50 protein-coding genes, 3 tRNA genes and 1 pseudogene are annotated in these 57,671 nt (G+C 37.8%); 32 read left to right on the top strand and 22 right to left on the bottom strand.

The window, feature by feature from the left end:
* Positions 1–374: 374 nt before the first annotated feature.
* The 3 genes from fis (at position 375) to purD (ending at position 3,741) form a co-directional block, all read left to right on the top strand.
* The gene (gene fis / locus L3V46_RS07945; RefSeq protein WP_001086304.1) at positions 375–644 is read left to right on the top strand and encodes a DNA-binding transcriptional regulator Fis; all 270 of its coding nucleotides are present in this window, start codon (positions 375–377) and stop codon (positions 642–644) included.
* A gap of 94 nt (positions 645–738) precedes the next feature.
* Entirely contained in the window at positions 739–2,313 is a 1,575-nt protein-coding gene (purH, locus tag L3V46_RS07940) for a bifunctional phosphoribosylaminoimidazolecarboxamide formyltransferase/IMP cyclohydrolase (RefSeq protein WP_151957901.1), read from the top strand.
* A gap of 144 nt (positions 2,314–2,457) precedes the next feature.
* On the top strand, positions 2,458–3,741 hold the full coding sequence (gene purD, locus L3V46_RS07935) for a phosphoribosylamine--glycine ligase (protein WP_239045386.1): 1,284 nt from the start codon (positions 2,458–2,460) through the stop codon (positions 3,739–3,741).
* Positions 3,742–3,836: 95 nt separating this feature from the next.
* Here purD and L3V46_RS07930 read toward each other — a convergent pair.
* A pseudogene (locus tag L3V46_RS07930) lies at positions 3,837–4,355 on the bottom strand (alpha/beta hydrolase); the annotation flags it as partial.
* A gap of 706 nt (positions 4,356–5,061) precedes the next feature.
* On the opposite strand from L3V46_RS07930, the gene L3V46_RS07925 reads away from it, so the two are divergent.
* The 7 genes from L3V46_RS07925 (at position 5,062) to L3V46_RS07895 (ending at position 10,811) form a co-directional block, all read left to right on the top strand.
* The gene (locus L3V46_RS07925) at positions 5,062–5,934 is read left to right on the top strand and encodes a MetQ/NlpA family ABC transporter substrate-binding protein (RefSeq protein ID WP_004719302.1); all 873 of its coding nucleotides are present in this window, start codon (positions 5,062–5,064) and stop codon (positions 5,932–5,934) included.
* 113 nt (positions 5,935–6,047) lie between these two features.
* Positions 6,048–7,073: an ATP-binding cassette domain-containing protein gene (locus tag L3V46_RS07920; protein ID WP_004719301.1), complete on the top strand. Its 1,026-nt coding sequence runs from the start codon at positions 6,048–6,050 to the stop codon at positions 7,071–7,073.
* Positions 7,070–7,765 carry a methionine ABC transporter permease gene (locus L3V46_RS07915; protein ID WP_034613374.1) on the top strand — a complete coding sequence of 232 codons (696 nt, stop codon included), beginning with the start codon at positions 7,070–7,072 and terminating at the stop codon, positions 7,763–7,765. The genes L3V46_RS07920 and L3V46_RS07915 overlap by 4 nt, the downstream gene beginning before the upstream one ends.
* 201 nt (positions 7,766–7,966) lie before the next feature.
* On the top strand, positions 7,967–8,587 hold the full coding sequence (locus L3V46_RS07910; RefSeq protein ID WP_239045384.1) for a hypothetical protein: 621 nt from the start codon (positions 7,967–7,969) through the stop codon (positions 8,585–8,587).
* Between the two features lie 204 nt (positions 8,588–8,791).
* The gene (gene gloB / locus L3V46_RS07905) at positions 8,792–9,523 is read left to right on the top strand and encodes a hydroxyacylglutathione hydrolase (protein ID WP_239045383.1); all 732 of its coding nucleotides are present in this window, start codon (positions 8,792–8,794) and stop codon (positions 9,521–9,523) included.
* A 198-nt stretch (positions 9,524–9,721) separates the two neighbouring features.
* Positions 9,722–10,180: an acyl-CoA thioester hydrolase/BAAT C-terminal domain-containing protein gene (locus tag L3V46_RS07900; RefSeq protein WP_239045382.1), complete on the top strand. Its 459-nt coding sequence runs from the start codon at positions 9,722–9,724 to the stop codon at positions 10,178–10,180.
* 427 nt (positions 10,181–10,607) lie between these two features.
* Positions 10,608–10,811: a hypothetical protein gene (locus tag L3V46_RS07895; RefSeq protein ID WP_004719296.1), complete on the top strand. Its 204-nt coding sequence runs from the start codon at positions 10,608–10,610 to the stop codon at positions 10,809–10,811.
* Positions 10,812–10,983: 172 nt separating this feature from the next.
* Here the strand turns inward: L3V46_RS07895 and L3V46_RS07890 are convergent.
* The 5 genes from L3V46_RS07890 to L3V46_RS07870 all read right to left on the bottom strand — a co-directional run bounded on the left by L3V46_RS07890 (position 10,984) and on the right by L3V46_RS07870 (position 13,731).
* Positions 10,984–11,068: transfer RNA gene (locus L3V46_RS07890), tRNA-Leu, on the bottom strand.
* A 35-nt stretch (positions 11,069–11,103) separates the two neighbouring features.
* Positions 11,104–11,177 (bottom strand) — tRNA-Trp (locus L3V46_RS07885).
* A gap of 40 nt (positions 11,178–11,217) precedes the next feature.
* A tRNA-Leu gene (locus L3V46_RS07880) sits at positions 11,218–11,302 on the bottom strand.
* A 108-nt stretch (positions 11,303–11,410) separates the two neighbouring features.
* Positions 11,411–12,223, bottom strand: a complete 813-nt coding sequence (locus tag L3V46_RS07875) for a protein kinase (RefSeq protein ID WP_239045381.1) — start codon at positions 12,221–12,223, stop codon at positions 11,411–11,413.
* Positions 12,220–13,731, bottom strand: a complete 1,512-nt coding sequence (locus L3V46_RS07870; RefSeq protein ID WP_239045380.1) for a DUF3336 domain-containing protein — start codon at positions 13,729–13,731, stop codon at positions 12,220–12,222. The genes L3V46_RS07875 and L3V46_RS07870 overlap by 4 nt, the downstream gene beginning before the upstream one ends.
* A 201-nt stretch (positions 13,732–13,932) precedes the next feature.
* Between L3V46_RS07870 and L3V46_RS07865 the strand changes: the two genes are divergently transcribed.
* The 6 genes from L3V46_RS07865 to L3V46_RS07840 all read left to right on the top strand — a co-directional run bounded on the left by L3V46_RS07865 (position 13,933) and on the right by L3V46_RS07840 (position 23,938).
* The gene (locus L3V46_RS07865) at positions 13,933–14,805 is read left to right on the top strand and encodes an ATP-binding protein (protein WP_004822502.1); all 873 of its coding nucleotides are present in this window, start codon (positions 13,933–13,935) and stop codon (positions 14,803–14,805) included.
* Positions 14,806–15,207: 402 nt separating this feature from the next.
* Positions 15,208–18,780 (top strand): DNA polymerase III subunit alpha, encoded by a 3,573-nt coding sequence (dnaE, locus tag L3V46_RS07860; RefSeq protein WP_239045379.1) that lies wholly within the window; start codon positions 15,208–15,210, stop codon positions 18,778–18,780.
* Positions 18,781–18,821: 41 nt separating this feature from the next.
* Positions 18,822–19,655, top strand: a complete 834-nt coding sequence (locus tag L3V46_RS07855) for an RNA methyltransferase (RefSeq protein WP_239045378.1) — start codon at positions 18,822–18,824, stop codon at positions 19,653–19,655.
* Entirely contained in the window at positions 19,655–20,479 is an 825-nt protein-coding gene (gene cysE / locus L3V46_RS07850) for a serine O-acetyltransferase (RefSeq protein ID WP_239045377.1), read from the top strand. Before L3V46_RS07855 ends, cysE begins: the two co-directional genes overlap by 1 nt.
* A 417-nt stretch (positions 20,480–20,896) precedes the next feature.
* Complete coding sequence (locus tag L3V46_RS07845; RefSeq protein ID WP_096734442.1) at positions 20,897–21,823, top strand: hypothetical protein; 927 nt, start codon at positions 20,897–20,899, stop codon at positions 21,821–21,823.
* Between the two features lie 102 nt (positions 21,824–21,925).
* Complete coding sequence (locus L3V46_RS07840; protein WP_151801470.1) at positions 21,926–23,938, top strand: alpha/beta fold hydrolase; 2,013 nt, start codon at positions 21,926–21,928, stop codon at positions 23,936–23,938.
* Between the two features lie 108 nt (positions 23,939–24,046).
* On the opposite strand, the gene L3V46_RS07835 is transcribed toward L3V46_RS07840, so the two are convergent.
* On the bottom strand, positions 24,047–24,466 hold the full coding sequence (locus L3V46_RS07835; RefSeq protein ID WP_034618305.1) for a GFA family protein: 420 nt from the start codon (positions 24,464–24,466) through the stop codon (positions 24,047–24,049).
* A 166-nt stretch (positions 24,467–24,632) separates the two neighbouring features.
* Here L3V46_RS07835 and L3V46_RS07830 point away from each other — a divergent pair, with 166 nt between their 5' ends.
* On the top strand, positions 24,633–24,878 hold the full coding sequence (locus L3V46_RS07830; RefSeq protein ID WP_004719281.1) for a hypothetical protein: 246 nt from the start codon (positions 24,633–24,635) through the stop codon (positions 24,876–24,878).
* Positions 24,879–24,986: 108 nt separating this feature from the next.
* Positions 24,987–25,424 carry a PaaI family thioesterase gene (locus tag L3V46_RS07825; RefSeq protein WP_034618304.1) on the top strand — a complete coding sequence of 146 codons (438 nt, stop codon included), beginning with the start codon at positions 24,987–24,989 and terminating at the stop codon, positions 25,422–25,424.
* 36 nt (positions 25,425–25,460) lie between these two features.
* On the opposite strand, the gene L3V46_RS07820 is transcribed toward L3V46_RS07825, so the two are convergent.
* The gene (locus tag L3V46_RS07820; protein ID WP_239045376.1) at positions 25,461–25,841 is read right to left on the bottom strand and encodes a hypothetical protein; all 381 of its coding nucleotides are present in this window, start codon (positions 25,839–25,841) and stop codon (positions 25,461–25,463) included.
* Between the two features lie 446 nt (positions 25,842–26,287).
* Complete coding sequence (locus L3V46_RS07815; protein WP_239045375.1) at positions 26,288–26,920, bottom strand: metal-dependent hydrolase; 633 nt, start codon at positions 26,918–26,920, stop codon at positions 26,288–26,290.
* A gap of 56 nt (positions 26,921–26,976) precedes the next feature.
* Here L3V46_RS07815 and L3V46_RS07810 point away from each other — a divergent pair, with 56 nt between their 5' ends.
* Positions 26,977–27,549, top strand: coding sequence for a hypothetical protein (locus L3V46_RS07810; protein ID WP_239045374.1), 573 nt, complete (start codon positions 26,977–26,979; stop codon positions 27,547–27,549).
* Positions 27,550–27,590: 41 nt separating this feature from the next.
* Here L3V46_RS07810 and yaaA read toward each other — a convergent pair whose 3' ends face one another.
* Positions 27,591–28,370, bottom strand: a complete 780-nt coding sequence (gene yaaA, locus L3V46_RS07805) for a peroxide stress protein YaaA (RefSeq protein WP_004719270.1) — start codon at positions 28,368–28,370, stop codon at positions 27,591–27,593.
* Between the two features lie 124 nt (positions 28,371–28,494).
* Here yaaA and L3V46_RS07800 point away from each other — a divergent pair, with 124 nt between their 5' ends.
* On the top strand, positions 28,495–29,127 hold the full coding sequence (locus tag L3V46_RS07800) for an alpha/beta fold hydrolase (protein ID WP_004719268.1): 633 nt from the start codon (positions 28,495–28,497) through the stop codon (positions 29,125–29,127).
* A 52-nt stretch (positions 29,128–29,179) separates the two neighbouring features.
* On the opposite strand, the gene rtcR is transcribed toward L3V46_RS07800, so the two are convergent.
* Positions 29,180–30,781: an RNA repair transcriptional activator RtcR gene (gene rtcR, locus L3V46_RS07795; RefSeq protein WP_239045373.1), complete on the bottom strand. Its 1,602-nt coding sequence runs from the start codon at positions 30,779–30,781 to the stop codon at positions 29,180–29,182.
* Between the two features lie 272 nt (positions 30,782–31,053).
* Between rtcR and L3V46_RS07790 the strand changes: the two genes are divergently transcribed.
* From L3V46_RS07790 to L3V46_RS07745, 10 genes are all read left to right on the top strand, one after another.
* Complete coding sequence (locus L3V46_RS07790; RefSeq protein WP_239045372.1) at positions 31,054–32,031, top strand: ribonuclease Z; 978 nt, start codon at positions 31,054–31,056, stop codon at positions 32,029–32,031.
* 639 nt (positions 32,032–32,670) lie between these two features.
* Entirely contained in the window at positions 32,671–34,302 is a 1,632-nt protein-coding gene (locus L3V46_RS07785) for a TROVE domain-containing protein (RefSeq protein WP_239045371.1), read from the top strand.
* 1,170 nt (positions 34,303–35,472) lie between these two features.
* The gene (locus L3V46_RS07780) at positions 35,473–35,736 is read left to right on the top strand and encodes a hypothetical protein (protein WP_239045370.1); all 264 of its coding nucleotides are present in this window, start codon (positions 35,473–35,475) and stop codon (positions 35,734–35,736) included.
* Between the two features lie 97 nt (positions 35,737–35,833).
* Entirely contained in the window at positions 35,834–36,319 is a 486-nt protein-coding gene (locus tag L3V46_RS07775; protein WP_239045369.1) for a hypothetical protein, read from the top strand.
* A 209-nt stretch (positions 36,320–36,528) separates the two neighbouring features.
* Entirely contained in the window at positions 36,529–37,794 is a 1,266-nt protein-coding gene (locus L3V46_RS07770) for an RtcB family protein (protein WP_234624346.1), read from the top strand.
* A 94-nt stretch (positions 37,795–37,888) separates the two neighbouring features.
* Positions 37,889–38,071, top strand: coding sequence for a hypothetical protein (locus L3V46_RS07765; protein ID WP_239045368.1), 183 nt, complete (start codon positions 37,889–37,891; stop codon positions 38,069–38,071).
* 26 nt (positions 38,072–38,097) lie between these two features.
* On the top strand, positions 38,098–38,559 hold the full coding sequence (locus tag L3V46_RS07760) for a DIP1984 family protein (protein WP_004822548.1): 462 nt from the start codon (positions 38,098–38,100) through the stop codon (positions 38,557–38,559).
* Between the two features lie 487 nt (positions 38,560–39,046).
* Positions 39,047–39,325 (top strand): CPCC family cysteine-rich protein, encoded by a 279-nt coding sequence (locus L3V46_RS07755; protein ID WP_239045367.1) that lies wholly within the window; start codon positions 39,047–39,049, stop codon positions 39,323–39,325.
* A complete protein-coding gene (gene rtcA, locus L3V46_RS07750; RefSeq protein WP_239045366.1) occupies positions 39,303–40,334 on the top strand; it encodes an RNA 3'-terminal phosphate cyclase in 1,032 nt (343 codons plus the stop codon). The genes L3V46_RS07755 and rtcA overlap by 23 nt, the downstream gene beginning before the upstream one ends.
* 185 nt (positions 40,335–40,519) lie before the next feature.
* Positions 40,520–40,963, top strand: a complete 444-nt coding sequence (locus tag L3V46_RS07745; protein WP_004822556.1) for a DUF2147 domain-containing protein — start codon at positions 40,520–40,522, stop codon at positions 40,961–40,963.
* An 86-nt stretch (positions 40,964–41,049) separates the two neighbouring features.
* On the opposite strand, the gene L3V46_RS07740 is transcribed toward L3V46_RS07745, so the two are convergent.
* The 4 genes from L3V46_RS07740 to pheA form a co-directional block, all read right to left on the bottom strand.
* Positions 41,050–41,634, bottom strand: coding sequence for a GAD-like domain-containing protein (locus L3V46_RS07740; protein WP_239045365.1), 585 nt, complete (start codon positions 41,632–41,634; stop codon positions 41,050–41,052).
* 21 nt (positions 41,635–41,655) lie between these two features.
* Positions 41,656–42,036, bottom strand: a complete 381-nt coding sequence (locus L3V46_RS07735) for a hypothetical protein (protein ID WP_004822559.1) — start codon at positions 42,034–42,036, stop codon at positions 41,656–41,658.
* Positions 42,037–42,154: 118 nt separating this feature from the next.
* Complete coding sequence (locus tag L3V46_RS07730; RefSeq protein ID WP_239045364.1) at positions 42,155–44,401, bottom strand: bifunctional prephenate dehydrogenase/3-phosphoshikimate 1-carboxyvinyltransferase; 2,247 nt, start codon at positions 44,399–44,401, stop codon at positions 42,155–42,157.
* Positions 44,402–44,433: 32 nt separating this feature from the next.
* Positions 44,434–45,540: a prephenate dehydratase gene (gene pheA / locus L3V46_RS07725; protein ID WP_004719240.1), complete on the bottom strand. Its 1,107-nt coding sequence runs from the start codon at positions 45,538–45,540 to the stop codon at positions 44,434–44,436.
* Between the two features lie 251 nt (positions 45,541–45,791).
* Here pheA and L3V46_RS07720 point away from each other — a divergent pair, with 251 nt between their 5' ends.
* Positions 45,792–46,310, top strand: a complete 519-nt coding sequence (locus tag L3V46_RS07720) for a DJ-1/PfpI/YhbO family deglycase/protease (RefSeq protein WP_004719237.1) — start codon at positions 45,792–45,794, stop codon at positions 46,308–46,310.
* Positions 46,311–46,657: 347 nt separating this feature from the next.
* On the opposite strand, the gene L3V46_RS07715 is transcribed toward L3V46_RS07720, so the two are convergent.
* From L3V46_RS07715 to sohB, 3 genes are all read right to left on the bottom strand, one after another.
* The gene (locus tag L3V46_RS07715) at positions 46,658–46,957 is read right to left on the bottom strand and encodes a DUF1905 domain-containing protein (protein ID WP_004822562.1); all 300 of its coding nucleotides are present in this window, start codon (positions 46,955–46,957) and stop codon (positions 46,658–46,660) included.
* Positions 46,958–47,263: 306 nt separating this feature from the next.
* Positions 47,264–48,406: an acyl-CoA dehydrogenase family protein gene (locus L3V46_RS07710; protein WP_004822563.1), complete on the bottom strand. Its 1,143-nt coding sequence runs from the start codon at positions 48,404–48,406 to the stop codon at positions 47,264–47,266.
* A gap of 194 nt (positions 48,407–48,600) precedes the next feature.
* Positions 48,601–49,563, bottom strand: a complete 963-nt coding sequence (gene sohB / locus L3V46_RS07705) for a protease SohB (protein ID WP_004822565.1) — start codon at positions 49,561–49,563, stop codon at positions 48,601–48,603.
* Between the two features lie 626 nt (positions 49,564–50,189).
* Here sohB and L3V46_RS07700 point away from each other — a divergent pair.
* The gene (locus L3V46_RS07700; protein WP_004719230.1) at positions 50,190–51,536 is read left to right on the top strand and encodes a dicarboxylate/amino acid:cation symporter; all 1,347 of its coding nucleotides are present in this window, start codon (positions 50,190–50,192) and stop codon (positions 51,534–51,536) included.
* Between the two features lie 480 nt (positions 51,537–52,016).
* On the opposite strand, the gene pstB is transcribed toward L3V46_RS07700, so the two are convergent.
* The 4 genes from pstB to L3V46_RS07680 all read right to left on the bottom strand — a co-directional run bounded on the left by pstB (position 52,017) and on the right by L3V46_RS07680 (position 56,827).
* On the bottom strand, positions 52,017–52,928 hold the full coding sequence (gene pstB, locus L3V46_RS07695) for a phosphate ABC transporter ATP-binding protein PstB (protein WP_004719228.1): 912 nt from the start codon (positions 52,926–52,928) through the stop codon (positions 52,017–52,019).
* 17 nt (positions 52,929–52,945) lie between these two features.
* Entirely contained in the window at positions 52,946–54,340 is a 1,395-nt protein-coding gene (gene pstA / locus L3V46_RS07690; protein ID WP_004822568.1) for a phosphate ABC transporter permease PstA, read from the bottom strand.
* Positions 54,337–55,716, bottom strand: a complete 1,380-nt coding sequence (gene pstC / locus L3V46_RS07685; protein ID WP_004822570.1) for a phosphate ABC transporter permease subunit PstC — start codon at positions 55,714–55,716, stop codon at positions 54,337–54,339. Before pstC ends, pstA begins: the two co-directional genes overlap by 4 nt.
* A gap of 103 nt (positions 55,717–55,819) precedes the next feature.
* Positions 55,820–56,827 carry a substrate-binding domain-containing protein gene (locus tag L3V46_RS07680; protein WP_004822573.1) on the bottom strand — a complete coding sequence of 336 codons (1,008 nt, stop codon included), beginning with the start codon at positions 56,825–56,827 and terminating at the stop codon, positions 55,820–55,822.
* Between the last annotated feature and the right edge of the window lie 844 nt (positions 56,828–57,671).

Below are 57,671 nucleotides of genomic sequence, written 5' to 3'. Positions count from 1 at the left end.
ATTAAAAAAAATTATAAAAAAATGAAAAAAAATGTAGTTTTCTTGCTCATTTTTTCTTAGACAATGGTATCATATGCGCCACGAAAGCTTTGTCCTGCAAACTCCTCGCATTTTTTCAAAAAAAATACTGTTTTGTTATGTGCTTTATATCCAATATCGCGCATGTAGAACATTTTTTTGTTTAAAAGAGTGTTGTAACAAATATTAATCTATTGTTACGCTTATTTTTCACTCAACTCGACGATTTGTGGCAAGCTAATTGTTCTTGTTTTAGAGCCAACCGTTTTAGGATCTAAAACGGAGCTCAGATTTTTTTAGACCACATTTATATATTACTTTACCCAAGTAATATTTTGATTTTCGGATTAACTCGCATGAATAGCAAATCTCCTATTTTTACTGCACAATCTGACGTCGCTCTTCGTATTCACGTAGATCGCGCAGTTCGTCACTATTTTGCACAATTGCAAGGTGAGCAACCATCACAAGTGTACGACATGGTGCTAGCAGAAATGGAGAAACCTCTTTTATCTGTTGTCTTAGAATACACACGCGGGAATCAGACTCGCGCTGCTGAGATTCTCGGACTGAACCGTGGCACTTTACGCAAAAAGTTAAAAGCTCACGGTTTAATGAGTGAATAAATGATAAAATGCTCACGGCTTGCGTGGGCATTTTTTTTACCTATATTTTGCCTACCTGTTCAATCTCTAGACTTAAAAACTGTTGACGAAGATCATGACTATTAAACGCGCTTTAATCTCTGTTTCTGATAAAACCGGGATCGTTGAATTTGCCCAGAACCTTGTTGCTCTTGGGGTGGAAATTTTATCTACTGGCGGTACATATAAGTTGCTTAAAGACAACAATGTGGCTGTAGTTGAAGTTTCAGAGCACACAGGCTTCCCAGAAATGATGGATGGTCGTGTAAAAACACTGCATCCTAAAATTCATGGAGGCATTTTGGCTCGTCGTGGTCTAGACGAAGCTGTCATGGCTGAACACAACATCGATGCAATCGATCTTGTTGTCGTAAACCTTTATCCTTTTGCTGCTACTGTTGCTAAACCAGACTGCTCGCTTGCAGATGCAATTGAAAATATTGACATTGGTGGCCCAACAATGGTTCGTGCAGCTGCGAAAAACCATGCATCTGTGGGGATCATCGTAAATGCAACTGATTATGCAACTGTAATTGCAGAACTTAAAGCGGATGGTGCTTTATCTTATGCGACTCGTTTCGATTTAGCGGTTAAAGCATTTGAACATACTGCCCAGTATGACGGCATGATTGCTTCTTACCTCGGTGCACGTGTTGGTAAAGAAGAAGGTCAAGCTGACAAATTTGCTCGTACTTTCAATACCCAGTTAAATAAAGTACAAGATCTTCGTTATGGTGAAAATCCACATCAATCTGCTGCTTTCTATGTAGAATCGACTGCAACTGAAGCATCGGTTTCAACTGCTAAGCAGTTACAAGGTAAAGAACTTTCTTATAACAATATCGCGGATACAGATGCAGCACTTGAATGTGTCAAATCATTTGCAAAACCAGCGTGTGTCATTGTTAAACATGCAAATCCATGTGGTGTTGCAGTATCGTTAGATGGTCTTAAAGCTGCATACGATCTTGCATATGCAACTGACCCAGAATCAGCATTTGGTGGCATCATTGCATTTAACCGTGAGTTAGATGTTGCTACAGCTCAAGCAATTGTTGACCGTCAATTTGTTGAAGTGATTATTGCACCAAGTATTGCCGATGGTGTACTTGAAGTGACTGGCGCAAAGAAAAACGTCCGTGTTCTGGTATGTGGCGAACTTCCTAAAATTGATGAACGTGCTTCACAATACGATTATAAACGTGTCAATGGCGGTTTATTGGTTCAAGACCAAGACCTCGGCATGATCACTAAAGATGATCTTAAAGTAGTGACTAAGCGTGCCCCTACTGAAGCAGAAATTGATGATTTAATCTTTGCTTGGAAAGTTGCCAAATACGTTAAATCCAATGCTATTGTTTATGCTAAAGGCCGTCAAACCATTGGTGTTGGTGCTGGTCAAATGAGCCGTGTAAACTCTGCACGTATTGCCGCGATCAAAGCTGAACATGCAGGTTTAGTGGTTGAAGGTGCTGTTATGGCATCTGATGCATTCTTCCCATTCCGTGATGGTATTGATAACGCTGCAAAAGCTGGTATCAAATGTATTATTCAACCGGGTGGTTCAATGCGTGATGAAGAAACAATTGCAGCAGCAGATGAAGCTGGTATTGCAATGGTCTTCACGGGTATGCGTCATTTCCGTCACTAATTCACAATAAATCATTATTTAAAAATCCCCCTAAGTCCCTCTTTTCATAAGAGGGACTTGTCACGAACTACAGGACTCTTTAAATTCGTGATACCCCTTCCTGTATAAAGGGAGGTTGGGAGGGATTAAAAAAGGATACATAAGATGAACATATTAGTTTTGGGTAGTGGTGGTCGTGAACATGCATTGGCATGGAAAATTGCGCAAGACGATCAAGTCACTAAAGTTTTTGTTGCACCAGGAAACGCGGGTACAGCAACTGAACATAAATGTGAAAATGTTGCTTTAGATATTCTCAACAACCCTGCCATTATCGACTTTGCAAAAAATAATGCCGTTGACCTCATTATTGTTGGTCCTGAAGCACCGCTTGTAAATGGTGTGGTCGATGCAGGACGAGCAGCTGGCCTTAAAATTTGGGGACCAACCCAATTTGCAGCACAACTTGAAGGCTCTAAAGCTTTCGCCAAACACTTTTTAAAACGTCATAACATTCCTACAGCATTCTATGATGTATTCACTGAAGTGGATGCAGCCAAAGCATTTGTAGAAAAAAATGGCGCACCAATCGTAATTAAGGCAGATGGCCTTGCTGCGGGTAAAGGCGTCATTGTTGCGATGACCAATCAAGAAGCGTTTGATGCAATTGATGACATGCTTGCAGGCAATAAATTTGGTGATGCAGGTTCGCGTGTTGTTATTGAAGAATTCCTTGAGGGTGAGGAAGCATCGTTCATTTGTATGATTGATGGTGACAACATCCTTCCCATGGCAACGTCACAAGACCATAAACGTATCTTTGAAGCTGACCAAGGTCCAAATACGGGTGGTATGGGTGCGTATTCCCCTGCCCCAGTTGTGACTGCAGATGTTTTTGACAGAGTCATGAAAGAAGTCATGCGTCCAACTGTAGATGGTATGAAGGCTGATGGTCATACCTACACAGGTTTCTTGTATGCTGGTTTGATGATCGATGAGCAAGGGCAACCTCGTGTCATTGAGTTTAACTGCCGTTTTGGTGACCCTGAAACTCAACCGATCATGATGCGCTTAAAATCTTCTCTGGTTGATTTAGTAGAAGCCGGTATTGCTGGTAACTTACCCGCTGAAGCTGCGTGGGATGAGCGTAAAACTGTTGGTATTGTGCTTGCGTCTAAAGGCTATCCTGAAACTTCGAGCAAAGATGACGTGATTTCGGGTTTAGATACCCAAATGACAGATGCGAAAATTTTCCATGCAGGTACAGCAAACAATGCCAATGGTGATGTAGTGACTGCTGGCGGTCGTGTACTTTGCGTAACAGCGTTAGGCAACACAATTGGTGAAGCGCAAGCGAAAGCCTTGGAACTTTGCCAAAAAGTGACTTTTGATGGTGTTCAATATCGTAAAGATATTGGTTACCGTGCAATTGCTCGTGAAAATGCTTAAATCTGATTGAATTGTAAAACCCGCCTAGGCGGGTTTTTTTATTTGGTAAATTTTTAGTGAGTAATGCTCTTCCAGAATAATAAATATAAGATTAATTACCTTGATTGATTTTGCGCTGAATCATTTGAATCACCTACCTCATCAACACCACCAATGACCATTTGAAGCCAATCTAATAATTGAGGAAATTCCCGATATCCATCACTGGCTAGAAAATGTCCAGCATTGGGAATAATTTCATATGGAAACTCCAATTTTTCTGCCAACAAGATACTTAAATCAGTTGGAACATATTGATCATTACTCGATATAAACATTTTCCGATTCAATATTTTATTTTTAAAAGAAAAATCCTTATTCGTTTCAGTGATATATGAATCCAGTTGAGGTAGTACTGCCAATTTATTCGAAAATCCCGATACACAGACAACACCACCTATCTGTTGAAAATCAGATTCAGACAGGAAATCAAGCAGCGTAATACATCCTAAACTGTGCGCAACAAAAAATGTATGCTGATCAATTTGAGCAATATTATTTTTTAAGGTTTGCTTCCACTGTAAAAGCTTTGGATTGCTGGAGTTCGGCAATGCGATCTTTACAACTTTAGTATTTTTATCTTGTAAATTTTCCTCAAGATAATTAAACTAATGATCATCCACATTTGCACCATAACCATGAACGATATAGACATTATTTTGAGCATATGCAGTATTTAGCAATAAAAAACTGCTTAAAAGAAAGATGATTAATTTCATTTATCGATCTCTTTGAGTTAGATAAGATCTCCATGCTAAAGTATGACAGTGGTGTCAATGTCAATCACTGTTTGAATAAAATCCCCCCCATTTCGCCTAGCGCCCCCTAATAATGTTTATCACTGTACTGCTATAGGTACAGATCTAATTTTATTTTACTTATTCAAAAAAAAGATAATAAATCCTAAAAAATTTATATATTATGAATAAGTATAAAATTTAAACATTTATCGTTTAACATTCAACAAAAGCATTTGTTTTCTTTATTAAATTAATAAAAACATTGATATTCAAACAACGACATCACTACCTAATGTCAACACGCAGCCACTATGTATAATTTTCATTTATTGATATGATAAACAAATCTTTAGAGTCTGTTTTAAACAATTAAAATTCTTTTAAAACAGACTGCTAATCCTCAAATGTAAAGAATATAGATAGCGCAATCAGACAAGTACGTCACCGCATTATTTATTTTCAAAAATGTTAAAAATTCGATTTAAATGATCGAGAATGCAAAGGACAAAATTCTACTGCATTTGCTACTTAGGACTTATTCATGAAAAAGCTGTTTGGCGTTTTACTTAGCGCGTCTGTGCTCACTCTTTCTGCTTGTGGAAAACAAGAAGCTCCAAAAAATGATGCTGCCCAAGCAGATGCAGGTAAAGAACAAGTCGTTACCATGGCTTCTACAGGTTCAGATGCAGATATTTGGCGCTATATCGCAACATTACCAGAAACAAAACAAGCTGGAATTAAACTAGAAGTTAAAAACTTTACTGACTATGTTGCAATGAATACTGCTGTGGCAAACAAAGAAGTCGATATCAATGCATTCCAATCATATGCATATCTTGTTGCTTTCAATCAATCCAACAAAGAAAAAATTGCACCAATCTCTACAACATATTTAGAGCCAATGGGTATTTACTCTAGTAAAATTAAAAAAGTTGAAGAGTTTGCCAATGGTGCAACCATTGCTATTCCAAATGATGGCGCAAATGAATCACGCGCATTGCTACTTTTACAATCTGCTGGTCTCATCAAATTGAAAGATGGCTTTGATTTAGTTAAAGGCACGCCTGCTGATATTACTGAAAATGCAAAGAAAATTGTCATCAAACCTATTCAAATGGCGACTGCGGTACGTGCTAAAGATGAAGTTGATGCAATTGTTTTAGGTAATACTTTGGCAATGGAAGGCGGTTTAAACGTGCTTAAAGATTCGGTTTATTATGAGCCAGTAGACCAAACAACCAAAATGAATGTCAACGTACTTGCTGTTGCAGATGCACGTAAAGACGATGCCCTTTTGAAAAAAGTGGGTGAGTTATATCATGTTCCTGCTGTAGGTAAATATGTTCAAGAACACTTCGGTGGAACTAAAGTTGATGTGAATAAACCTGTAAGCTATCTTACAGAATCAAAATAGTTTTATAATGGATCAGGTCTATTGACCATTCTTTTATGAAAGGTCTGTAGGCCCTCATAAAACAGGCAAAGTGAATTTGCCTGTTTTTTCTTTTTGCTATAGTTTTTGACGATATGATTGAATTTAAAAACATTTCAAAACACTATGAGTTGAAAGGTCAAACCATACGTGCACTGGATCAGATTAATCTTGAGATTCCAGCGGGCAGTATTTTTGGCATTATCGGCTATAGTGGTGCAGGTAAAAGTACCTTAATCCGTTTGATTAACTTGCTTGAGCGTCCCAACCAAGGACAAGTCATCATTAATCAAAAAGACTTTACGGCACTTGATGCACGTGCATTACGTCAAGAACGTGCAAATATAGGCATGATTTTTCAGCATTTCAATTTACTACAAACCAAAACTGTAGCTGACAATATTGAAATGCCGTTAAAGTTGCTAGGTGTCAGTAAAGACCAACGTGAAAAACGTTTAAATGAGTTACTTGAGTTTATTGATCTAAAGCACAAAAAAGATGCTTTTCCAGATGAACTCTCGGGAGGTCAAAAGCAACGTGTCGGTATTGCACGCGCCTTGGCCAACCACCCCAAAATTTTACTTTGTGATGAAGCAACCTCTGCACTTGATCCACAAACTACGAAATCTGTTCTCGCTTTGCTTAAAAAGATTAATCAAGAGCAAGGGATTACCATTGTCATGGTTACGCATGAAATGGATGTAATTGAATCTGTTTGTGATTTTGTTGCGGTTATGGAACAAGGCAAAGTGATTGAAACTGGTTCTACCTTAGAAATTTTTAGTCAACCGCAACACCCGACGACGAAAAACTTTATTCAAACCGTTTTACAGCAACAGCTCCCTGTTAATATCTTAAACAATCTCGAAAATCAAAATCATAAAAGTATTTATAGTCTGCAATTTTTGGGTACTTCAGCGCAAGAGACCGTGGTACAAGCAGCAATTAAGCAATTTGATGTCAGCTTAAATATTTTATTTGCCAATATGACTGAAATTAATGGTTCAGTGATTGGTCAAATGTTTATACAACTTTTGGGAGATGCTGAAAGCATTCGCCAAACCATAGATTTCTTTGAAAAAAATGGGGTCAAGGTGGAACAGTCAGGAGTTAGACTATGAGAGAACTCATTGTACAATGGCTCACTACACTCACAGCACCATTTTGGAAAAGCTCTTTAAGCATTGACCAATTTGTTACAGCGATGCAAGAAACCATTCAAATGGTCATTTTTGCAATGCTGTTTGGTACCATTTGGGGCTTTATTCAAGCAATTACCTTGCTGGTTACTCGCCCTAATGGCATTTTACCCAATCGCGCTGTTTATCAGATTTTAAATCCTATCGTCAATGCACTACGTTCCCTACCCTTCATTATCCTATTGATTGCAGTTTTCCCACTCACCAAAGCGATCGTGGGTACAACTATTGGTACTTGGGCAGCGATTGTACCGTTGACCATTTATGTTGGTCCTTATATTGGTCGTCTTGTAGAAACATCATTGCTTGAAGTGAATGAAGGGATTATTGAGTCTGCACAGGCAATGGGTGCATCGCCTTGGCAGATTATTTTTAAATTTATTATCCCTGAATCTCGTAGCTCACTCATTCTGAGCCTTACTACAGCAACCATTAGCTTGATTGGTGCAACAGCGATGGCGGGTGCTGTAGGCGCTGGCGGTATTGGTGATTTAGCTATTTCTTATGGTTATCAACGTTTCGATCAAAGTGTGGTTTATCTCACTGTGATTGTCTTATTGATCCTTGTACAAATTGTACAGAGTCTTGGAAATTGGTTATCTAAGCTTCGATAATCCTTGCTTGCCATTTCCAGTTGTTCTTTGTTCTAAAATCATACCCTCCTTGTTGAGGGTATTTTTTATTTCTTGAGTTAGCTACAGATATAAATACTTATAAAATTTATAGATCCTTTTTAATTCTACTCATTTGATCAACTGCTCTTGATCAATCCTTCAGAACTGATTAAGTTATAGAAAACTTAAGAAATATTTGAAATGAATAATTTTACCCAAACCATCGCCCCGTTACTCCTTATGCTACCTATTTGCAGTTTTGCTGCGCAACATTCAGAAGATTACACCACCACAGTGAAAGTTAATGGTGTTGAGCTCAACCAAGCAGTAAGTGCAACACAAATTGAAAAATTGGTCGGGAAAACCTCTCAAAAACCCATAAAAACATTTTCAGAATGTACAGGAAACTATGAATACTCAATCTCTACTGCATCAGGAAAAAATCTAACATTTGACATTTTTAGTGAAGAAAATCCACAGATTAAATCTGACGCTTTTTATAAAAGCAAAAATACTTTTCAACAACTCGGTACGACCAAAGGGCGAATTTGGCTTTCTTGGACAAATGCACAAAAGATGACAGATACCGTTTTGATTAACAACAAACCCATCACCAATCTGTATAGCATCAATCAATTTAAAAAAGACTTTCCAAACAGTGCCAAAACTGGCACCCATGTTTTAATGTTAACGGCATCGGAAGCCAAAGAATTTTTAAAAAATCCTGCTGAATTTGAAACAGGCTATCGCAGTTATGTCGACTTTAGTTTTAAAAATGGCCAACTCAGTAAATTAGAAATCAGCCAAGGCTTGACCTGTTAAATTTTAGTGAGAATAGCGTATTGGTCTATATGCTATTCTCTAAAAGAATAACCTACCGCAAAACTTGTTTGTTCAATCAAATAGAATGCCGTACAACCGAATTACATATGTTTTCACATAAATATGCCCACAATCAGCTTTCCAACTTGTCTATAGCCTAATTTTACTATTAAATTTGTATCAGCATATATATGGAATTCAACGATGCAATTTAAAATTCACGTCATAGATGTAAAAAATCAATTACAAAACTATATTTGGCTGATCGAAAACAGTCACAGCCACGATGTCGTTGCAATTGACCCCACAGAAGCATCGCTGGTTGAAGATTATTGCCTTGAGCATCATCTGAATTTAAAACAAATTTGGCTTACACACTGGCATAAAGACCATATTGGTGGTGTTCCAGAATTGATTGCAGATCATAATATTCCTGTTTATGGGCCTCGTGCTGAACTAAGTCACATTCCTTTTATTACCTACCCGCTGCAACACGATGATCAATTTGAATTTCATGGATTAAACATCGACATTATCGCTGTGCCAGGTCACACCCTAGGGCATGTCGTTTACTTTATTGATGCATTAGACAGCGTTTTCTGTGGTGATACCCTTTTTGCTATGGGGTGTGGACGTATGTTTGAAGGAACTGCTGAACAGTTTTATCACTCTCTCAATCGCCTTGCTGCTTTACCACCAAGAACCAAAGTTTACTGCACCCATGAATATACGCTTTCTAATGCACAATTTGCTTTGCATATCGAGCCAGAGAACCGAGCGATACAACAACGTGCCGAAGAAATCAAACAGCTTCGTGAACAAGGGAAAATCACCTTGCCCAGCACCATTGAACTTGAACTTGAAACCAATCCCTTTTTACGTGTTGAAAGTGCTGAAGAATTTGCACGTATTCGTGCATTGAAAGATCATTTTTAAGCAATCACGATTATTGTTTTTACAATGTTAAACTGCGCCAGCCTAAGCCTCTGTTTTTAAAAGCCTCGCAGCGGGCGGTACTGTTATTACATGCCTATACCAGTACCGTTCAAGATATGAAGGCCTTAGCAAAATTTCTGCATCAACATGGCTACACTTGCTATGTGCCTAGCTACGCTGGGCATGGTTTAACGTTTGATGAGTTTCTCAATTACACGACAGCGGATTGGTGGCAAGATTACATATAATGCTTATCAATTCTTAGAAAATCAGGGTTATAAGCATATTGCTGCCATTGGGGTTTCTTTAGGTGCAATTTTATCGTTAAAACTCACTGAGCACTTTCCAATTGATGCATGTATTAGCATGTCTGCGCCACAGGATCGAAGTGTAAATGATCTTTTTAAGCGACTAAAGCACTATGCTGAATATCTCCACCAATTTGAAAACACTCATACAGGTTTAGGCTTAAAAAGCTTAGAAAATAAAGCAGCAATACAACTACAGCCATTTCATCAATTTGTTGCCGTAACCATAAGTGATATTTCTTTAATTCGCGCACCTATCTTTTTATTGTATGGTGAATCAGATGATGCACATTATCAATCCAGTGCACAAACCATTTATAATCATGTGAATTCTACAAAAAAAAATTAAAAGTTATCCCAATACTGGGCATCTCATGACTTTAGGTAAAGATCGGACATAACTGTTTGGCGATATTTTAGATTTCTTAGATCAACATCATCCTGTACAGCTGTAATCCCCATGCTTCTGTTAAATTTACTTACATTTAACCACAGTGAAAATGAGAAAAAATCTGCTTTTTTAAACTGATATCTTTGCATCAAAATATTACAAACACAGTTTTTAAAATTAATTAATCCATTGTTTTATTTTAATATTTTTTATTAAATTCACATTTCATCCATATTGGCAGCAAAAAAATACGCATTGATACAAAAGCCTTATTTCTCAAATTGCTCAAATATTGATATAAAAAATAAGTTTCATCAAATTTCCCCTTTAAAAATTTAATGATCACCCCTATTAAATTTATAGGCAGGAATTAAGGAGATCTTCTGTGAAAAAGGTTGTAAAGGCAAAGAATTTAATCGCTTTTCGTATTTGGTTAGAAAAATTAGGCTATTCAGTAAAAAATTTAGCTGATGGAAAAGGATTTACTTTCAGCTTTAAAAAAGAATATGGTTTAGTCACTTGTGATTTATCTGGTAATAACTTAGCAATGCAGCTCGGTGAAGAATTTGAAGATCACTTAAAAGCTTAGTAAGTGTCTAAATGAAGTTTCTCTTTGAAAAGACCTAAACGATTTCGTTTAGGTCTTTTTATTGATCTGGCTAAAATTCTAATTCTAAAAACCTTTAATCAAGATACAGCATAGTTAGAATAAAAATTTAGGCATAAAAAAAAGCATGATTTTCATCATGCTTTTTTAAATTTGGTGGGGACGGAGAGACTCGAACTCTCACACCTTGCGGCGCTGGAACCTAAATCCAGTGCGTCTACCAATTTCGCCACGTCCCCGAATAAAAACTAACGCTGTAGTCTTTTAAATAACTTGGCAGAGGATCAAGGATTCGAACCTTGACGAACGGTTTTGGAGACCGTCATGCTACCATTACACCAATCCTCTATAACCCTTCATTTTGTTTTAGTACCACAAAATGAATGCTTGGTGGGGACGGAGAGACTCGAACTCTCACACCTTGCGGCGCTGGAACCTAAATCCAGTGCGTCTACCAATTTCGCCACGTCCCCAATGGCTGTGTATATTATAGAGATCGTTTTATTATGACAAGCCCTTTTTTCGAAAAAGACACTCGTTTGTTTAAATAAAAAACAAATGTTGCAAATACTGCTTTTTGTTTAAACAATTTGGCTTAATACTTGTTTTATTTGATAAATATTTGAGCAACGTTGCCCTGCTTTTTTCATTAACATCGCTGTTAAAACCATTTCAAAAATTTTAAATCGCTCTGGTAACACCACATTTAACTGCTGACAATGCAAAAATGCCCAATCTTGATAGCTTTTTGCCGATAAGCGCTGTTGTGTCAACCACTCTAACCAAACGATTCCCAACGCATAAATATCGGATTGAAATGATTTTGGTTGCGCATGAAACAATTCTGGTGCCATATACCGTGGTGTTGCTGTATGTGTTGCGATATTTGTTAAATTTGTGTCGTGAGCGGTGTTTACAGCCTGTTCAAAGTCAATCAAATAACTTTTCTCATCCTTAACGCGAAAGTGCTCAACTTTGATATCACCATGCAGATAACCATAGTCATACAAATGTTCAAGCACATCTAAGCTGAGTACTAATCGCTTACCAATTTCAACCAAGCTAAGTCGATCAGGTAGATCCTGAAAAAGCTTTGGGGCATCTTCCACCCATAAAGCTTGATCAATGACCTCTTCATCCATTTGAAATTGCTGAAATGGATCAAATATTGAAAAGTTTAACAATACAGGTTGAGTTTCAGTCTCTAATGCATTCAACTCGCTATAACAGTTCAGCTCATTGAAAAAGTGCTGTTGATAACAGCGATTTGAATTTTTGAGCTGTAATTTCAACCAAAACAATTGCTGACCCTGCTGAATTTGATAAACACGACGACCAAATTTTTGACTTTGGATTGAATTATATGCAACCGGAAGAATTCTGCTTTGGCTCATACTTCGGCCAATTGTTCTGCGGGTATATCTTTCGTCATTGGATGATTCAAAACTTCTAGACAATGTTGGATTGTTTTACCAATACGTGCATGTGTTTCTATACTTGAAATTTTTGGCCAAGTTGCACGCTCACCTTCTCGTTGCAACAGCTTAAATAGATATGGGCGTGGGTTCTGTAACATATAGCTATAATGGCGCAGACTATACTCCCCAATAATATTGACATCACCATAGTAGCGCTGGTCAATAATACCGTAACCGTGATCGAGTAAACGACGCATAGAAGGAACTCGTCCCATACGACCTCTGGCAAAGTCCATGATCCCCATTGCAGCCATGCGTCCTTGACTACGCACTATACGTTCAGGCCAACTCAGTAAATCTCTACGGTAACGTTCTTCATCATTCTGCATAAACGGTACAATATGTGGATTAACCTGACTGGCAATGGTGTAATTCAAATTATAAAGACGTGACATGCGCTCTTGGGGAAAATCATTGCGGACACTGCCGTCTACCCAACGCGTATTTGCCAAATAAGGAGTATGTACACCATCATAACGTTTACTGATCAAACGCACAGGTGGAAATAAAACCGGTACAGCACATGATGCCAATACAGCACTCCAGACCAATAAGTCTGGTGAGGTATATTTATTCATGATTCGTACATCTTCTTGGGAAACATCATAAGGCGCGACGGTGACATTGATATCTAAGCCTGATTTTTCAAATGCCTCCTGAAAGGTTACATCACCTAAATTTTCGACCAAGAACTTTTTAAGATATCGGACATCAGCAAAACCACCATTGCCTTTGATTAATTCTTTTAAGCTTCGGAAGTGAAAAGCTTCACTATAAAACTGGTCACCACTGAGCAAGTTTGGAATCTCACCCGGTTCATTTACCCCCAGCATCGCCGTCATGATTGCCCCAGCACTTGAACCAGAAAGTACTTTTGGCATTAAGTCTTGTTCCATTAATGCTTTACAGACACCGCTATGGAATAAACCTAATGTTGCACCACCTGAAAACATCAGTGCGGGCTGACCATAGGCCTTTTCACAGTTTTCAAAAAACTTCCTTTTGCTTTCATGACACAAAGCTTGGCAACTTTCTGAAGCGATGAATGCCAAACTATTGCTCACTTCATCAATATAATCTTCAATTATTTTTTTAGTTCCAACATAGGTATGTGCAAATAGCATCGGATGCCCGATGTTGGCAACATCGTGACTAAATCCTTCTCTTAGGATATACATCAAATCTTGGGTGCGATTTTGTAGACGGTAACGACGCAATAAATTTAACCGATGGGAAATAATTTCAGCATCAAAATATGGTGAGGTATTATCCAGCTTCCACTCCTGTGCCCCCGTTTCTTCATCCAGTTTTAACGCTATAGATTTCCACTCTTCATAGTTTTCCGCATGTTTCAGTTTTCTTTTTAGTTTTTTAATACGATAAGCCTGATGCGGATTTAAATCTTGAGTGAGTTCTAATAACATTTCTAATATTCCTTTGATTTTTAATCCGACACTTTTAAATACCTGTCGATAAACTATGCTGAAAAATAACCAGATAATCAATTACCATAAGTCATTTAATTCTTGCTTTAGATTCCAATTATCGCCTATTGAGATTAGCTCAATAAAATTACTGTGCTAATATCAACCACACATTGTAATTTCTGAAAATAGCGAACGGATATGGCAACTTTCGACTTACCTGACAATATCATCCAAAAATTATCCACTGTTCTTGATCAGTTACATCAAGTTCTTCCTGAAAAGAAACAAGATACTGACTTTGCAGCAGTGGCTTTTAGGTGGCACGATAAACAACTCAAAGCGATTTATAACCCGAAAGCAATGCATTTGGATGATCTTAAAGGGATTGAACGTCAGAAAGCTAAAATTTTACAAAATACTGAACAATTTCTACACGGTTTACCTGCCAACGATATTTTACTGACTGGCTCACGCGGTACAGGAAAATCATCCATTGTCCGCTCTTTACTTACCCAGTATGCAGAACAAGGCTTACGTTTAATTGAAATTGAACGAGATGATTTGTCTGACTTGCCAGAAATTCAAAAAATTATTAAAGATCGTCCAGAAAAGTTCATTGTTTATTGTGATGACTTGGCATTTAATGCTGAAGATGAAAATTACCGTAGTTTAAAAAGCGTGTTAGATGGCTCGCTACAATCTGGCTCAAGTAATTTTGTGATTTACGCGACCAGTAACCGTCGTCATTTATTGCCTGAATTTATGCATGAAAACACACCTGTAACCAAAGTCGATGTGCCGCAATATAAAGAGTTGCACCCACAAGAAGCCATCGAAGAAAAGATTTCTTTATCAGATCGTTTCGGTTTGTGGTTGTCGTTTTATCCAATGGATCAAAATCTTTATTTAGAAATTGTGGAGCATTATTTAGCAAAAGCAGACATGCCCTTTGCTGATGATGTTCGTGCTGAAGCATTAAGATGGTGTCAAGCTCGTGGGCAACGCTCAGGGCGTGCAGCATATCAATTCTCTAAACATTGGATTGGTTCAGAACGTTTAAAGGCTTTATAAGTCCAACTTTTTAGATATACACAGCCCTAACTGAATAATAGTCAGGGCTTTTATTATTATCACCTTAGTCATCCTAAACCCTTTTATCACCCGATAAAATTTCACTGCTTCTTTGTCTCATTTGATAACAATAGCTTGAATGGATTACCCTGTTTCATTCAATCCATATTATTCAAATAAAGCTTAAATTATTCGTTTCTATGTAAAAAAGACCATCAACGCACAACTCAAGCTGACTGCTGGTTAATCATGCAACTAAAAGCCAAAATTAAAAAATTCAGTATATTTAAATATATTTCAGACACTTAAATACAAAGCAATAATTTATCCAGAACATTTTATTTCAGCACATCACAGTTTAAGCGTGATAAAATAGCCGACAGTTTCATATAGGATAGGTCTATGCAGTTTGTTCATCTTGGTATTCATACCGAATTCTCGATTACAGAATCGATCGTACGTATACCTGATCTGATTAAAGCTGCCGCATCTGATGAAATGCCTGCTTTAGCCATTACAGACCTATCCAACCTGCATGCAGCAGTTAAGTTTTATAACAAATCGCTGGGGAAAGGGATTAAACCTATTTTCGGCAGTGTAATTCGATTAAATGATGCAAACCATAAAGCAACCTTACTGGCAATGACCAATAAAGGCTGGCGTGGTCTGACTGAAATTGTCTCTCGCGGCTTTATTGAAGGACAACAGCTGTCGATTCCATGTGTAAAAAAAGATTGGGTACTTGAACAGTCTCAAGACATCATTGTACTTTTGGGCCTACATAGTGATGTCGGAGAAATGCTCTGTGCAGCTTATCCTGAAAAAGCTGAACCGCTGTTAGAACAATGGATCGAAAAATTTGGCAATCGTGTTTATTTAGCGCTGACGCGTACAGGTCGCCCATTAGAAGAAAGCTTCAATGAAGAAGCGGTTAAACTCGCTGCAAAATATAATATTGGTGTTGTGGCACATAATGATGTGCATTTTGTTAGACCAGAAGATTATGAAGCACATGAAGCACGCGTTTGTATCGCAGATGGTTATGTTCTAGGCGATAGTAAACGTCCTAAGCATTACAGCCCTGAGCAATATTTTAAAACCTCTGCTGAAATGATTAAGCTGTTTGCAGATATTCCAAGTGCCATAGAAAATACCTTACAAATTGCAAAGCGTTGTACCGTTTCACTCCGTTTAGGATTCCATGATCTACCAGACTATCCAATTCCGGAAGGTCATACTATCCATTCTTACTTTGAGCATCTCTCTGAAATTGGTTTAGAAGAACGTTTAGACTTCCTTTACCCTGTTGAAACACGTGATGAAGATTGGGCTGAAATTCGTAAGCCTTATGATGAACGTCTAGCCTATGAGCTTGGCATTATCAATAAAATGGATTTCCCTGGTTACTTCCTCATCGTCATGGACTTTATTCAATGGTCTAAAAACAATGGTGTTCCTGTAGGTCCCGGTCGTGGTTCAGGTGCAGGCTCACTCGTCGCTTATAGTTTAAAAATTACTGACTTAGACCCGCTGCGTTATGACCTACTCTTTGAACGTTTCTTAAACCCAGAACGTGTATCCATGCCCGACTTTGATATCGATTTCTGTATCGCTGGGCGTGATAAGGTCATCGATTATGTGGCACGCCATTATGGTCGTGATGCGGTTTCTCAGATTGCAACCTTCGGTACCATGGCTGCTAAAGGTGCGATTCGAGATGTAGCACGGGTTTTAGGTAAATCTTACGGTTTGGCAGATCGTATTTCTAAAATGATTCCGACTAAACCTTTAGGTCTCACCTTAGAAGAATCTATTGAGGCTGAACCACAACTTAAAGATATTGTGACCAATCCATCCAACCCAGATTATGACGATGCTGCTGAAATCTGGGAAATGGCACTCAAGCTTGAAGGCATTACCCGTAATACAGGTAAACACGCAGGTGGTGTAGTCATCGCGCCAACCAAAATCACCGATTATTCGGCAATTTTGTGTGAAGCTGATGGTACAGGACGGGTTGCCCAATTCGATAAAGATGATGTAGAAGCTGCGGGCTTAGTAAAATTCGACTTCTTGGGCTTACGTAACCTTACTGTAATTGAAGATGCGATTCAAAATATTAATAAGCGTATTCAATCTGATAAGCCATTAAATATTTCAAACATTCCTTTGGACGATCCTAAATCCTATGCAGTATTTGCTGACGCAAATACCACCGCGGTATTCCAGTTTGAATCCGTGGGCATGAAAAAAATGCTTAAAGAAGCACGCCCAAGTAAATTTGAAGAAATTATTGCCTTCGTATCTTTATATCGACCGGGTCCAATGGACCTTATTCCTGACTTTATCCATCGTATGCATGGTGGTGAATTTGAATACTTACATCCGCTGTTAGAAAGTGTACTCGAACCCACTTATGGGATCATGGTATATCAGGAACAGGTGATGCAAGCCGCACAGTTCTGTGCTGGCTATACACTGGGTGGTGCAGATTTACTTCGTCGTGCGATGGGTAAAAAGAAAGTAGAGGAAATGGTCAAGCAACGTGCCACCTTTATTGAAGGTGCTGCGAAAAAAGATATTGATGAAGGTACAGCCAACCATATCTTTGACTATATGGAAAAATTCGCAGGCTATGGTTTTAACAAATCACATGCCGCTGCGTATGCTTTAGTTGCCTATCAGACGGCTTGGTTAAAAGCACATTACCCTTCAGAATTTATGGCTGCGGTCATGTCTTCGGAAATGCAAAATACAGATAACATTGTATTTTTAATTGATGACTGCCGAATCAACAACTTAGTGGTATTGCCGCCATCGGTCAATATGTCGTTCTACCAATTCTATGCCAGTGATGTAAACACCATTATTTATGGCTTAGGTGCAATTAAAGGTGTCGGCGAACAAGCCATGCAATCCGTGATTGATTCACGTGAGCAAGATGGTCCTTTTAAAGATTTATTCGATTTCTGCCACCGTGTAGATTTGAAGAAAATCAATAAAAGAACATTGGAAGCATTGATTCGCGCTGGTGCACTGGACTGTTTGGGAATTGAACGTTCAAGTTTAATGGCTCAACTTCCAGAAGCCGTCCAAGCCGCTGAACAAGCACGTTCAAATCGTGAAACGGGTATTATGGACTTATTTGGTGAAGTTGAAGAGGTTCAACGTAAGCCAGCTAAACCTGTAAAACCGTGGTCTGATGAAGTGCGTCTAAAAGGTGAAAAAGATACATTGGGTTTATATCTGACAGGTCATCCAATTGATGTCTATCGTGCAGAATTAAAATCCTTTATTCCAAATAAAATTAATGAATTAACCCCTACTCGTCGTGGTGTAACCACTGTTTTCGCTGGTTTAGTGGTCGATATTGCCAATTTCCCAAATCGAATGATGATTACCCTTGATGACGGCACAGCACGAATCGAAGTCTCTGCGAATCATGAACGCTTCCAACGCTTTAAAGACATTATTCAAAATGAAAAAGTGGTGGTGATTGAAGGTGAAATTTATGAACGTGAAGGTTTTGACCGCCCTATGGGTCGTTTGACCAAAGCATTCACCCTTAATGAAATTCGACAAAAGCGTGCCAATAGCATTGCCATAACACTGAATACTGAAGTGATGACGAAAACTTTAGCCTCGGATATTCAAAAGATCTTACTGCCTTTCTGTAATGTCGATATGTGTCAACACATTCCAATGCAGATCCAGTTAGATTATGACTATGCCACGGCTGAGTTACATTTAGGGCAACAATGGAAAGTTGCCCCATTGGATGAGTTGCTTTCCAAATTACGTGATTACTTTGGTAAAGAATCTATTCATATTGAATACCAAGTCAAATCTAAAGCGGCAAAAGCCGTGGATCATCGTGGACTTGCCCAACCGACTCAAGTTGCACCACCGCCAGAAAATATGAGTATGGATGATGCAATGGATGACTATATGGCAGATGCAGGCCAATTCTCCTAACCTCCCTATTTGAATTTAAAGCTTAATATTTTGGAATATTCATGGATATTTTCGACAATGCTGTGATTTCACAGCATTTAAGTCATGTACGTATTGTCATGGTCAATACGACACTTCCTGCCAATATCGGAAGTGCTCTACGTGCAATGAAAACAATGGGCTTAACTAAACTTGTGCTCGTTGCACCTAAAACCTACCCTCACCCAGATATAGATGCCTTGGCAGCTGGTGCGGCAGATCTGATTGAGCACATAGAAATTGTCGACATCTTAGAAAATGCCATTAAAGATTGTCATATTGTATTTGGAACCAGTGCACGTAGTCGCACCATTCCGTGGCCTTTGCTTGATGCACGCCCTGCAGCGCAAAAATCAATGCAAGCGGTTATTCAACATCAGCAAGAAATCGCTATTGTCTTCGGTCGTGAAGATCGTGGTTTAACCAATGAAGAGCTTGCACTGGCAAACTTTCATGTCACAGTCCCAGTAAATAGTGATTATGGTGTGTTAAATGTTGCTCAAGCAATTCAAGTGCTGTGCTATGAAATGCGTATGGCAACATTAGAACTGGCTGATAAGAAACTGGATACTGAAGCAGTGATGCGGGTAACAGATTCAGCAGATATGCATTGGGATGAACCTTTGGTCACACACGAACAAATGGAACAGTTTTATCCGCATATTGAAAAAATGTTGGCTGATATCGAATTTTTAGACCCTAAAAACCCGCGTTTACTGCCTTTACGCTTGCGTCGATTATTTGGGCGTATACAATTAGATAAGATGGAATATCATTTATTAAGAGGCATTTTTAGCCGAGTTCAAGCCTTAAATAATGGTACATGGAAAAAGTCAAAAGATGAGGATCAAAACTAATGCTAAAACAGCTTAAAGAAGATATCCAAGCTGTATTTGCGCGAGATCCTGCTGCGCGTAATACATTTGAAGTTTTAACCACATATCCTGGGATACATGCATTAATGATGCATCGTGTTGCCCATGAATTATGGGAAAAAGATTGTAAAACTTCAGCACGCATTTTGTCTTCTTTTAGTCGTTTTACTACAGGTATTGAGATTCACCCTGGCGCTAAAATAGGTAAACGCTTTTTTATCGATCATGGTATGGGTGTGGTGATTGGTGAGACAGCAGAAATTGGTGATGATGTCACCTTGTATCATGGGGTGACTTTAGGTGGCACGACATGGAATAAAGGTAAACGTCATCCGACTTTAGCAGACGGTGTTGTAGTAGGCGCTGGTGCAAAAATCTTAGGCCCTTTTGTGGTCGGTAAAAATGCCAAAGTCGGCTCAAATGCTGTGGTGACTAAAGCTGTACCTGATGGCGTCACGGCGGTAGGTAATCCTGCTCGCTTTATTAGCAAAGATAAAGAAATCGTCACTACACCAGAACCAAGTTGTCCAGAAGAAATGACCAGTGGCATTGAAAACACAGAATTTCAAGCCTACGCAGCCGTACCAGAACAATCCGACCCTATGCTTGATGGTATGCGTGTTTTGTTAGATCGTTTGGAACAAAATGAAAAACGCATCAATAGTTTGTGCCAGCGTTTATCACTTTTAGACCCAACCTTTAATTTACAACACAATATTGAACAGCCTTTAAGTGAAGATGAAATCAAAATTATTGAAGAAGTTAGACGTGAATGTGAAGCACAAAACCACTCATCGAAAGCATAAGGTTTCTTAGGGCCTGTTGACAATTCGTCTATGTTTGCGACTACGTGTGTTTTTTAGGCGATACTAGACGCGAAATACGAAATTTAGTCATTCTAAATGAGTAGTTCGTAACGACGTAGCGGCAAAAAATACACTAGTCCCGAAGGGTTGTGGCTAAAATTATCTCAGCCTTCGTTATGAAACTCGAAAATAGTCCCGCTATTCTCTTCGTTTCATGCCTTGCCTGCTCAATTTTAACCTACAACGCAAGCCATTTATGAAATGGCAACAGACCCAACTACTTCACAAAATGAAGTGTCAATAGACTGTAATGTATAATTTTTAATAATACGAACCAAATCAAGTTGCATGTTCAGACGTCTTTTCATAGACTGATGCGCATGCACGTTTTTTAATATAAATTAATGGAAGAAACACATGACGATTAAGCCTTTGGCATATGCATTGCTCGCAACATCATTACTTACTGCGTGTTCAACAACACCGACCAAGCAACAGAATAAAATAGATGCTAACGAGCCGTTTATTTACACTGAGCCTGAATTGTCTCCTCCGTTCTATGCATTAAACCCTTTCGATTACTCGCAACCGCCAGTTTTTGAATTAGAGTTGAAAAAAGCAGCGGCTCAACCTGTAAACAAACTCGAAGTAACAGATCCGGCAAATCCAAACCAAAAAATCATTTTAGATACCAATAAACTGATTGTACCTACAGTAAATAGCGCACAACGCGCTATGAAATATGCAGTACTTGCTGGAAACAATGAAATTGACATCACTGCAATTGATGATTTCTTGCAAATGGTTGAAGGTAAAGCACGTCATTACCCACCACAATTTAGTGACCGTAAAGAACGTAAAGGCTTTGAAACTAAGTTGAAAGAAGTCTCTACTCAGCTTGACCAATTGGCTGCGGCACCAAATGCTTCTTTTGATATTTTGATTCGTGCATTTAAAGCCAGTGTTTTGGGACGTAACCTTGACTTAGGTTCTTCTTATACCACCAAGTCATTAGAGTATGCTCAACGTATTCTCAAAATCAACAAAGATGATGCTGAAGCAAACTTGTGGTTTGGTTTCTCTTTATCTGAGGGTGGCGGTCAAAAAGAAGCGATTCCATATTTAGATAAAGCCATCAAACAAGGTGTTCAAGAAGCCTATTTATCTTCTGCAAACAACTTTATTGGTATGGAGCAAAAGAAAAATGCGATCCAAACCTTGAAAAACTATAAAGTGAAATACCCAGAAGAAGCTGAAGTTGCTGATCGTTTAATTCAAGAAATTGAAAAACAAGGTCGTTACAACGTTTGGCAGGTTTTGAAAAACCCAGCTCTGGCAAAATAAATTTATAAATTTTTGAAAAAATAGGCTGAACATTCAGTCTATTTTTTTGTTTATAAATTGAATAAAACTAACGTATGATTCAGACAAAGATTGATCTAGTTAATGATTATGCAATACTCAAAAAACAATATTTTGCTTTGTGCTTTAGCAATGAGCCCATTGATTTTATCTGGATGCCAAGTTGTCAGTGTAAAAAATCAAAAGGTGAACGTAACCATTGCCAATGAACGTGACAGCATTTTGACACGTTCAAAAATGAGTGAAGCCAGCTTAAATGTTTTATCAATGACTGGACGTGAAGCCAAATCATGTACAGATGAACCCGAAAAATGTGTGGCCGATTTAGCCGAAATTCCACAGATTCAAGATGAACAACTGCTTTCCACCGCAAGTGAAATTTACTTAACCAAAGCAATCAATCTTGGTGACTCATCTAATTGTAAAGTCAGTCTTTTTTCAAAACATCAATCCACTGAAAAGCAGCAAGCCTCTCAGAAAAACTATGAGCAATGTTTAGATCAGCAAATGGTGATGTTAGATAATAGTATCCGTTATAGTTATGCCTATTTGTTTAAAACTGAACGCCAACCCCAAGACCGTATTTTTAACAACCGACAAGTTCAGATACGTGACTTTTATAATCAAGCCTTAGCCAAACTGATTTCGACATATGCCATAAGAAATAAAAACCAAAAAGTGGCAAAACAAATTAAAGTGGGCAAAAGCACTTATCGTATTAATTTTAATGGCTACCCAGCACTGGCTCAAATTGAACTTGAAGATCTCGTTTCAAGCTATAATTTAAACTTCTCAGGATTACGTTCGATCAACCGTAGAGACGGTTTCGGTGCAGAATTTGTGGCAATTTTACCCAACACGACAGCACCTGAAGAAAACAAATATATTGTGAATCCATTTGATTATAAATACAAAAATGGCATGAATCCCAATATTCATCAACCGCGTTATTTATCGGTCAGTATTGCAGCACAACCTGAAAATGCAAATGAATCATTACAGAACATCTTACATAACCCAAATTTTCAACTGAATGTATATGACCCGTATAGCATTGAAAATTTAAAAATTGGCGGTAAGCAATACCCACTTGCTGCAAACTTTTCAGCTCCCTATGGCCTATGGCTGGCTCAAAACAACTTAGGCATTGCAGCTTATTTGAGCTTAATTGATCGCGATCAAAGCCTGACCATGCCTCATTTATATATGCTTGAACCGTATAACCCAAATAAGAAAGTGATTGTTTTGGTACACGGTTTAGCCAGTAGCCCTGAAGCGTGGATTCGTTTAACCAATGATATTATGGGCGACAATGTATTACGTGAGCACTATCAAGTCTGGCAGGTTTTTTATTCAACCAATATGCCGATCTTAGAAAGCCGTTTTCAGATCAATGCCATCATTAATCAAGGTTTTGCTTCAATTAATCAAAATTCGGCTTCTGCTAAAGATGCCGTGTTGATTGGGCATAGTATGGGTGGGATTATTGCGCGCTTATTAGTCAGTGATGCCAATCTGACACAACCCGCCTTAAAGATGCTGAACAATCGTAAATTTGATAAATTTAAAGATGATCCAATGTTCAAATCTCGTTTGACCATTCAATCTGTGCCTAATTTTGACCGTGCTATTTTTATTTCAGCACCACATCGTGGTACTGCATTTGCTGATCGCTGGTTCACTTTGGCTGCTCGTCGGATTATTAAGCTGCCAGGTGCATTCTTAGGGGCTTTAGCTGACTCTATTGATGAGCGTGATTTAAATGCAAAAAACTTTTTAAAAGATGTTGGGCATGGACTGATTCAAAATGGTCCAAGTGACTTAAGTCATAGCTCAAACTTCACCAAATTGACTGAAAACGTGATGCCAAAGAAAGACATGATCTATCATTCAATTATGGGCAATATCACCAATAGCACAGATCCTAACGTGATGACGGATGGAATCGTTCCATATACCAGCTCACATTTGGACGGCGCAGTATCTGAGAAAATTATCAAAGGTGGTCATTCGATCCAAGAGACACCTGAAGCGGTGTTGGAACTTAGACGGATTTTAAGACTACATTTGACCGAACTTGGGCTTTATAAACCTTAAACTTAGCGTCCAAACATATAAAAATGCCAGTCAATCTTAAATTGGCTGGCATGGAATTATTGGTTTTATAAAAATCTAAGGTCTTATCCGAATCAGTGAATAACTCACTTAAGAATCAGTGGTTCCGGCAAATAGTGCAATCACATCTGCTTCGGTTAGTTTTTTTGTCTCATTGTTAAAAGCATAAAACTCAGGCTTATTGTCTATAAAAATTTCCATATCGAATTTTATATCTTGAGGCTGTTGATCCAATGCAAATGCATTGATATTGCAATAACTCTGGTCTTTAGTCCGCCAAAATAAATTTGTACCACAACAGTTACAAAAGCCTCGCTCGCCCCAATCAGAAGAATTATAAATGCTTAAGTGCTGATCTTGAGTAAACTGTAAACTGCCCTGTTCGACATCAATCGTCATAATTACACCGCTCGTTTGTCTTCGGCAAATTGAACAATGACACGCATGAACATCATGATTTTTTAATTCAACCGTAAACGTTGTTGCCCCACAAACACATTGCCCTTTCATAATGATTTCCTTGTTTTATAAATTTTCCATAAAGATACTACAATGATGTAGTGAAATTATAGTGAAACAGATATTTTTTATCATACGGATGTTTTTTAATTGAAAAGCGAAATGATTCGCTCTAAATTAGTCAATACAACAATTTAAATATAATATTTGGAAAAGTATGCGTTATAAAATTATAGATGTTTATCAGCTCCAAAATATTCAACGGTATATTGCAAAGTGTCTAAAGACACAATCACCTCAATTCATTGTGATTGAAAGTGATCAAACCTTATGTAAAGAGCTCGATATTATTGATGTCGACTTACAAGCATCGATTGCCACGTGGGCAACGGGTGAAAGAATTGATTTAAAAATCATTCATCAATCCAACCATATTGAAAAATTCTACGATTTTGAACATTAAAAAGATCAACTCAATCGTTCAAATTCAATAAAAAGTTTGACAGTAAATCCCTCAACATCATATTTTATTTTAAGTTCTCTTTTAGAACCCCATATAAAGGATAAATATATGAAACACCCAAAAGAAATGACAGGGCTTGAATTTCTACAAGCAATGGTTGATGGACAAATTCCTAGAGCATCGATTAGTGAAACCATCCCGATGGATTTACATGAAATTTCGCATGGTCATGCAAGTTTTAAAGTCAAAGCGGATCAGCGTCATTTAAATCCTTTAGGTGGCGTACATGGTGGTTTTGCAGCAACAGTTTTAGACTCAGCAACAGGTTGTGCAGTACATACCACCCTAGAGGCAGGCGTAGGTTATGGGACCATCGATTTAAATGTAAAAATGTGCCGCCCTGTACCTCAAAATAAGCAATTATTTGCTATTGGACAGTTGATTAATTTAAGTAAAAGTCTTGCCATTTCTGAAGGGAAACTGGTCGATGAAGATGGCAAATTATATGCACATGCAACAGCGACCTGTATGATTATTCGTGCATAACTGGCTGCTTAGAGTGCTATTTATATTGAATAACACTTATTCAGCATTAGCCTTCGGTTCATCAACATACATCTTACCCATCTTCAGCTGTTTTAGGCTCTCATCCCATTCCAGATTACGCTTGCAATTGATTGCTTCTGCACGGCTAATTTCTGCCATGTTTTGCCCACAATATCCCCCACCAACTTCGACTTGAACGATAGCTTTGGCTTGATTATTGATAATCTGATAAGAAAATACTGCACTGTTAAAAATTTCTTGTATGGTTTTATGATCTTTAGATTGGTAGATCACCAGCTGCTCTCCCCCATGCCCTATAAATACACCATCTTCAATACACCTAATCGAGTCAGGTTCATAAATATATTCTGGCTGATCATCCCCAATTAAATCCACAACCGTAACAACATTTTTCATATCAACCGCTACAGCTTGCTTACAATGTTTCTGCGCATCTTTTACCTGCTGTATAAGCTCATCAGGATAATTTAATCCTTTAGATTTATGCTCTATTTTTACTTCAGTAACAGTCGTAGGAATTTCGACTTCAACTTCACTGCTTGCCTTTCCTGTATCAGCTTTTGCACGATCAACTTTGTCATTATTATCTGCTGCAATCGCTGCTTTTTTCGTAGACTCCGCTGGAGCTGCATTCTAAGAATTTTGTTGAGAACAAGCGCTTAAGAAAACAAGCCCTGATAAACTCAAAATATTGACAATGTTCAAAATATTTTCCTAAATATAAACTAAGGTTTCTTAATAAAATAAATACTTAAAGTTATGAAATTTAACTATAAAAATAAAATCAGCAAATTTATAAAAGACCGAATAATAACGATTTCTATGCTGATCTAGATTCACCTTTAAAGTTTTGACAAATTTACTTTCGCATTTTGCTCAAAATTTTTTCTAAAATATTCAGTCTGATACAAAGGTTGCATGTGAAAAAAATGCTGTAAAACTTCTGCTCTTTTGACTTTATAGATTTCAGCATCAACCCACGCGTATTCTTGTTGAATTTGCTGTTCATATTCTGCAAAACGTTCAGCAGAGCTAGCCAAAATTGCTAAATCGATATCAAGTAAATAATTTAAATCATACTGTTTAGACGGTTGATGCTCTTGTGTTGCAATGATCCATTGAGAAACTTTGTCTAAGACCGATTGCGTTAAAATATCCGCACAATGCTCACGCATTAATTGAGCACTTTGTTGTTCATTATCTTTTGCTTGTGGATTATAAACGGCATCATGAAACCAAATTGCCAACTCAACAGCAACAGGATCATTCAATTGCGCTTTTACTTGGTGAAATAACTCAAGGCATTCGACAATATGTTGAACCGTATGATAATGACGTTGTGGCTCGGTATAAGCAGCAACAAGCAACTGCTGTAAAAAAATACACTGCTCTGTTTCGATTGCTATGTGATTCGCAAATTCAGCCCAATACTGATTGAATGGTTTGAGGTAATTTTCTGTTTTAGCTATGATCATATTTATAGAACATCTAAGACTTTATATATTAATACAACATTTTTGGCTGTTATCCCATGATCAATAAATCAAAATTTTTAGCCCCTTCTCATTTAGACAAATTTGCTTGTTATAAACACGCTGGCTATTTTCAAGATCTCATTGATATTGAATGGCGAGGTCAAATACAGTCCTCCACACAGAATAAAATATTTAAAATCAAATATTATGGAGAGATTTTTGAAGAATATCAGCTCATTTGTGGGACAGACTTTGCACCAGAACTCATCTACGCGGTAGATGTAGAAAGCAATGAAGAAATTTTACTTTTTGATGGTACGCAACATGGTTATGATCCCATGTTCTGTGATGAGTTTACACATGAACAAATCACCGAAAGACCGTTAATCCATTTTTATAAAGATCAGGACAATCAGGATGAATTTGAGATCATTTTTAGTGTCTATCACAATATAGATTATGATGAAGAACTAAATGATTTTCTCAATCAAGACGGTGAAATTGAGCTTATTTCGGGGGAAATAATTTCTGTTGAGAGATTAAAATTAGATGGCTTTGATTTTGTTCAAATCAAAGCGGTAAATTCGCTTGGTCATGAATACATTATTTTTGAAAAAGAGCTGGCTTAAGCAAGCCAACTCTCTTTCAATACATTAAACGCTTGAAATACTTAAGCAACTTGCTCATCACGCTTAAATACCAGTTCACCTTTCAATGAACTCTCGGCATCAAAATAATAACCATCGGTATTAAAGGATTTAAGATCATCCATTTTTTTCAATTGATTTTGAATGATATATCGAGCCATTAAGCCACGCGCTTTTTTAGCATAGAAGCTAATCACTTTATATTTACCATTCTTCTGATCTAAGAATACTGGTTTAATAATATCAGCCTGAATTTTTGCTTCCTTGACCGATTTATAGTATTCATCAGAAGCAATATTGACCAATAACGTCGAGCCGCTTTGTTGCAAATCCTGATTGATCAAATCGGTAATTCGATCTCCCCAAAATTCATAAAGGTTATGACCACGGGTATTGGCAAGTTTTATTCCCATTTCCAAACGATACGGCATCATTAAATCAAGAGGACGTAATAAGCCATATAGACCAGATAAGCTGCGTAAATGATCTTGCGCAAAATTGAGATCGTCTTGCGACAAACTATATGCATCCAGACCAGTATAAACATCGCCTTTAAATGCAAAAATTGCTTGTCGCGCGTTGGCAAAACTAAAGTCAGCATTCCAGTCACGGAAACGCTCCGCATTGAGATTGGCAATTTTTTCACTGACACTCATCAAACTGGCAATATCTGAAGCGGAGAGTTTACGACTTAGGTCTATAAGCTGTTGAGATTGATCCAGCAGTCTTGGTAGAGTGTGCGTATCGGTCGGGAGTGCTGACTGGTAATCGAGCGTCTTAGCAGGGGAAATTAAGGCGAGCATGGTCTTCCTGATCAAAAAATAACTAATCAAACTATAACAGTCGGGATATTTTAATTCCAATTCATGTTTTCTGTGAACAGAATCGGTAAACTATCGCACTTCCCTGCTTATGATCGTTTAAATTATGTCCGAACAACTGTTCATTCAAGGTTCGGTTGGCAAAATTGAAGTTTTTGTTGACTATCCTGTGGGCGAAGTAAAAGGTTTTGCTGTCGTTTGTCATCCTCACCCACTGCAAGGTGGTACACCTCAACATAAAGTTCCTGCTTTACTTGCACAAATCCTCTCTGAACAGGGTTGTGTGGTCTATCGCCCAAGTTTTCGTGGTTCTGGACAAAGCGATGGAATCCATGATGAAGGCTTTGCTGAAACTGAAGATATTCTAGAGGTCATTAGACACGTTAGACAATTACACAAAAGTCTACCTTTCTATGTTGGCGGTTTTAGTTTTGGTGCACATGTAATGGCAAAAGCCTATCATGCGCTCCCTGATGAAATTAAACCGCAACAAGTGATCTTATGTGGTTTACCAACATCCACTGTAGATGGTCTACGTCATTATGTTACCCCAGCAATTAAAGGCGATATCCTGTTTGTACACGGTGAAGCAGATCCGACGACTAAACTCTCTGATTTGCTTGAATGGGCGAAACCGCAGCGCCATTTGATTACGGTATTGCCAGGTGCAAACCATTTCTTTACAGGTTATTTAAAGCAGTTAAGAATCGCAATTTCGCGTTTTCTTCTTGTGCCATAAATCTGAATTTAAAAAGAATTCTAGGATAAATAAGGTGAATGATTCACTTTATTTATCCGTTCACATCATCCCAACTCAGAGCAAATTTCGCCAAATACTTTTTCACTCGATCACTGTCGTTGGTGGTTTGTCTTTGCTCACGAGATACAGAAAATAAACGCCGTCCAGCATCGGCCATGGATTTCGATTTTTGGCAAACCTCAATCACCCCTTGCAATTGAATACGATCAAACTCATCAATCTGCGCCACTTGTTCAGCACTTAAAATTTTCATCAGTGACGATTGGGTTAAAGCATCTTTATTTTCAGCAATATTCCAAATTTGTTGTAGTCGGCCAATCTCAGCATTTACTTCATGTAAACCAATACGCTCGCCATTGGCTAAAGTCGCCATACGTGTCACGCTTGCAGTTAAATCACGAAAATTCCCCTGCCAACTGGCATCTGCAGATTGCGCAAATTTTAAATATTTTTCTAAGGCATCGGTATGAAAACGTAACTGACGTTGATGTGCAACAGCAAAACGCTGTAATTCAAAGGTGATGTTCGGTTCAATATCTTCCACACGATCTTTTAAGCTCGGTAAAAAGAAGGTCCATGTATTTAAGCGAGCCCATAGATCTTCACGGAAACGTCCTGCACGAACTTCCTCACGTAAATCTCGATTGGTTCCAGCAATCAACTGAAAATCAGCCTGGACCTCTTTATCACTTCCTACAGGAAAGAATGACTTATCCTCCAAGGCCTTAAGCAACATGGCTTGCTCATCCAACCCTAGCTCGCCGATTTCATCAAGAAATAAAATGCCATTATCCGCACTTTTTAAATAGCCAGTACGTGCTGCAATAGCGCCTGTAAATGCACCTTTACTATGACCAAATAATGTCGACATCGCACTATCACCAACCAGCGTTGCGCAGTTCACATCAATAAAGCGCCCTGAAAGATGAAATTTTTCCTTTTTCAATTGATAAATTTGCTTGGCTAAATGCGACTTACCGACCCCTGTTGCACCCATAATCAAAATTGGCGCACTTGAGCGTGTTGCAACCAATTCTACTTCTTGAATCATTTGATTAAAGTTTTGGTTCTTCGTGGCAATATTGGCTTTTAACTGCTGCCAGTTTTCAGATTGTTCATGTTCAAACCGCTGGGTTAATGCGGCATATCGAGATAAATCTAAATCTATAATCCGATATTCACCCTCAGGTTGTTGTTTACCTGTAGGTGCACTTTGAATGAGTTTGGCTGGTAAATAATGCGCATCAATTAATAAATACCAACATATTTGCGCAACATGCGTACCTGTGGTGATATGTAATAGATAATGATTGTTCTCAGTATCAAAAGAATATGATTTTACAAAGTCATATAATGCACCATACATATCCGAAAAATCCCAGGGATCACGGATATTCACCTTATGGCCAGTAATCTGGGTTTGCGGTGAGATTTCTAAAGCATCTTGTCGCAAATGATCAATTAAGCTGACATTACGGCGATCATGTAACAAAACCAGCTCATCAACCACTAAATCTTCATGCATCAACAAACTCATGGTGGGACGCCAGCGTTGCCAGCGATCAAGTTTTTTCCCTTGATCCAAAGTAGAACCCACAAAACCAATCACGACTGTTTTTTTAAATTTTTGCATATTTCTATAAATCTATAAAATTTTATATATCTTGCTTAAAGCATAGTTTTATTTTGTCAAAAATCAAATACTGTTTATACCGTCATTTTTTAATATTTTAAAAATCTCAGTTTCTCTTTTGAATATAATGCTACTATACTATTGATGTACAAAGCTTTTACTCACTTCTCCCATCACCGTCTGATTCGACACTTTTTGATGGAATCCACCCTGCTTTGTTGTAAAAACAATCATAGAAAACATTTTAAATATTCAATAGGTTTTAATTCCTCATGTTACAGTTTACATTCTTAGGGACATCCTCTGGTGTGCCCACATTAACACGCAATGTGTCAGGTTTAGCGATTCATTATTGCAAAAGCAAAGACTGGATATTGGTTGATGCAGGCGAAGGTACGCAGCATCGTATTCAACAAGCAAAACTCTCTTTACAACATTTAAAAGCCATTTGCATTACGCATGTACACGGCGATCATTGTTATGGCTTGATGGGTTTACTGGCAAGTGCTGGTATGAATGCACGCAAAGATCCGATCACGCTGATTGCACCCAAAGAAATTCAACAATGGTTTGAAGTAACCTGTCAATTCACTGAACTTTTCCTGCCTTATCCAATACATTTTATCGATGTAAATACTTTGACGAATCCCTTTCAATTGGATGAGCATATTTCCATTGACGTTCATCACTTACACCACCGTGTGACAAGTTATGCTTATGGTTTTAAAGCGACACAAACTCAGCGCAAACTCAATGTTGACGTTTTAAATCAACTCAAAATTCCAAAAGGTAAACTATGGGGTGATCTACAACAAGGTCAAAATATTGAGTGGAATGGGCAGTCCGTCTTAAGTCAAGATGTTCTCATTCAAAACACTCAAAGTGTTTATGCCATTGTCGGTGGAGATAACGATCAGCCAGAATTACTATCCAACGCTTGTCAGGATGCAGCACTGCTGATTCATGAAACAACCTATACTCAATCGATATTAGACAAAGTAGGCGCAGGCCCAATGCACAGTTCTGCGAAAATGGTCGCTGAGTTTGCAGAATCGATTCAACTACCTAATTTAATTGCAACGCATCTCAGTGCCCGTTACCACGATGCACAAGGTGTGCAAAGCATTAGTGATGAAATTGCCCAGTACTATCATGGCAATTTTTATATTGCTGATGATTTTGATCAGTATGAACTAAATATGCACGGCGAATTAACACAGCTTCGCACTGGGAAACCTTGGGAAAAGTAATTTTCCCAACTTCAATTTAATGCTATGCAATATTGTTGAATCATAGATGGGCGTTCTATCGTATGGCGACATGGATATCGCCCATTATGTGTAGGAATGCGGGGGTACAGGATCTACCCCTCGCCCAACATGAGTAAAAACAAAGCACGGCTTTGTTTGCAGCGCAAGGTTTGGCATCCCCTAGAAAAGTGAGGCATCGCATACGCAAAGCTATTTAAACTTTAAATGTAAGGTGTGGCAGTGCAAGCTTTTTATATTCAAATAGTTTATTCCGACTGCAATTAATTTAATTAAAAATATTAATTAAGAAAAATTATCTTTTTGTGTCTGAGTTTTTTTAATAGGTTGACTGTACCCCAACTAACTTTGCTTTTAGCAGGATTTAGTGTCCTTTTTATTTGCACAACATTAGGCCCATTGATTTTTATTTTAAAAATAGAAATAAAGATAAAAACCTATAAATAAAGATATTTTATTTTATAACTTTTAAATTTAAAAATAAATAACCACTGAACTTTTAAAATTTTTAAACTCATAAAATCAGTCATTTAAAAATAAAAATTCATTCCAAAGCAAAACTTGGCACACTCTCTGCAATATCTATCTCAAGAAATTAAAAAATCACTTGAGGATGCTGTCATGGCGAACAAGACAATTTTTGCCTCTAAACAACAGGCAAAACCAAAAACCATTGAATACAACGAAGCTGGTGGTCGCGCATATAAATTAAAATCTCGTGCCGCATTAGCGCAGCTTGCTGCAACAGGTACACTGAATCAGACCTTTTATCAAAATGCACAAGTGCAACTTGATAATATTCTAAACCTAGCGCTTGAAGTAGAGCCTGAATTTGTGGCTAAAACTGCAATTTATGCACGACAAAAGGCACATATGAAAGATACACCTGTAGTGTTATTGGCTTTACTTTCTGAACTTGATGCAGAATTATTTAAGCAAGTTTTTCCTTTGATTATTGATAATGGAAAACAGTTGAGAAATTTTGTTCAAATCATGCGCTCTGGAATGATTGGTCGTAAATCATTAGGCTCATTACCGAAACGTATGGTCAATGAATGGATTCTTTCAGCATCGGATCAACAATTGATTGCGGCCAATATTGGAAACAGCCCTTCACTTGCCGATGTGTTAAAAATGACTCATCCAAAACCAAAAACAGTTCAACACGATGCTTTTTTTGCCTATGTCCTAGGAAAAGAATACCAACTTGTCCAACTTCCGACTCAAGTGCAAGCATTGGAAGAGTTTCGATTGGGAATAGCAACACAAATACCAAAAGTGCCGATGCAGCTTCTAACCAATTTAAATTTGAATGCGAAACAATGGGCCGAAATTGCAAAAAATGGTTCTTGGCAAATGCTACGTATGAACTTAAATACCTTCTTACGCCATGATGTTTTTAAAATCAAAGGAATAACAAAAATCATTGCCGATAAATTGATGGATGAGCAAGCCATAGCCAAAAGTCGAGTATTTCCATATCAATTGATGATGGCTTGGTCAGCACTTGCAGAGGATATGCCACATGAAATCGCCAATGCGCTAAAGTTTGCTATGCAGCGCGCCATCGCCAATGTACCGAAACTTGAAGGAAATGTGGTGATTGCGATTGATGTTTCCGGTTCGATGTCAAGTTCTGTGACAGGTTATCGTCAGGGTGCAACCTCTCAGTTACGTTGCGTAGATGCTGCTGCATTATTTGCTAGTGCATTTAAATATGTAAATCCAAATATTCGTTTGATGCCGTTTGATACTGAAGTTCGTCAATTATCCAATTTCAGCAAAGTACAGGAATATTTAAAACGAAAAAATTTTGGAAAACAGCAAAATTCAGAAATTGATATTTTTGCTTTGGCCAAAAAATTTGCCAGCATGTGTGGTGGTGGAACTGATTGCTCTAAGCCTTTGGAACTGTTAGTGAAAGAAAATGCCAAAGTCGATATGGTAATTTACTTCTCTGATAATGAATCATGGGCAGATCAAGTTCCAAGATCACACCGAAAAACTGGGATGATGCATTATTGGAAACAGCTAAAACAGCATAACCCTGATGCAAAACTGGTGTGTGTTGATCTGCAACCCTATACCACTACGCAAATGCCTGAACATAGCGATGTGATGAATGTCGGTGGATTTTCCGATACGGTATTTCAACTGATTGAAAGTTTTGCCAAAAATGAAATGCATGCAGATCATTGGGTAAACGAAATTGAAAAAATAGATATTACACAAACTCAGCTTTATGCAAGCTGAATGTATAAACAAATTTGATCGAGTCTCTTCAAGTGTTTACATTTAACAATGTCCACAATTGATAAGACTGGGTTAGATAAAAAGCACAAATGCCATAGGAACTACATTTCAAGATTATGCTGTTTCTATATTTAATTGTTGTGCTAAGTAAGAAATTGCCAAATGCAGATAGAACTACATTACTTTGAATAATTGATGTTTTATCGACACCTTTGTTGGCAAAATACATCGCATAAAATGCGTTAAGGACTACATCTTTAATGCGTAGGTCGGTGGTTCAAATCCACCCTTTTCACGCTTTTCCAAGTTTGAAAAGTAGCTCAGTTGGATAGAGCAACGAAACGTCTTTAACATTTTGTTTATGCAAAGCAGTAAAAGAATCAAATGCTTCAAGGACTACATCTTAAAATTGACGTCATCGGTGGTTCGAATCCACCCCATCATTTCGATGATGGTCGCCAAGCGGTAAGGCACGAACGTCTTTGAAAAACTTGTTGATTCACTTGTAGGGCAGTATATGAAAATATATTGGGGCCATCAGTCCATCAAATACTCATAGGACTACATTAGAATTCACAGATCAGAGGTTAGATTCCTCTGCTGTATATACATACAGTCGCTTAAAGCAAAAGCGGTGAATTGTTTGTCTTATAATCAAATTTGTTGATGGACTTGTGACCTATGTTTAAACGATCAAATGCCTGTTGGATTACATCGCGATCTCACGCACAGTATTTCGGGTACTGCACATATCCAACACCAACTTTTTTTGATCTTGTATATGCAATAATGAAAGTAGATCAAATGCTTTGAGGACTACATTACGCGTTTGTCGGTGCTTCGATACCACCCGGTATGACAAAATACAGTAGCTCAGTTGGTAGAGCCACGACTGTCTTCAGCTCTTTGTTGATGTACTCTCATTATAATAAATAGATTTACACGATAAGCAGTCACGAATATAAATTGGATTACATGGTAACGCCTTAGTGCAGGGGTTAGGCCCTTCTATCGTGTTCACTCACAAAATCGGATCTTAACGTTTGTGGCTGTTTTTCTTTTTAAACTCATCATGTTTAAAAGCGATGCTTGTGAATCAACAAAAAATTTGCTAGCTTGGACACTTCAACTCAAAACCAAAGACAGGTGTCAGTCTGTAAAACGCAAATTATGTCTATACAAGTTATTGTTGACGATAACAATCTTGATCTTGCTTTAGAAAAACTAAGAGTTAAAAAGTACTATTTAGAAACTAACCACTGGTATAAGAAGTGCCAGAACTATCATGAAAAACCGCCAAGTAAAAGTCGTAAAAAAAGCGAACTGAAACTTTTACATGGGCATAGTCAAATCCTAGAAGACGATCCTCTCGCACTGAGGTTAAAAATCCATATCGAAGAACATTATCAAGCTTTAGCAATAGATCCTACATAAATCTGTCACTAGTATTCAACTCAATAGTTTTAGCCCATTATCTAACTTTCAATATCCATGTACGACTAACGTGGATATTGAAATATAAAGTGAAAAAATGAAATTAAACAAAAGTGAAGTTCGACATCTCGCAGGCTATTTAGAAGGTATTTCTGAAGCAGATGGGCAAATCAGAGAATTTTTAATCACTGCTGACTATATTCGATATGATGATGATTTAGATGTAAAAAACAATTTTTTTAAAAACTATCCACATTTTAAAAAATATAAGTTAATCACAGAACAAATTTCACTTAGGCAATTAGAAAGTCATATATTTCCTAATTTTTTATTGTGTAATACCATTTTACCGACACAAAAATTAGACGATAAAAAGAGCTTCCTCACATTCCGTATACTCGACTATATAGCACAATGTTATGGATATCAGTTTCCCAGCAACGCTATGTACTTTCTAAAACTTCATCTTCCAGATAATGAAATAAATTATTATATAATCATTAGTGGCGAAAAAAATGCAATAAGCATACTTCTAAGAGGATATAAAAATATATATTTAAATATATTTACAGATATAAATTAAATATAAAACCTTTTGTTAAATATACACCCCAATACTTTACCACCACTATAAAATAATATTATTCAATAACTTACAAATAAAAATCTCAAACCCATAAAACTTGGCACACTCTCTGCAATATATAGAACATACATCATGAGATGTATATAAATATCACCTGCCTGCAACCGCTTGGCAGGCAGGTTTTGAAAAGGATCAAAGCAATGTCTATGTTAGTCGCAGAACAAATCGAAAAACAAACTTCCTTAGCACAGGAACGTACTTATAACGTAATTCAGGATGCTAAAGGTGTTCCTATAAAAATGTGGACCAAAGGTGTCCCTGTCGATGAGAAATCGAAAGACCAATTATTAAAAACAGCACAAATGCCTTTTATCTATAAATGGATGGCAGTAATGCCAGATGTACATGTAGGAATCGGAGCAACGATTGGAAGTGTAATTCCAACCAAAGGCGCAATCATCCCTGCTGCGGTCGGTGTAGATATTGGCTGTGGAATGATGGCCGCACGTACTTCGCTAAGCGCATCAGATTTACCAGACAACTTACACGCACTGCGTACCGAACTTGAACGTTTAATTCCACATGGTATGACCAAAGGTCGTGGTCGTCGTGACCGAGGTTCATGGGATACACCTACTGCACGTGTTGATCAGGCTTGGGCTGAGTTGGTGACTGATTTTGAATATATCTGTGCCAAGCATCCCCGTTTGAAAAATACCAACAACCATAAACAGTTGGGTACTTTGGGAACAGGAAACCATTTTGTAGAAGTCTGTTTAGATGAGCATCAACAAGTATGGATTATGTTGCACTCAGGATCTCGTGGTGTAGGAAATGCGATTGGTAACCACTTTATTGAGCTTGCACGTAAAGATATGCAAAAGCATTTTATTAACCTGCCTGATAAAGATTTAGCTTATTTAGTGGAAGGGACTGAACACTTTGATGATTATTGGTTTGCAGTGGGTTGGGCACAACGATTTGCCATGAAAAACCGTGAGTTAATGATGGAAGCTGCGGTTCAAGCTTTACGAATCATCATCAATAAACCATTTAATGCCAAAGTGGAAGCCGTAAACTGCCACCATAATTATGTGGATAAAGAAGAGCACTTTGGTCAGGAAGTGCTGGTAACACGTAAAGGTGCTGTACGTGCCCGTTTGGGTGAGTATGGAATTATTCCGGGTTCTATGGGTGCCAAGTCATTTATTGTCAAAGGTAAGGGAAATCAGGAGTCTTTCTGTTCGTGTTCGCATGGGGCTGGTCGTGTACATAGCCGTACTGCAGCGAAAAAGTTGTTTACTGTGGAAGATCAGATTGAACAAACCAAAGGTGTGGAATGCCGTAAAGATGCAGCCGTGATTGATGAAATCCCTTCTGCCTATAAACCTATTGAAGATGTGATGAAAGCACAAAGTGATTTGGTGGAAGTGGTTTATACCTTAAGTCAGGTTGTTTGTGTAAAGGGTTAGTTGATGCATAAATTAGGGAGTTTAGATCGTAAAATCTAAACAATGCTATTGGGCTTTAGCTTGGGGCCATGAATGTTCAATTTGGGATGATGCATTGGATTATTCTTATTTAGAATTTTGTAATTATGATCAACCTAAAGAGGATGATTATAATTTCATGGCCACTTGGCATGAAATTCAAACTTTAGAAGACATTATAGAATTTGCCGAATCAATCCCAGTTGATACACTACCCCAGCAAACTTTATATGAAATCGTTGTTTTAAATATTTATTGACTATTAAAAGCGATAAGGAAAATAAAATGAAACTTGCAGAAGCACTCTTATTACGAAGCGATCAACAAAAGAAACTCGCTTCATTGAAACAACGTATCAATGCGAACGTATTGGTACAAGACGGTGATGAGCCATCCGAGGATCCAAACGAGTTATTAAAGCAAGTATTTGCATTAACTCAAGAGTCTCAAAAACTTGTTTATGCCATTCATCAAACCAATGCTTTGGCAAAATTAACGGATGGTCGTTCATTATTGGCTTTACTTACTCAACGTGATGAGCTTGTAGAGCGCCATAAAATTTTAACGTCTGCCATCAGCAACACACAACGTGAGCCTGACCGCTATAGTACACGTGAAATAAAATGGCATAAGGTCATTCCAGTATCATCATTGCAAAAACAATCCGATGATATCAGTGCCAAATTACGCGACTTGAATGTATTGATACAAGCCACCAATTGGCAAGTTGATTTACTTGACGTTTAAAGCCATCATTTAAAAGCTTTGATAGGGCCTACCCTATCAGACCTCGAAATATATTGGGCGAGTACAAGATCTAAGGCTGTATAGATTGAAATAAAAGTCAGCATCATTTTTGGGTAATGACAGCGAAGCGGATTTAGAGCGGAAACGCACCAATCAAATCCATCACCTTTCATCACTTAAACCTTTGTGAATCAGAGTGACTATTCACACTGCATTACCACGTACTGACAATATATTTCACCTTATCTCAAGTGATTCGTCATTTGAGAAAACCCGAACATACTGGGCGAGTGCAAGATCCCCCACCTCCACAACACAGGATTGAAAATAAGGTGTAGTGGCTTGATGAGCGAGCGGGTTAGCTTAAAACTTTAAGCACAAATCAACCCATCACTACGTACAAGGCAAACCTTTGTGAAAGCAAAGTTACAATGCACTGAGCATCACCATGCACTGACAGTATGTTCACCCCTTTTTGGAATTTTTAATGAATTACCCTTGTTCTTGTTGTCATCATTACACGAGAGATCAACCTTCGGGTAATTTTGACTTTGAGATTTGTCCAGTTTGTTTTTGGGAAGATGATCCTGTACAAAATATTCATCCAAATTCAAAAAGTGGTGCAAATGCAATCTCATTAGCAGAGGCACAAGATAATTATCAACAATATGGTGTAAGTGAATTACGATTTTTAAAACATGTTCGAAAACCGAATGATTTAGAAAGAAATGATGAAAAACAAAATGAACACATTAGTAAAAAATAAAGCCATCCAAATTGATGGCTCACAAGGCGAAGGTGGAGGGCAAATTTTAAGAACTGCCCTTTCACTGTCTATGTTAACGGGTATTCCATTTGAGCTTGTGAATATTCGTGCAGGGCGTAAAAAGCCGGGCTTAATGCGACAGCATTTAGTCTGTGTACAAGCATCACAACGCATCAGTAATGCCATTGTGGAAGGTGCTGAACTACATTCACAAAAATTATATTTCCAACCCCAACAAGTTCAGGCGGGTAAATATGATTTTCATATTGGTTCAGCGGGTAGCACAATATTGGTTTTACAAACACTACTGCCTGCACTGATGATGCAAAATGAAATCAGTCACATCAGTATCCACGGCGGAACACATAATCCAATGGCACCGACTGCAGATTTCATAGAGTCTTGCTTTCTACCTGCTCTTCATAAACTTGGAATAAAAGTCGACTTTGAATGCGAACGTGCTGGTTTCTTTCCAATTGGTGCGGGTCAAATCAATATTACAACTTATCCGTGGATAGATAAGCTTGAATATTCAGTATTAGATAAAGGCAAATTACTGGAAATACGTGGCTATGCCGCTGCTTTAAATATTCAACAGAATATTGCGGATCGTGAACTGGAAGTATTACATAACAAATTGAGCTTAAGCCAAGGTAATAGACTAAATTTTCAAGGGATTAGTCAAGGGAATACGGCTTTTGTGGTGTTAAATTACCAACACCACCAACAAGTATTTTCTGCGTTAGGTGAAATGAAGAAAAGTGCAGAAAAAGTAGCGCATGATTTAGCCAAAGAAGTTAAATCCTTTTTAGCTTGCGATGCTGTGGCTGACGAATATCTAGCAGACCAACTTTTATTGCCTTTAGCTTTAGGTAAAGGCGGTGCATTTACTGCTCAAGTTGTCAGTGAACACACTACGACACAAGCTGAAATGATTCAAAAATTCTTAGATTGTGAAATTCACTTTGAAGCAATCAATGATATTTTTAAGGTGAGTGTCATCACATAAGCTTCAGCTATGCTAAATCCAGTTTACAAGCTCATCAATTGCTTATCTTTATGTGCCAATTCATTTTAAATTTCATACTTATTGGCACATTATGTAAATAAATGACCCAACTATTCATTATATAATCAACGCCTTAAATAAGTATGATTTTAAAGTAGAAAATACCCACTTAAGGAATAAGGGAAATGATGAGAGTTTTATTGGGGACAGCATGTATCGCATTTTTAACATCGACAGCTTTTGCAGAAGATATCGTGGGAACTTGGCGTTATATCGATGACAAAACTGGTGAAGCAAAGGGACTGGTTAAAATTGAAAAACAAAGTAACGGTACCTATGCGGGTACAGCATTAAAAGCAACACCACGCCCAGGCTACACCCCAAAAGAATTTTGCACCAATTGCCCTGCACCTTATACCAACAAGCCAATTATTGGCTTACAGGTAATCTCTGGGCTAAAGACAGATGATCATGTGAGTTATACTGATGGGAAAATTATTGACCCAGTTTCAGGTAAAATCTATCGCTTAAAAGGTAAAGTCAGCCCAAATGGCAAGAAACTATTTCTTCGTGGATATTTCGGTATTTCAGCAGTAGGTCGTAGCCAAACATGGTTACGTGTCGAGTAATAGCATAATTTAATTCATAATAGAAATGACAGTTTTATCTCAAGCAAACTGTCATTTCTAAACCTCTATTTTGAATGATTTTTAAATCAGTTATTCACAGCAAGTTGATATAAAAAATCTAAATGTGTGGCTGCATCACCCTTATCTAAATTGAGATCACTGGCACGCCCACCCAATCTCAGTGCAGGAAGATAACAATACATTTGATTATCAGTTAATTTACCATATTGAGTTTGTGCCTTTGCTAAAGCTGATTTTTCTAAAAATTGCTCAATGATCTCATCATCACAAATCCAGTCATTAAAAAAATCTGTTAATGACCAAGCTGTTACCCCAATATCCGAGTTGTGCGGGTCGATAAAGGATACATCCTCATCGCCATCATCGCTTAATAAACGATAATAAAACACTAAACCAAACGCTGAAATAGCAATGGGTAACCGAGTCATATCAGGTTGATCTTTCATTAACCATGACCAAAGCACATCTTGATAAAGCTCAGGGTTAATGATCTGTAGCAAACCGTTACCATAGAAGCCAAAACCATGATTTTGCCAAAGCTCTAAGAGCGCTTCAGGTAAATACGCTTGATATTTTTTTACAGTTTCAGGGCTTACTGTGTTTCCCGCCTGATCTACTGAAAATTTATCGATAAATGTTTGTAATTGCATAAGTATCTTCTCTAGCCCTGCTTATACTTTCCATTCAAATCCACTAAACGCATCATCTTCTTTTAATGTATTTTCTACAGCATTTGCCAATTGCTTAATCATGCTCTGGGTTGCAATCTTCTTAAACCATGCTTGCTCTTCATCAGCATGGGCTGAAATTTCACAAGTTAATAATCCTTGATCATTTAAATGACAATTAACCCCCAAACCAATTGGATGATTTTCTACGCTGACAGCAAGGTCTTCATCGGAGTGTGTTGTTTCCGCTTTAAAGCCATATTGAGACAGTTGTTTTAACAACAAGGTCGTCACGTATTCCTGAGTGACATAACATACATTTTCACCATGGTTGTGACTGTTAATATGATTCTCACAGTTTGCTGTAAATTGTAATGTTCTCATTGCTTCATCCAAAAGGCTTTATAGTTGTATGGTTTTAGAATAAGCAATATAAACAAAACAGCCAAGCATTTGCTTGGCTGTTTTTAATTAATTATACAAATATTAGACAAGGACTGATTTATTCGGTGACTTGAATCTGAAGCCCCGCCTGATTAGTGAGTTCAGTAAATGTTGGGAAACTTGTTGCTACAGTTTCGGTACCGATAATCTTGATCTCGCCTGAGTTACGTAAACCCGCCATCGAAAAACTCATTGCAATACGATGGTCATGGTGCGATTCAATTTCACCGCCAGAGAAAATAGCAGACCAGTCGCCCGATTTACCTTTTCCTTCAATGATGATGCCATCATCAGTTGGCGTACAATCAATCCCCATGGTTTTTAAACCATCTGCCATCACTTGAATACGATCAGACTCTTTAACCCGTAATTCAGCAGCTCCTGTCAACACCGTTTGCCCTTCAGCACATGCAGCAGCAATAAACAAAGATGGAAACTCATCAATTGCCAAAGGTACTTGATCTTCTGGCATATGAATGCCTTTCAATGTACGGGTACCACGGATACGTATATCAGCAATCGGCTCACCGCCTGCAATTCTTTCATTTTCAACAGTTAAGTCTGCACCCATTTGCTTAAGGATTTCGATTAAGCCTGTACGAGTTGGATTAATCCCAACAGCTTCAAGGGTAATATCTGAACCTTCAGTAATGGCAGCACCCACCATAAAGAATGCAGCAGAAGAAATATCAGAAGGCACTTGAATCTCTGTCCCAACTAACTTGCCACCACCGTGTAATGAAATACGATTACCTTCCGTTTTCACAGCATAACCAAAAGCACGTAACATACGCTCAGTATGGTCACGGGTTGGTTCAGGTTCAGTCACAGAGGTTTCACCCTCTGCCCATAGACCTGCCAATAAAATCCCAGATTTGACTTGCGCAGATGCCATTGGCAAATCGTAGTGAATGCCTTTCAATGCTTGAGCACCAGTGATTGAAACAGGCGGAGTACCACGTTCACCCGTGGTTTGAATTTGCGCACCCATTTCACGTAAAGGTTTTGCAATACGCTCCATTGGACGCTTAGACAAAGACGCATCACCCGTCATCACAGAGTCAAACTGTTGTGCTGAAAGCATGCCTGAAAGCAAACGCATCGACGTACCAGAATTACCCATGTACAGTGCCGTTTTTGGCGCTTTTAAACCATGAATACCCACACCATGAATGGTCACTTCACCATTTTTAGGGCCTTCAATACTGACACCCATATCGCGAAATGCTTGAAGTGTTGCTAAAGCATCTTCACCTTCAAGGAAACCTGTAACGTGGGTTGTACCTTCAGCGATTGCACCAAACATGATGGAACGATGTGACACTGACTTGTCACCCGGCACGGTAAATTTACCTTTAAATGTCTTCTCACCTGGCAAAATGGTAAATTGTTGTGTCACCTTATTTTTCTCCATCAAAGGTTTATTGGCGAGCATATGATTGAAATGCTGTCGTGCCGCTTGTGCATGTCCTAGCAATCCCATCAGGGCTTGTGAATTCTCATCTTCAATCAGTTGACGTAATGTCGCAAGTTGCGTTTCAAAACCATCAACTGCTTTCAATATGGCTGTTTTATTGGCAAAAAATATATCATGCCACATCTGCGGATCACTGGCAGCAATACGTGAGAAGTCACGAAAACCTCCAGCGGCATAACGGAAAATATCTAAGTTATCTTCACGATTTGCAAGCTGTTCGACCAAATTAAATGCCATCAGATGTGGTAAATGACTGGTATGTGCCAACACTTCATCATGTTTGTCCACATCCATACAAATGACTTCTGCTTTTGCAGCCTGCCAAAGCTGAATCAGTTTTTCAACTGCCCAATCAGCACTGCTCGGCAACGGTGTTAGAATCACTTTATGATTCACAAATAAGTCAACTTTACCAGCATGGACACCTGTATGTTCTGCACCAGCAATTGGATGACCAGGTACAAAACCTACAGGAAGATTTTCACCATAAACAGCATGTGCCGCAGCCACCACATTCCCTTTGGTACTTCCGACATCGGTAATGATGGCGTTTTCAGAAACATAAGCTTGAATCGTTTCAAGCACTTTCTGTGTCGCGCGAACGGGTAAAGCCAGAACGATTAAATCTGCATCTTTTACCGCTTCTACAGGATCACTAAAACCCGCAGAAATAATTCCTAAAGCTTTTGCATCTTCCAATGTTTTTTTTGAGCGTGTTGATGCAACAACATTTTCAGCAAGATGTTCGACTGCAATTACACGGGCTAGACTTGAACCAATCAGTCCAAGTCCAATAAAGGCAACTTTTTTAAATAAAGGTTGTGACATAACGATTTTGAACTACCTATTTCACAACGACATCAAAGCACAGCAATCGGATATGAACCCAATACACGTACTTCTTTAACCAGTGGGCGAATATCTTCAATCGCCGCTTTAACATTGTCCTGTTCCACATGACCTTCAAGATCAATGAAGAATACATACGCCCATTTTTCAGGTAATGCAGGACGGGTTTCAATACTGGTCAAACTAATGTTGTGTTTTGCAAATGGTGCAAGAATTTCCAATAAAGCCCCTGCACGGTCATGTGCTGAAATCAGTAATGAGGTTTTATCATTGCCACTTTGCGGTACTTTTTCACGGCCGATTACCAAGAATCGTGTCGTATTTTCAGGGTTATCTTCAATATTGCCGTGGAGAACTTCTAAGTCGTAGATACTTGCAGCCACATCAGATGCAATTGCTGCTGAATGCCATTCATTGCGAATACGGCGTGCAGCCTCCGCATTTGAGCTTAAAGCCACACGTTCTACACCCGGATAATGTGCATCCAACCACTTACGACATTGCGCAAGTGTTTGTTGATGTGCATAAATTTGTTTAATACTGTCTTTACGAGTATTTGAAGAAATCAGGAATTGGTGATGAATACGCAATTCAACTTCACCAATCACATTTAAATGCGATGCTTTAAAACAGTCTAAAGTATGGTTGACCACACCTTCAGACGAGTTTTCAACTGGAACTAAACCATAATGTGCACTGCCCGCTTCAACCTCACGGAACACTTCATCGATCGTTGGTAGTGGACGAACCACAGCATCCTGACCAAAATGTTTTAATACAGCAGAATGTGTATAAGTACCAACTGGACCTAAAAATGCAATACTTTGTGGTGCTTCAAGTGCCAAACATGCAGACATAATTTCACGGAATAAACGTGCCATGGTTTGATCTGACAATGGCCCTTCATTGCGCTCCATAACTTGACGTAAAACCTGTGCTTCACGTTCAGGACGATAAAATAACGGATTCTCTTCTGCTGCAAATTTTGCTTTAGCAACTGATTCCGCCAGTTTTGCACGGCGATTGATAAGTTGTTGGATTTGCTGATCTACAGAGTCAATATCTTCACGGATTTGAGCAAGATCTAGAGAAGTCGTTTTTTGATCATCGTTGATCATTGTTATGTCGCCCTTTAAAGTCGAGAATTACGAGAAGTCTATGTTTTAGACCACTGACAGTATAACAATAGTTCAGTTTAATTTGTTGGGCAATAGTGCATTTTTCAATGTTTCACTTTCAACTTATATATTGAATAAAATGTCATCACTTTATAACTTTTCTGACCACAAAATGAATTACAAAGCAGCTATAGAATTTTAAGCATTGCGCTCTATGATAAAAAGCATAAGCGCATTTCGAGTCATAGAATATGAATAAAAAAATCGCTGTTCTCATTACCCATGATTTCGAAGATGCGGAATATCATCATCCCGTTGAAGCTTTTCGAGCTGCAAGCCATTCTGTGCGCAATATTGAAAAGTCTGCGGGGAATATTGTGTATAGCAAACAAAGAAAATCTTCGGTCAGTATAGATTTAGGTATTGATGAAATCTCTGTTCGGGATTTTGATGCGCTGATGATTCCGGGTGGATATTCCCCTTATCATCTTAAAGAAGATGAACGATTTATTGATTTTTTACGTAATTTTGCCAATGCGCAAAAACCTATTTTTTTATGTTGTTACAGTAGCCATTTGCTTATCGATGCACAAATTGCCATTGGACGGCGCTTAACCTCAATTGAAGATATCCTCAAAGAACTTAAAGACGCTGGCGCTGTGGTTTTTGATCGCGAAGTGGTAAACGACAACAATTTATATATTTCATCACGCTCGACTTTTGAACTGCCTATCTTTATTAATGAATGTTTAAATGTATTAAGCGCTTAGTTTATTAGTTTTAACATTATTTATGAAATTTTGTATCTCTTTTATAAGTCAAAATGATCATATTGCATGAATCATATGGGTATTGAAAGCCCATTCCCCATTTGGGAAAAGACTAGGATGACGGAGCGTTTATGTTGATCTATGCTTTAAAAAGGATTTACGACTGAAGCTTAATATAAAAATTTAAAAGCTCATCCAAAAAGCGAAATCATTATTGCCTGTACCAATGGGTCTAAACGTTTAAGCTAAAATCACGTTGTAAGGGTTTTACAGCGATATGAGTTGACTTATTCAATACAGCCTCACTAGTGGTCAAATATACCTACTCAAAGCTTGACCATTAAAACTTATAACAGAATCGAAAAAGAAATATGATCTCCTGAATATATCTTCTCTTTTTTGCGAATCTCTGCTTTAAGCGGCAGTAAATAGCCCTCTGATTGCTTGTCAGGAAATATAGATGTTTTCCAGATACTTTTACCTAGTGTGACAGTAATAGGTACAGCACCCCAGCTTCGTTTCTGATGAATGTATTTTTTTATTTCTTCAGATTGTAATTTGGAAATAAGAGCATAATGCCATCCACCAACACCCAAATAGTGCTGGACTGTTGATTCAATTTGAAAAGAAACTTCATGATCCATCATTTTAATTTCACTTAAAAGTTTAAACAGCTTATCGTTGTTATATCTATTTCATTCGCCAATTCTATTTTTTAGATAAGACATGAGCACATTACCACTGACTTATTATTGTACAAATCCAATCAAACAAACAAGACCTACACCTACGTATTTGATCAATTGTTGTTTGCTCTATCTTTACTTTTTAATGTTTGTTTTTTCAATTTATTTATTTGATTTTTCTCAATATATTCCCATCAAAATAAAAAAACTGTTCATGTTTCATAAAAAACACGAACAGCTTATATTTATATTATTGTTACATATACACTATCGACCAATGATGCCACGTGCCACGATTTCTTTCATGATTTCATTTGTACCACCATAAATACGCTGAATACGTGCATCTACAAAGAAACGAGAAATTGGATATTCCGTCATATAGCCATAACCACCAAACAGTTGTAGCAAGCTGTCGATGATTTTCATCTGCATATCCGTACTAAAACTTTTTAAAGCCGCTGCTGTTTCAACATCCAATTTACTTTGTTTATATAAAGCTAAATTTTGGTTATAGAATGCTGCTGTTGCCAACTCATCAATTTTTGCTTGAGCCAAAACAAAACGAGTATTTTGGAAGCTGCCAATTTTCTGACCAAATGCTTGACGTTCCTGTACATACTGAGTAGTGATATCGATTGCACCACGAATTGCACCAAGTGCTGTTGCTGCAATTGCAGTACGTTCACGAGGTAACTCTTGCATCAAATAGGCAAAACCTTGACCTGCGCTACCTAACAATTGATTTGCTGGAACTTTAACATTATCAAAGAACAGTTCTGAGGTATCTTGAGAATGCAAACCAATTTTATCGAGATTGGTGCCCTTTTTAAATCCATCTAGATGTGTATCAACCAATAAAAGTGACACCCCTTTTGCACGTGCTTGAGGATCAGTTTTTGCTGCCAATACCACTAAATCTGCATGCTGACCATTTGAAATAAACGTTTTAGAACCATTCAAAACATAATGGTCACCATTTAAAATCGCACTACTGCGCATCCCTTGTAGGTCTGAACCCGCTCCCGGTTCCGTCATTCCAATTGCGCCCACCACTTCACCTGACACCATTTTCGGTAACCAGTATTGTTTTTGTTCTTCGTTGGCAATATGCAAAATATAAGGAGCTGCAATTTCTGAATGACATGAAATCGCGGTAGACAATGCGCCATAGCCTGCACGTGCAGACTCTTCAACCAACATCAATGAATATTCAGTTGGAACGCCATAACCACCATACACTTCAGGTACATCTACACAAAGAAAGCCATTTTCGCCCAATAATGACCATACTGAACGTGGCATTAAGCCTTCTTTTTCCCATTGCTCATAAAATGGAGCAACGTGTTCATTCATAAAACGTTTAAAGTTGTCACGAAAAAGTTCTAAATCTGCATCATATGCCAACATGTCTTGTATTCCTTTCAATCTGAGTTTTTGATTTTATGATCCCTAGCATGCTAATCATTTTTTACGAACTTGTCATGACCACATGATGTCATTTTTTCTGAGCATTTTTGCGAATAAAGAAAAGACTTTTCCACAAAAAAAGAGTAATCAGCTTTCGCCAATTACTCCTTAGGTTGTCAATGAATAATCAAAACTTAGAATTTATCGTCTTTAAACATCGGTAAAGAAGAATTTAGCTTGGTGATCTCACTCATCAATTTATTCACAACGGATGGAATTAAGGCATCTGCCATTTGTGCAGCTTGTAAACCTAACTTTTCGCCAAGTGTTGGCTTACGACGTGTTTGAATCACATATACGTCATGTTGTGGCAATAAGCTCAACAAGTATTCATCTGAAGTTTGCAATTTATCCACTAAATTTAAATTGCGCGCATCTTCACCATACCAGTGTTCACCTGTTGCAACTTTTTCGACATTGAGTTGCGGGCGATATTTTTCAACAAAATGCTTAAATAATTGATGCGTTTGTTGTAACTCTTCTTCAAATTTTGCTTTACCTTCTGGGGTGTTTTCACCAAACATCGTCACAGTACGTTTAAACTGACCTGCGGTATATAGCTCAAAATCAACATGATGTTCTTTTAACAGTCGATTAAAATTAGGGACTTGCGCAACAACACCAATCGAACCAACCACAGCAAATGGTGCAGAGACGATTTCACTTGCGATACACGCCATCATATAACCGCCACTCGCAGCCACTTTATCCACACAAATCGTCAGATTAAAGCCTGCATCACGTAAACGAACCAATTGTGCAGCTGCAAGACCATAACCATGCACCATACCACCTGGGCTTTCTAAACGTACGATGACACGATCACGCCCTGCTTTTGCTGTCGCAAGAATTAATGTAATTTCTTCTCTTAAGTTTTCTACAGCTGAAGCCTGTACATCTCCTTTAAAATCTAAGACATAGATTTTTTGATTATTTTTTTTACGTACACGTGCTTCTTTTACAAACTGTTGAGTCAGTTGAAACAATTCCAATTTCGATGCAGTCGACTGAGCAATTCTTTTTCTTTGCTCATTAATTCGAGCATTTAAATGACTGATGCGAATTTCTGCGGGTACTTTGGGTAAATGAAATAACATAGAATTTATAATCTCGAATATCTAAGGAAATGCTTTTCTAATAAGATGCGGACGGATCAGTTAAATTTCAATACACTTTTTGAAAAATTCGACAAAACTCAATTCTCTTCGACTTGATGCATGATCAAAAGGTTTATCTATACGTTTAAAATCAACAATAACTAAATTTTAGTTATAGAATATATAGCTTTTTTTTATATTTAAAAACGCATGAAAATTCGAGTAAAGATAAGCGTTTTGAATAAATTAAGATTTTATTAATAGTTTTTACATCTAAGTTAAGCTTTGCTGATTTCAGCATATTCAGCGACTTTATCTTGAAAATAACGCAAATGCCACTTGGTAGAACTTTTGCTGGCTTTTCTTATGACAAATTCACATAAAAAAACATAGACATGTTTATATCAAACAGATAATACAAATAAACATATATCACACATTTTATAAATTTATATTACGTTATTTACTAGCTTTTTTTATCTAAATAACATATTTGTTATTTTGATTAAACTATTTAAAATCAACACGTTAAAAAGAATAATTACATTTTTCAAATTTATGAACATTTGCGTGTCATTTCTTTAAAAAATGTTTAATTTTATCAACATCAAGGATAAGGATTGAGTATGGATATCTCCTCACACGATGAACACCTACCCCCTAAAAAACAAAAGTTTTATCAAATCCTCTATGTTCAGGTTATTTTTGCCATTGTACTTGGTATCCTTCTTGGACACTTTTGGCCAGATATTGGTGCAAGTTTAAAACCATTAGGTGATGCATTTATTAAACTGGTCAAAATGATTATTGCGCCTGTTATTTTCTTGACGGTTGTCACTGGAATATCAGGCATGAAACATATGGGAACTGTAGGACGAGTAACGGGTAAAGCAATGCTTTATTTCCTGACATTCTCTACACTCGCATTAATCGTCGGGATGATTGTTGCCAATATTATTAAACCAGGACAAGGTTTAAATATTGACCCTACATCATTAAAATCAGAGAAAGTTGTTGAGTACGCTGAAAAAGCACATGACGCTTCGATTGTCGACTTCTTACTGAATATTCTTCCAACAACCATCGTTAGCCCATTAACAAGTGGTGACATTCTACAAGTTCTATTTGTTGCCGTATTATTTGGTTTATCCTTGGCTGCGGTAGGCGAAAAAGGTCAACCGATTGTAGACTTCTTAAACAACCTTACAGCACCCGTATTCCATTTAGTTGGCATGCTGATGAAATTTGCTCCGATTGGTGCTTTTGGTGCAATGGCATTTACAATTGGTAAGTATGGCATTGAAAGTATTGGAAATCTTTTACTTTTAATTATGACATTCTATATCACGGCCTTACTCTTTATTCTGGTTATTTTGGGTGCTGTAGCTCGTTATAATGGATTTAGAATTACAGATCTGATTCGCTATATCAAAGATGAATTATGGTTAGTTTTAGGGACCAGTTCATCTGAAGCTGCACTTCCATCATTGATGCGTAAAATGGAAAAAGCAGGCTGCGAAAAATCTGTGGTTGGCTTGGTTATTCCTACCGGTTATTCATTTAACCTCGATGGTACCAACATCTATATGACGATGGCAGCGCTCTTTATTGCACAAGCATGTAATATCGATTTGAGTATTCAAGACCAAATCTTATTATTGCTCGTTGCAATGCTAAGCTCTAAAGGTGCTGCTGGTGTTACAGGTGCCGGATTTATTACCTTAGCAGCAACATTATCTGTTGTTCCAGCAGTTCCTGTTGCAGGTATGGCTTTAATTCTAGGTATTGACCGCTTTATGTCTGAATGCCGTGCACTGACCAATTTAGTTGGTAATGCGTGTGCAACAATTGTTGTGGCACGTTGGGACAATGCTTTAGACAAAGACAAACTGGCTGCTGCATTCGCTCATCCGAGTAAAGCACACTATGATGCTAAAGCAGTTGAACAACATCGTGAAGATCCAATCGATTAAAAACATCCGATAAGCAATATTTGTAATAAGAAGGAGCTTTTGAGCTCCTTTTTTATATAAAGCAACTATGAGTAGATCAGAAAATTACACATAACCATCAACTGCTATTCACATATAAAATGAGGCACTAACTGAAAAATAGGTTTAATACATAAAGCTTAAAATGATGTATTTCTTAGAAAAGCATTTGTCTAATTTACCCATTCTCAATAGATTGGTTTTATTCAAACAACTTAAACAAAAATACTTCATTCAAAAGACTTAACGAAAACCGTATTACCCCCCTATTTCAGTACTCATCAATGAATAGGTTTAGACGATCCATTCATTATTTTAAAGCTTAAATTTTTAATTGTTTTTGATCCACCATTCTCATCAATTTAATTCATTGCTTCAGATGCTTATATGCTTTATCTATAAAAAAAAGAGCCTTTCGGCTCTTTAATTTCACATTTAAACTTGACTTAATCAGTACTCGACTTAACCGAAACGGCCGGTAATATAAGCTTCAGTCAATTGGTGATCTGGTTGAGTAAAGACTTTCTCTGTAGAGTTAACTTCGATTAAGTCACCTAAATGGAAGTATGCTGTACGATCAGAAACACGCGCTGCTTGTTGCATGGAGTGGGTTACAATTGCGATTGTATATTGCGTAGAAAGCTCAGAGATTAACTCCTCAACTTTTGCTGTTGCAATTGGATCAAGTGCAGAACATGGTTCATCCATTAAAATCACTTCAGGGCTTACCGCAATCGTACGTGCAATACACAAACGTTGTTGCTGACCACCTGAAAGACCTGTACCTGGCTGACTTAAACGATCTTTAACTTCATCCCACAAACCTGCTTTACGCAAGCTATTTTCAACAATCTCTTCTAAATCATACTTATCTTTGGCCAAACCATGCAGTTTAGGCCCATAAGCAACATTATCAAAAATTGATTTAGGAAACGGGTTTGGTTTTTGAAATACCATTCCAACTTGAGCACGGAGCAACACAACATCTAGATTTGGATCATAAATGTCTTGGTTGTCTAAACGCACTTTACCTGTTACACGGCAAGTATCAATCGTATCGTTCATACGGTTCAAGGTACGTAGAAATGTTGATTTACCACAACCTGATGGTCCAATAAATGCAATCACTTCATTTTCATAAACTTGAAGATCAATACCCTTAATCGCTTCTGCGTCACCATAGTAAACATGCACATCTTCAGCACTAAGTTTCACAGTTGTATTTTTTTCTTTCTTCGGTGTCGAAGACTCAAACTGGGAGACAAAAGAAGTGCTTGCTTGCTTTTGCTTACTATCAGTCGATGTAAATTGAGATTGTTCAGAATTCACGGTTGTATCCTGTCTTAAGGAATTTTTAGTTTCTACAGTATTCATCTCTATTCTGCCCTCTTTTACCAGCGAACTTCAAATTTCTTACGTAACCAAATTGCAAAGCTGTTTAATCCGACCATAAGTGCCAATAACACAATGATGGCTGCAGCCGTACGCCCTTCGAAGAAGTTACGTAATTCATTACCTTGCCATAAGTAAACTTGAACAGGTAAAGCCGTAGATTGATCTAATGGAGATACTGGAATATTTGCAACGAAAGCGCTCATACCAATTAATAGTAATGGTGCGGTTTCACCCAATGCATGAGCAATACCAATAATCGCACCTGTCATAATCCCCGGTAGAGCCAAAGGCAATACATGGTGGAATACTGTTTGTAAACGAGAAGCACCAATACCTAACGCCGCTTGGCGAATTGATGGTGGTACTGCCTTCAATGAAGCACGTGTGGTAATAATTACTGTAGGCAAAGTCATTAAACTTAAGACCAAACCACCAACCAAAGGTGCGGATATAGGTAAATGCATCCAACCAATAAAGATAGCAGCACCCAATAAACCAAATACAATTGATGGAACTGCTGCAAGGTTATTGATATTGACTTCAATGATGTCAGTAATAAAGTTTTTCGGTGCAAACTCTTCTAGATAAATCGCACTTGCTACACCCAATGGAATAGAAATCGCGATCACAATTAACATCATGAACAATGAACCCATAAATGCACCAGCCAAACCTGCTGTTGCTGGTGAGCTGCGTGAATCTGGGTTGGTGAACATTTGCGTGTTAAAAGTACGGTTAATAATCCCTTTCGCAGCCAAGTCATCAGAAAGTTTACGTACTTCTGGACTAAGTTGTTGCTGCTCATCAGGCAATGAACGATCGATATGACCAGCCAACCACACATCAATATTGGCATCAGCAAGGAAATTAAGTTCTACCGTTTTACCAATCAATGCTGGGTCTTTAAACACCATATCACGGATACGATATGCTTCTGAACTGGTGTAAATACTTGAAAGATCATCACGACGACTTTCGAGTGCAGGGTCTTTTGCAATGATTGCATTTACAATCAATGCATCCCAATCAACCATACCCATTTTTGTTTGCCAGTCGACATAACGCTCTTGAAATACGGCAGGAGATTCGCCCACTTTTTGTGTTGGTTTTGGTCCAGCATCAATCATACTTGGATCAAAATACACAGGTACAGTCATACTTGCTTGCCAAAATGCTGGCAACCCTTTGTATAAGATACTTCCAAATAAAATTGCAACAAATGCCAAACCAATAATCACTGCTGAAAAACCAGCAAAACGGAAGGTCTTTTCTTTACGATGGCGTTTTGACAATGAGCTGGCGATTTTAGCTTTACGTTTTTCTCGCAACTCAGCGGCAGCTTGAGGATCAAATACATTTTGATCCACAGGAGATGTATTTGATGTACTCATTCGTATTGCTCACGATATTTACGCACAATATAAAGTGCGACAATGTTTAAACACAATGTAATGGTAAATAAAGTTAAACCCAGTGCAAACGCAACCAATGCCTGCGGACTTGCAAAGTCTGTGTCGCCTGTTAATTGTTTTACAATCGTTACAGTAACTGTTGAAACAGCTTCAAGTGGATTGATATGTAACAATGGACTATTACCAGCAGCAAGTACCACAATCATGGTTTCACCGACTGCACGAGATACTGCAAGCAAGAATGCACCCGTAATACCTGGTAAGGCAGCTGGAAGAACCACTTGACGAATGGTTTCAGATTTGGTCGCACCTAAACCTAAAGAACCATCACGTAAGGCACGTGGCACTTGAGTGATAATGTCATCTGACAAAGAAGATACGAATGGGATAATCATAATACCCATTGCAAAACCTGCTGTTAATGCACTGGTCGCATTGACTTCAACACCAATAGAATCACCAATTGATTTGAAGATTGGGCCAATCACCATCATGGCAAAAACACCATAAACAATGGTCGGAATACCCGCTAAAACTTCAATTGTCGGCTTTGCCCATGAACGGAATCGAGGTGAAGCATATTCAGCAAGATAAATTGCAATCATTAAACCCAGTGGAACAGCAACCAGTAGTGCAATACCACTGACCATGAGTGTTCCCCATAGTAATGGTAATAAACCATAACTTCCTTCAGCATTACCTGAAGTACTAAAGCCAGGATTCCACTCTGTACCAAAGAAGAAGTCGATTGGACTTACAAACTGGAAAAAGTGCATCGCCTCACTGAACATCGACATCACAATACCCACAGTCGTGAGAATCGCAACACCTGAACACAGGATCAAAACAACATTAATGGTTTTTTCAACTTCGTTACGTGCACGAAATTGTTGACTAATTCTTTTTCTTGCCCAAATCAATCCAAGGATCGCAGCACAAGTTACCACAGCAAACTTTGCAAACGAGCCAATTCTTTCAAATTTTGAGAGTTGTTCTGCAGCTGCAACCTCATAAGCTGCTGGCGTATCTGTCACACCAAAGCCAGAGGCAATTGCTTTAATACGATCTACCAGTACATCTACCCCAGCTGTATCTAGCGATGAAGCAATATTTGCTGGAACATTTTTTAAAATTAGATGTTGTAAAACACTTGGTTCTACCAAGTTCCAAACAATCAAAATTAAAAAAGCTGGGATTCCACACCACAACGCCACCAAAGAGCCATAATAGCCAGGACGTGAATGTAAAATTGCAGTGTTATTTCCCTTACCTGCTAGGCTTCGGCTTTTTCGTAGCCCGATTTGATATGCGATAGCGATTAAAGCCAATAACACGCCAATGAGTAGCAGATTCATGTATTCTCCACCGTTTTTTCAATTTTAATGATTTGAAAAAACTCTACTTAGCAAGGAAAGCCGATGGTAGTCACCCACCATCAGCTCCATTATTGCGGTTTTATTATTTACCAGCTTTAAAACCAGCCAATACTTTTGCACGTTCAGCGTCAGACAATGAAATCAAACCAGCTTTGTCTAGCTTAGAACCTTTACCAGATACTTTCTTGTTAAGGAAGTATTCAGTATATTCTTTTAAGCCTTTGATTGACTGTAAATGCTCACCTTTCACATAGAAGTATAAAGGACGAGATACAGGGTAAGTACCATTTAGTACAGTTTGCTCAGAAGGAACAACGTTGTTCACTGTCGCAACACGTAATTTATCTTTGTTTTGGTCATAGAAACCTAAGCCAAATACACCTACCGCACTTGGAGATGTTTTTAAACGTGCTAGAGTTTCAGTATAATCACCAGCAATTTCAATTACTTTACCGTCTTTACGGAAGTTAGAACATGCTTTTTTCTGTGCATCTTTGTCTAACTTTTTGAAGTAATCGTAAGTTTCGCAACCCGCTTCAACCATTTTCTCTTGGAACACTTCACGTGTACCGTGGTTAGAAGCTGGAACAACTAAAGTAATTGGCTCATTTGGAAGCGATTTATCAATTTGGTTCCAACGTGTATATGGGTTTGGTACCAATTTACCATTTGATGGTAATTCAGCTGCTAGGGCTGCAAATACATGTTGTGGACGTAATTTATAAGCTGCTTTGCTTGCATTTGAAGCAAAAACGATACCGTCATAACCGATTTTTATTTCTTGGATTTTATTTACGCCAGCTTTTTTACATGCTGCAATTTCAGTATCTTTAATTTTACGTGAAGCATTTGCGATATCAATTGTGTTATCGCCTACACCTGAACAGAACTGTTTAAGACCAGCAGAACTACCGCCTGAGCCAACTACAGGTGCTTTAAATTGAGGGAAAGTATTACCAAATTCTTCAGCAACAATACTCGCATAAGGAAGTACAGTAGAAGAACCAGCGATTTGGATGGTATCACGAGCGTTTGCTGCTACTGCTGCCCCTGAAACTGCTAATGCAAGTGCGATGTGATTAATGCGCATTCTTTTCTCTCTTAAATAAACTGCTATTTTGAAGTACACCACTTCTTGTTGTGTCGTACTTTTCGGATAACTGCATTTTGATTTTAAAATATGACAAATAAGTTACAGCTTTATGACGCTTTTATGATATTTGATAATTCACATTTGATTTTATTAAAAATCTTTTAAATTCAATATGTAAACAACTGTGTTCTATTTTTTAAATTTGAGGATATTACAATTCAAATTGTAATATTTCATGTGTATGTCACAAAAGCTGTATTAAGGTTTACCCATTTCAAGCGACACTCTATGTCGTGATAGCCTTATTTCCTTATCTAAAAACCCTTAAAATAAATAAAAAAGAGCAATTTAAATGATCAGATTAAATCGTAAAGAATGGCATGAAACTTTTCTAAAAATGGTAGCCTCAGCCAGCATGATCACGTTTATTATCTATATGAGTTGTTGGATTATTTACTTTTTATTGGCACAAATTAGCCAATACAATCTGATCCAAAATATTGTCATTAGTTTTAGCTTCATCAGTTTATTTATATTAACCATGCAAACCTTACGTTCAATGTATCAGGTCTACTATTTGCCTTTAATGAATAGTTGCAGGTTAAATTATCAAAAAATTATTTTCTTTTGCAGCAGTTTCTCCATCGCACTTATTGTAGTCAGCTCATTTTTATTAAATTTTGGAAAAATGTTAAAAGATTATTACAGCTAAGCAGATATAAATGATCGCCGCTGCGCATGCCTACTATGCAATCAAGTGTTCTATTTTTCTTAATCATTCCACACAATAATTGAAATTTCAAAGAACACAGCATTGTTTTATATTCAAATGAGCATTCCC

This window comes from Acinetobacter sp. AG3 (assembly GCF_022343575.1).
Classification (GTDB): Bacteria; Pseudomonadota; Gammaproteobacteria; order Pseudomonadales; family Moraxellaceae; genus Acinetobacter; species Acinetobacter guillouiae.
Note: the sequence above shows the minus strand (reverse complement) of the source record. Positions and strands in the feature narration are given on the sequence as shown.

Coding starts and splice junctions, on each gene's coding strand:
- fis (WP_001086304.1), top strand. CDS start 375: ATGAATAGCAAATCTCCTATTTTTACTGCACAATCTGACGTCGCTCTT.
- purH (WP_151957901.1), top strand. CDS start 739: ATGACTATTAAACGCGCTTTAATCTCTGTTTCTGATAAAACCGGGATC.
- purD (WP_239045386.1), top strand. CDS start 2,458: ATGAACATATTAGTTTTGGGTAGTGGTGGTCGTGAACATGCATTGGCA.
- L3V46_RS07925 (WP_004719302.1), top strand. CDS start 5,062: ATGAAAAAGCTGTTTGGCGTTTTACTTAGCGCGTCTGTGCTCACTCTT.
- L3V46_RS07920 (WP_004719301.1), top strand. CDS start 6,048: ATGATTGAATTTAAAAACATTTCAAAACACTATGAGTTGAAAGGTCAA.
- L3V46_RS07915 (WP_034613374.1), top strand. CDS start 7,070: ATGAGAGAACTCATTGTACAATGGCTCACTACACTCACAGCACCATTT.
- L3V46_RS07910 (WP_239045384.1), top strand. CDS start 7,967: ATGAATAATTTTACCCAAACCATCGCCCCGTTACTCCTTATGCTACCT.
- gloB (WP_239045383.1), top strand. CDS start 8,792: ATGCAATTTAAAATTCACGTCATAGATGTAAAAAATCAATTACAAAAC.
- L3V46_RS07900 (WP_239045382.1), top strand. CDS start 9,722: ATGAGTTTCTCAATTACACGACAGCGGATTGGTGGCAAGATTACATAT.
- L3V46_RS07875 (WP_239045381.1), bottom strand. CDS start 12,223: ATGAGCCAAAGCAGAATTCTTCCGGTTGCATATAATTCAATCCAAAGT.
- L3V46_RS07870 (WP_239045380.1), bottom strand. CDS start 13,731: ATGTTATTAGAACTCACTCAAGATTTAAATCCGCATCAGGCTTATCGT.
- L3V46_RS07865 (WP_004822502.1), top strand. CDS start 13,933: ATGGCAACTTTCGACTTACCTGACAATATCATCCAAAAATTATCCACT.
- dnaE (WP_239045379.1), top strand. CDS start 15,208: ATGCAGTTTGTTCATCTTGGTATTCATACCGAATTCTCGATTACAGAA.
- L3V46_RS07855 (WP_239045378.1), top strand. CDS start 18,822: ATGGATATTTTCGACAATGCTGTGATTTCACAGCATTTAAGTCATGTA.
- cysE (WP_239045377.1), top strand. CDS start 19,655: ATGCTAAAACAGCTTAAAGAAGATATCCAAGCTGTATTTGCGCGAGAT.
- L3V46_RS07845 (WP_096734442.1), top strand. CDS start 20,897: ATGACGATTAAGCCTTTGGCATATGCATTGCTCGCAACATCATTACTT.
- L3V46_RS07840 (WP_151801470.1), top strand. CDS start 21,926: ATGATTATGCAATACTCAAAAAACAATATTTTGCTTTGTGCTTTAGCA.
- L3V46_RS07835 (WP_034618305.1), bottom strand. CDS start 24,466: ATGAAAGGGCAATGTGTTTGTGGGGCAACAACGTTTACGGTTGAATTA.
- L3V46_RS07830 (WP_004719281.1), top strand. CDS start 24,633: ATGCGTTATAAAATTATAGATGTTTATCAGCTCCAAAATATTCAACGG.
- L3V46_RS07825 (WP_034618304.1), top strand. CDS start 24,987: ATGAAACACCCAAAAGAAATGACAGGGCTTGAATTTCTACAAGCAATG.
- L3V46_RS07820 (WP_239045376.1), bottom strand. CDS start 25,841: ATGAAAAATGTTGTTACGGTTGTGGATTTAATTGGGGATGATCAGCCA.
- L3V46_RS07815 (WP_239045375.1), bottom strand. CDS start 26,920: ATGATCATAGCTAAAACAGAAAATTACCTCAAACCATTCAATCAGTAT.
- L3V46_RS07810 (WP_239045374.1), top strand. CDS start 26,977: ATGATCAATAAATCAAAATTTTTAGCCCCTTCTCATTTAGACAAATTT.
- yaaA (WP_004719270.1), bottom strand. CDS start 28,370: ATGCTCGCCTTAATTTCCCCTGCTAAGACGCTCGATTACCAGTCAGCA.
- L3V46_RS07800 (WP_004719268.1), top strand. CDS start 28,495: ATGTCCGAACAACTGTTCATTCAAGGTTCGGTTGGCAAAATTGAAGTT.
- rtcR (WP_239045373.1), bottom strand. CDS start 30,781: ATGCAAAAATTTAAAAAAACAGTCGTGATTGGTTTTGTGGGTTCTACT.
- L3V46_RS07790 (WP_239045372.1), top strand. CDS start 31,054: ATGTTACAGTTTACATTCTTAGGGACATCCTCTGGTGTGCCCACATTA.
- L3V46_RS07785 (WP_239045371.1), top strand. CDS start 32,671: ATGGCGAACAAGACAATTTTTGCCTCTAAACAACAGGCAAAACCAAAA.
- L3V46_RS07780 (WP_239045370.1), top strand. CDS start 35,473: ATGTCTATACAAGTTATTGTTGACGATAACAATCTTGATCTTGCTTTA.
- L3V46_RS07775 (WP_239045369.1), top strand. CDS start 35,834: ATGAAATTAAACAAAAGTGAAGTTCGACATCTCGCAGGCTATTTAGAA.
- L3V46_RS07770 (WP_234624346.1), top strand. CDS start 36,529: ATGTTAGTCGCAGAACAAATCGAAAAACAAACTTCCTTAGCACAGGAA.
- L3V46_RS07760 (WP_004822548.1), top strand. CDS start 38,098: ATGAAACTTGCAGAAGCACTCTTATTACGAAGCGATCAACAAAAGAAA.
- L3V46_RS07755 (WP_239045367.1), top strand. CDS start 39,047: ATGAATTACCCTTGTTCTTGTTGTCATCATTACACGAGAGATCAACCT.
- rtcA (WP_239045366.1), top strand. CDS start 39,303: ATGAACACATTAGTAAAAAATAAAGCCATCCAAATTGATGGCTCACAA.
- L3V46_RS07745 (WP_004822556.1), top strand. CDS start 40,520: ATGATGAGAGTTTTATTGGGGACAGCATGTATCGCATTTTTAACATCG.
- L3V46_RS07740 (WP_239045365.1), bottom strand. CDS start 41,634: ATGCAATTACAAACATTTATCGATAAATTTTCAGTAGATCAGGCGGGA.
- L3V46_RS07735 (WP_004822559.1), bottom strand. CDS start 42,036: ATGAGAACATTACAATTTACAGCAAACTGTGAGAATCATATTAACAGT.
- L3V46_RS07730 (WP_239045364.1), bottom strand. CDS start 44,401: ATGTCACAACCTTTATTTAAAAAAGTTGCCTTTATTGGACTTGGACTG.
- pheA (WP_004719240.1), bottom strand. CDS start 45,540: ATGATCAACGATGATCAAAAAACGACTTCTCTAGATCTTGCTCAAATC.
- L3V46_RS07720 (WP_004719237.1), top strand. CDS start 45,792: ATGAATAAAAAAATCGCTGTTCTCATTACCCATGATTTCGAAGATGCG.
- L3V46_RS07715 (WP_004822562.1), bottom strand. CDS start 46,957: ATGATGGATCATGAAGTTTCTTTTCAAATTGAATCAACAGTCCAGCAC.
- L3V46_RS07710 (WP_004822563.1), bottom strand. CDS start 48,406: ATGTTGGCATATGATGCAGATTTAGAACTTTTTCGTGACAACTTTAAA.
- sohB (WP_004822565.1), bottom strand. CDS start 49,563: ATGTTATTTCATTTACCCAAAGTACCCGCAGAAATTCGCATCAGTCAT.
- L3V46_RS07700 (WP_004719230.1), top strand. CDS start 50,190: ATGGATATCTCCTCACACGATGAACACCTACCCCCTAAAAAACAAAAG.
- pstB (WP_004719228.1), bottom strand. CDS start 52,928: ATGAATACTGTAGAAACTAAAAATTCCTTAAGACAGGATACAACCGTG.
- pstA (WP_004822568.1), bottom strand. CDS start 54,340: ATGAGTACATCAAATACATCTCCTGTGGATCAAAATGTATTTGATCCT.
- pstC (WP_004822570.1), bottom strand. CDS start 55,716: ATGAATCTGCTACTCATTGGCGTGTTATTGGCTTTAATCGCTATCGCA.
- L3V46_RS07680 (WP_004822573.1), bottom strand. CDS start 56,827: ATGCGCATTAATCACATCGCACTTGCATTAGCAGTTTCAGGGGCAGCA.